Source organism: Streptomyces sp. NPDC058664 (assembly GCF_042716635.1).
Taxonomy (GTDB): Bacteria; Actinomycetota; Actinomycetes; order Streptomycetales; family Streptomycetaceae; genus Streptomyces.
Genome location: NZ_JBHXRW010000063.1, coordinates 1 through 40500 on the forward strand (window position 1 = coordinate 1; position 40500 = coordinate 40500).

General features: G+C 73.2%; 42 protein-coding genes and 1 pseudogene. 26 read left to right on the forward strand and 17 right to left on the reverse strand.

Translation table 11 applies throughout. The features are described 5' to 3' along the window. Positions 1 to 165: 165 nt before the first annotated feature. Positions 166 to 372 (reverse strand): DUF5999 family protein, encoded by a 207-nt coding sequence (locus ACFWUY_RS34190; RefSeq protein ID WP_053648929.1) that lies wholly within the window; start codon positions 370 to 372, stop codon positions 166 to 168. Between the two features lie 332 nt (positions 373 to 704). Next, positions 705 to 1295 (reverse strand): hypothetical protein, encoded by a 591-nt coding sequence (locus ACFWUY_RS34195; RefSeq protein ID WP_384119032.1) that lies wholly within the window; start codon positions 1293 to 1295, stop codon positions 705 to 707. Between the two features lie 481 nt (positions 1296 to 1776). Between ACFWUY_RS34195 and ACFWUY_RS34200 the strand changes: the two genes are divergently transcribed. After that, entirely contained in the window at positions 1777 to 3276 is a 1500-nt protein-coding gene (locus tag ACFWUY_RS34200; protein ID WP_384119035.1) for a glutamate--cysteine ligase, read from the forward strand. A 151-nt stretch (positions 3277 to 3427) separates the two neighbouring features. After that, positions 3428 to 4210: a CPBP family intramembrane glutamic endopeptidase gene (locus ACFWUY_RS34205; protein ID WP_384119037.1), complete on the forward strand. Its 783-nt coding sequence runs from the start codon at positions 3428 to 3430 to the stop codon at positions 4208 to 4210. Between the two features lie 105 nt (positions 4211 to 4315). Here the strand turns inward: ACFWUY_RS34205 and ACFWUY_RS34210 are convergent, their stop codons facing one another. After that, positions 4316 to 5125 (reverse strand): PhzF family phenazine biosynthesis protein, encoded by an 810-nt coding sequence (locus tag ACFWUY_RS34210; RefSeq protein WP_384119039.1) that lies wholly within the window; start codon positions 5123 to 5125, stop codon positions 4316 to 4318. A gap of 485 nt (positions 5126 to 5610) precedes the next feature. Between ACFWUY_RS34210 and ACFWUY_RS34215 the strand changes: the two genes are divergently transcribed. Next, positions 5611 to 6033 carry a PadR family transcriptional regulator gene (locus ACFWUY_RS34215; protein WP_384119041.1) on the forward strand — a complete coding sequence of 141 codons (423 nt, stop codon included), beginning with the start codon at positions 5611 to 5613 and terminating at the stop codon, positions 6031 to 6033. A gap of 123 nt (positions 6034 to 6156) precedes the next feature. On the opposite strand, the gene ACFWUY_RS34220 is transcribed toward ACFWUY_RS34215, so the two are convergent. After that, positions 6157 to 6585, reverse strand: a complete 429-nt coding sequence (locus ACFWUY_RS34220) for an SRPBCC family protein (RefSeq protein ID WP_384119043.1) — start codon at positions 6583 to 6585, stop codon at positions 6157 to 6159. 69 nt (positions 6586 to 6654) lie between these two features. Further along, positions 6655 to 6879: a hypothetical protein gene (locus tag ACFWUY_RS34225; RefSeq protein ID WP_384119045.1), complete on the reverse strand. Its 225-nt coding sequence runs from the start codon at positions 6877 to 6879 to the stop codon at positions 6655 to 6657. 196 nt (positions 6880 to 7075) lie between these two features. Here ACFWUY_RS34225 and ACFWUY_RS34230 point away from each other — a divergent pair, with 196 nt between their 5' ends. The 4 genes from ACFWUY_RS34230 (at position 7076) to ACFWUY_RS34245 (ending at position 10966) form a co-directional block, all read left to right on the forward strand. After that, positions 7076 to 7651 carry a Clp protease N-terminal domain-containing protein gene (locus ACFWUY_RS34230; protein ID WP_384119048.1) on the forward strand — a complete coding sequence of 192 codons (576 nt, stop codon included), beginning with the start codon at positions 7076 to 7078 and terminating at the stop codon, positions 7649 to 7651. Between the two features lie 41 nt (positions 7652 to 7692). Then, positions 7693 to 8802: a DMT family transporter gene (locus ACFWUY_RS34235; protein ID WP_384119051.1), complete on the forward strand. Its 1110-nt coding sequence runs from the start codon at positions 7693 to 7695 to the stop codon at positions 8800 to 8802. A 175-nt stretch (positions 8803 to 8977) separates the two neighbouring features. After that, positions 8978 to 9943: a DMT family transporter gene (locus tag ACFWUY_RS34240; protein WP_384119053.1), complete on the forward strand. Its 966-nt coding sequence runs from the start codon at positions 8978 to 8980 to the stop codon at positions 9941 to 9943. A gap of 336 nt (positions 9944 to 10279) precedes the next feature. Beyond that, on the forward strand, positions 10280 to 10966 hold the full coding sequence (locus ACFWUY_RS34245; RefSeq protein ID WP_384119056.1) for a hypothetical protein: 687 nt from the start codon (positions 10280 to 10282) through the stop codon (positions 10964 to 10966). Positions 10967 to 11230: 264 nt separating this feature from the next. On the opposite strand, the gene ACFWUY_RS34250 is transcribed toward ACFWUY_RS34245, so the two are convergent. Continuing rightward, the gene (locus ACFWUY_RS34250) at positions 11231 to 11902 is read right to left on the reverse strand and encodes a pyridoxamine 5'-phosphate oxidase family protein (RefSeq protein WP_384119059.1); all 672 of its coding nucleotides are present in this window, start codon (positions 11900 to 11902) and stop codon (positions 11231 to 11233) included. A 35-nt stretch (positions 11903 to 11937) separates the two neighbouring features. Here ACFWUY_RS34250 and ACFWUY_RS34255 point away from each other — a divergent pair, with 35 nt between their 5' ends. After that, positions 11938 to 13272, forward strand: a complete 1335-nt coding sequence (locus ACFWUY_RS34255; protein ID WP_384119062.1) for an aminotransferase class I/II-fold pyridoxal phosphate-dependent enzyme — start codon at positions 11938 to 11940, stop codon at positions 13270 to 13272. Between the two features lie 288 nt (positions 13273 to 13560). Here ACFWUY_RS34255 and ACFWUY_RS34260 read toward each other — a convergent pair whose 3' ends face one another. Further along, positions 13561 to 14532: a DMT family transporter gene (locus ACFWUY_RS34260; RefSeq protein WP_384119065.1), complete on the reverse strand. Its 972-nt coding sequence runs from the start codon at positions 14530 to 14532 to the stop codon at positions 13561 to 13563. Between the two features lie 73 nt (positions 14533 to 14605). Here ACFWUY_RS34260 and ACFWUY_RS34265 point away from each other — a divergent pair, with 73 nt between their 5' ends. After that, positions 14606 to 15508, forward strand: a complete 903-nt coding sequence (locus tag ACFWUY_RS34265; RefSeq protein ID WP_384119067.1) for a LysR family transcriptional regulator — start codon at positions 14606 to 14608, stop codon at positions 15506 to 15508. 62 nt (positions 15509 to 15570) lie between these two features. Here the strand turns inward: ACFWUY_RS34265 and ACFWUY_RS34270 are convergent, their stop codons facing one another. Then, entirely contained in the window at positions 15571 to 16038 is a 468-nt protein-coding gene (locus ACFWUY_RS34270) for a pyridoxamine 5'-phosphate oxidase family protein (RefSeq protein WP_384119069.1), read from the reverse strand. A 78-nt stretch (positions 16039 to 16116) separates the two neighbouring features. Here ACFWUY_RS34270 and ACFWUY_RS34275 point away from each other — a divergent pair, with 78 nt between their 5' ends. After that, entirely contained in the window at positions 16117 to 16815 is a 699-nt protein-coding gene (locus ACFWUY_RS34275) for a cysteine hydrolase family protein (RefSeq protein WP_384119072.1), read from the forward strand. Here the strand turns inward: ACFWUY_RS34275 and ACFWUY_RS34280 are convergent. Beyond that, complete coding sequence (locus ACFWUY_RS34280; protein WP_384119075.1) at positions 16802 to 17206, reverse strand: Rieske (2Fe-2S) protein; 405 nt, start codon at positions 17204 to 17206, stop codon at positions 16802 to 16804. The genes ACFWUY_RS34275 and ACFWUY_RS34280 overlap by 14 nt on opposite strands. A 199-nt stretch (positions 17207 to 17405) precedes the next feature. On the opposite strand from ACFWUY_RS34280, the gene ACFWUY_RS34285 reads away from it, so the two are divergent. Together ACFWUY_RS34285 and lepB are read left to right on the forward strand one after the other, a co-directional pair. Continuing rightward, positions 17406 to 18470 (forward strand): AraC family transcriptional regulator, encoded by a 1065-nt coding sequence (locus ACFWUY_RS34285; protein WP_384119078.1) that lies wholly within the window; start codon positions 17406 to 17408, stop codon positions 18468 to 18470. Positions 18471 to 18573: 103 nt separating this feature from the next. Further along, positions 18574 to 19182: a signal peptidase I gene (lepB, locus tag ACFWUY_RS34290; protein ID WP_384119080.1), complete on the forward strand. Its 609-nt coding sequence runs from the start codon at positions 18574 to 18576 to the stop codon at positions 19180 to 19182. Positions 19183 to 19198: 16 nt separating this feature from the next. Here the strand turns inward: lepB and ACFWUY_RS34295 are convergent, their stop codons facing one another. Then, positions 19199 to 19834: a TetR family transcriptional regulator gene (locus ACFWUY_RS34295; RefSeq protein ID WP_384119081.1), complete on the reverse strand. Its 636-nt coding sequence runs from the start codon at positions 19832 to 19834 to the stop codon at positions 19199 to 19201. Positions 19835 to 19969: 135 nt separating this feature from the next. On the opposite strand from ACFWUY_RS34295, the gene ACFWUY_RS34300 reads away from it, so the two are divergent. The 6 genes from ACFWUY_RS34300 to ACFWUY_RS34325 all read left to right on the forward strand — a co-directional run bounded on the left by ACFWUY_RS34300 (position 19970) and on the right by ACFWUY_RS34325 (position 24017). Beyond that, entirely contained in the window at positions 19970 to 20650 is a 681-nt protein-coding gene (locus tag ACFWUY_RS34300) for a cholesterol esterase (protein WP_384119083.1), read from the forward strand. A gap of 308 nt (positions 20651 to 20958) precedes the next feature. Then, a complete protein-coding gene (locus tag ACFWUY_RS34305) occupies positions 20959 to 21468 on the forward strand; it encodes a DUF6114 domain-containing protein (RefSeq protein WP_384119084.1) in 510 nt (169 codons plus the stop codon). Further along, positions 21465 to 22250 carry a DUF6230 family protein gene (locus ACFWUY_RS34310; protein ID WP_384119087.1) on the forward strand — a complete coding sequence of 262 codons (786 nt, stop codon included), beginning with the start codon at positions 21465 to 21467 and terminating at the stop codon, positions 22248 to 22250. Before ACFWUY_RS34305 ends, ACFWUY_RS34310 begins: the two co-directional genes overlap by 4 nt. Next, positions 22244 to 22639: a DUF6114 domain-containing protein gene (locus tag ACFWUY_RS34315; protein WP_384119089.1), complete on the forward strand. Its 396-nt coding sequence runs from the start codon at positions 22244 to 22246 to the stop codon at positions 22637 to 22639. The genes ACFWUY_RS34310 and ACFWUY_RS34315 overlap by 7 nt, the downstream gene beginning before the upstream one ends. After that, the gene (locus ACFWUY_RS34320) at positions 22636 to 23304 is read left to right on the forward strand and encodes a hypothetical protein (RefSeq protein ID WP_384119091.1); all 669 of its coding nucleotides are present in this window, start codon (positions 22636 to 22638) and stop codon (positions 23302 to 23304) included. Before ACFWUY_RS34315 ends, ACFWUY_RS34320 begins: the two co-directional genes overlap by 4 nt. Then, positions 23301 to 24017 (forward strand): DUF6230 family protein, encoded by a 717-nt coding sequence (locus ACFWUY_RS34325; protein WP_384119093.1) that lies wholly within the window; start codon positions 23301 to 23303, stop codon positions 24015 to 24017. Before ACFWUY_RS34320 ends, ACFWUY_RS34325 begins: the two co-directional genes overlap by 4 nt. A 31-nt stretch (positions 24018 to 24048) precedes the next feature. On the opposite strand, the gene ACFWUY_RS34330 is transcribed toward ACFWUY_RS34325, so the two are convergent. From ACFWUY_RS34330 to ACFWUY_RS34345, 4 genes are all read right to left on the reverse strand, one after another. Next, positions 24049 to 24807 (reverse strand): anti-sigma factor domain-containing protein, encoded by a 759-nt coding sequence (locus ACFWUY_RS34330; protein ID WP_384119095.1) that lies wholly within the window; start codon positions 24805 to 24807, stop codon positions 24049 to 24051. Beyond that, a complete protein-coding gene (gene sigK, locus ACFWUY_RS34335; RefSeq protein ID WP_384119124.1) occupies positions 24804 to 25328 on the reverse strand; it encodes an ECF RNA polymerase sigma factor SigK in 525 nt (174 codons plus the stop codon). The genes ACFWUY_RS34330 and sigK overlap by 4 nt, the downstream gene beginning before the upstream one ends. Before the next feature lie 104 nt (positions 25329 to 25432). Continuing rightward, complete coding sequence (locus ACFWUY_RS34340) at positions 25433 to 27643, reverse strand: MMPL family transporter (protein ID WP_384119097.1); 2211 nt, start codon at positions 27641 to 27643, stop codon at positions 25433 to 25435. A 120-nt stretch (positions 27644 to 27763) separates the two neighbouring features. Then, positions 27764 to 28255, reverse strand: coding sequence for a MarR family winged helix-turn-helix transcriptional regulator (locus ACFWUY_RS34345; protein ID WP_384119099.1), 492 nt, complete (start codon positions 28253 to 28255; stop codon positions 27764 to 27766). A gap of 125 nt (positions 28256 to 28380) precedes the next feature. Between ACFWUY_RS34345 and ACFWUY_RS34350 the strand changes: the two genes are divergently transcribed. The 4 genes from ACFWUY_RS34350 (at position 28381) to ACFWUY_RS34365 (ending at position 33334) form a co-directional block, all read left to right on the forward strand. Continuing rightward, positions 28381 to 30027 (forward strand): SDR family oxidoreductase, encoded by a 1647-nt coding sequence (locus ACFWUY_RS34350; protein ID WP_384119101.1) that lies wholly within the window; start codon positions 28381 to 28383, stop codon positions 30025 to 30027. A gap of 102 nt (positions 30028 to 30129) precedes the next feature. Then, complete coding sequence (locus ACFWUY_RS34355) at positions 30130 to 31548, forward strand: cryptochrome/photolyase family protein (protein ID WP_384119103.1); 1419 nt, start codon at positions 30130 to 30132, stop codon at positions 31546 to 31548. A gap of 69 nt (positions 31549 to 31617) precedes the next feature. Further along, positions 31618 to 32403, forward strand: a complete 786-nt coding sequence (locus ACFWUY_RS34360; RefSeq protein WP_384119105.1) for a sigma-70 family RNA polymerase sigma factor — start codon at positions 31618 to 31620, stop codon at positions 32401 to 32403. 232 nt (positions 32404 to 32635) lie between these two features. Further along, positions 32636 to 33334 carry a nucleotidyltransferase domain-containing protein gene (locus ACFWUY_RS34365; RefSeq protein WP_384119107.1) on the forward strand — a complete coding sequence of 233 codons (699 nt, stop codon included), beginning with the start codon at positions 32636 to 32638 and terminating at the stop codon, positions 33332 to 33334. A gap of 693 nt (positions 33335 to 34027) precedes the next feature. Here ACFWUY_RS34365 and ACFWUY_RS34370 read toward each other — a convergent pair. Then, positions 34028 to 35632 carry an ISL3 family transposase gene (locus ACFWUY_RS34370; protein ID WP_384119109.1) on the reverse strand — a complete coding sequence of 535 codons (1605 nt, stop codon included), beginning with the start codon at positions 35630 to 35632 and terminating at the stop codon, positions 34028 to 34030. A 318-nt stretch (positions 35633 to 35950) separates the two neighbouring features. Between ACFWUY_RS34370 and ACFWUY_RS34375 the strand changes: the two are divergent. Continuing rightward, a pseudogene (locus tag ACFWUY_RS34375) lies at positions 35951 to 36131 on the forward strand (hypothetical protein); the annotation flags it as partial. Continuing rightward, positions 36128 to 36781, forward strand: a complete 654-nt coding sequence (locus ACFWUY_RS34380) for an alpha/beta fold hydrolase (protein WP_384119112.1) — start codon at positions 36128 to 36130, stop codon at positions 36779 to 36781. The pseudogene ACFWUY_RS34375 and the gene ACFWUY_RS34380, both read left to right, overlap by 4 nt. Positions 36782 to 36894: 113 nt before the next feature. Here the strand turns inward: ACFWUY_RS34380 and ACFWUY_RS34385 are convergent, their stop codons facing one another. After that, complete coding sequence (locus ACFWUY_RS34385) at positions 36895 to 37950, reverse strand: MerR family transcriptional regulator (RefSeq protein ID WP_384119114.1); 1056 nt, start codon at positions 37948 to 37950, stop codon at positions 36895 to 36897. Positions 37951 to 37987: 37 nt separating this feature from the next. Further along, on the reverse strand, positions 37988 to 38689 hold the full coding sequence (locus tag ACFWUY_RS34390) for an adenosylcobinamide amidohydrolase (RefSeq protein ID WP_384119116.1): 702 nt from the start codon (positions 38687 to 38689) through the stop codon (positions 37988 to 37990). Between the two features lie 215 nt (positions 38690 to 38904). Here ACFWUY_RS34390 and ACFWUY_RS34395 point away from each other — a divergent pair, with 215 nt between their 5' ends. Together ACFWUY_RS34395 and ACFWUY_RS34400 are read left to right on the forward strand one after the other, a co-directional pair. After that, complete coding sequence (locus tag ACFWUY_RS34395; protein WP_384119118.1) at positions 38905 to 39555, forward strand: fasciclin domain-containing protein; 651 nt, start codon at positions 38905 to 38907, stop codon at positions 39553 to 39555. 248 nt (positions 39556 to 39803) lie between these two features. Then, positions 39804 to 40280 carry an STAS domain-containing protein gene (locus ACFWUY_RS34400; protein ID WP_384119121.1) on the forward strand — a complete coding sequence of 159 codons (477 nt, stop codon included), beginning with the start codon at positions 39804 to 39806 and terminating at the stop codon, positions 40278 to 40280. The last annotated feature ends 220 nt before the right edge of the window (positions 40281 to 40500 follow it).

Consider the following 40500-nt stretch of genomic DNA (forward strand, 5'->3'; position numbering starts at 1 on the left):
TCCGGCCCGCCGCTGTACGTGAACCACACCTTTTCCGTGATCACCGTTTGCTGATCACGTATCTTTTATCAGGTATCGCCCCCCCCGTGGACACGTGGAGTGGGCCGGCCGGGCGGTGTTCCTCGGGGCCGGCCCTCGGCGTTTCCGCACTCCGTCCGGGTGCCCTCAGGCGGCGGTCGTCACCCGTCCCGCCGTCAGAGGCCGGTGCGGGGCGATGATCTGCCCGTCCGGCAGCAGTTCACCGGTGTCCTCGAAGAGCAGGACGCCGTTGCACAGCAGGCTCCAGCCCTGCTCCGGGTGGTGTGCCGTCAGTCGGGCCGCCTCCCGGTCGGCGGAGTCGGCGGTGGGACAGGCAGGCTGGTGCTGGCACATGGGTGGGTTCTTTCGCTGCGTCGTGGTGGATGTCCTGCGGCTCTTCGCGCTCATCGCCGCCCCCGTCGGTCGGTTCGGTTCCGATCCCAGTCTTGCCCCATGGACGCTCTTCCGCAGGGATTTCGCGGCAGCTCGTCCTTTCCTGGGAAGACGCGTCACCCGCAGGGGCGGTTCGGGTCAACCACACGGTCTCTTCGGGTGGTTCGGGGTGGTCCGAGCGGGCTAGTCCGTCCGGGAGGGGCGTTCGGGAGGAGTGTTCGTACGGGCATCTCGGACAGCAGTGCGCCCCGTGACCCGGGCGGGTCACGGGGCGGTGGCGCATGTGCGGTGGATCAGGCGGGCGCCGCCGAGCCCATGAGGGGCGGCGGCGCGAGGCGTGTACTGAGCACGGGCAGCAGGTCGGCGATCTGGTAGGCGCGGTGGGCCGCGATCCCCGGCGGTGCGGGGGCGAGCGGCACCATCAGATCGGCCGCGGCCGGGGCGGCGGCGGTGCCGTCCGCCTCCGGGTCGGCGTGCAGCCAGAGGGTCTGCATGTAGAGCTCGGGTACGGAGAGCAGTCGTGGCTGGTACGGGACGGGAAGCGCCTCGGCCTGGAGCAGCGCGTGCTCGGTGGAGGTGACGTACGGCCCTTCGAAGAAGTGGGAGAAGGACCAGCCGTCGGGGGTGAGCATGGTGTCCGCGGCGGCGATCGCCCGGCCCCCGCTCCTGATCAGGAAACGCCAGCCGGTGAGCCGGATGCGGGGCTGCTGCCCCGGTGCTCCGGCGACGCCCAGGACGTGCACGGGCAGGGGGAGTTCGGGACTCAGTGGTCCCTGCGCGGCCCGCAGGGCGGGGGTTCGCGCCTCGTGGACGGCGGTCGGTGAGCCGAGGGCCGCGAGGACGCTGCGGAGGGCCGGCGCAGGGGCCGGGAAGGGTCGGAGCATGGTGGGTCGCCTCTCACTCAGGAGACACGGTGACGCGTGGGCAGGTACGACGGCGCTGTCGGCGACGGGGCCAGAGGAGGGGCCAAGAGCTCATGGCCGGGAGCCAACACTCTGCCTCGTCCGCGGAGTTTATACGACACGTGTTCACGGAGTGTTTCCGCTAGACGTCGCCGATATTCCTGACAAGGCGTCATCAGGCCGTAAAAAAATGGGCCGCAGAAGCGGAATCCTGTGGCGATGCCGCTCTCACCTGCGCATCCCTCACAGGGGTGGACGGCTGGATATCGATCCCGAGTTCCGTGACAATAGGACATTGGTATATGTCGATTGTCGTATGCCTTCGGGATGTGTCGGTGGGGTGCTGCATCCAGCCTATCCTCCGACAGCCCTCTTTCGCAGGCGTTGTGGATCAGCGAGGTGGGCATCATCGTCCGTGACACGCGGCCGCCGGGCGGCCGCCCGCTCGGGGAGGGACGCTTCGATGGGGGAGAAGGTCGTGGCCGACGGGTTCGGCCCGTCCGACCGGCAGCAGTACCGGAGAAAACTCCAGCAGTGTCTCGCGGGACTGGCGAGGCTCCTGGCGGAGAAGCGGTTCGACCGCCCCCGCAATCTCATGGGCGTGGAGATCGAACTCAATCTGGTCGGCGCCGACGGCCTGCCCCGGATGCTCAACGGGCCGGTTCTCGAAAAGATCGCGAGCCCCGATTTCCAGACGGAACTCGGAATGTTCAATCTCGAAGTGAACATCGCGCCCCACCAGCTCAACGGGCGCGTATTCGACCGGCTCGCGGAGGAGATCGGAACCGGGATCGGATATGCCGACCGCAAGGCCGCCGAACTCGACGCGGGTGTCGTCATGATCGGCATACTGCCCACGCTCACCCAGGACGACCTGACCTTCGAGAACCTCTCGGCCGGCGACCGTTACACGCTCCTCAACGACCAGATCCTCGCCGCCCGCGGTGAGGAGTTCACGCTCGACATCCACGGTGTCGAACGACTCCTGTGCACCTCGGAGTCGATCGTGCCCGAGGCGGCCTGCACCTCGGTCCAGCTGCACCTCCAGGTGACGCCGGCCCGGTTCGCCGCCGTGTGGAACGCGTCGCAGGCGGTGGCGGGCGTCCAGATCGCGCTCGGCGCCAACGCGCCCTTCGTCTTCGGCCGTGAGCTGTGGCGCGAGTCGCGGCCGCCGCTCTTCCAGCAGGCCACCGACACCCGCCCGCCCGAGCTGCAGTCGCAGGGCGTCCGGCCGCGCACCTGGTTCGGGGAACGGTGGGTGGACTCGGTGTACGACCTCTTCGAGGAGAACCTCCGCTACTTTCCCGCCCTGCTGCCCCTCTGCGACGAGGAGGACCCGCTGCTCGTCCTCGACGAGGGCGGGGTGCCGCGCCTCCGGGAACTCGTCCTGCACAACGGCACGGTGTACCGCTGGAACCGGCCCGTCTACGGCTGGGTCGACGGCGTCCCGCACCTGCGGGTGGAGAACCGGGTGCTGCCGGCCGGGCCCACCGTCACCGACGTCATCGCCAACGCGGCCTTCTACTACGGGCTCGTGCGCTCGCTCGCCGACGACCCCCGGCCGGTCTGGAAGCGCATGGCCTTCGAGGACGCCGAGGCGAACTTCGACACCGCCTGCCGCCACGGCATCGAGGCGGAGCTGCGCTGGCCCCGCTCGGGTCGCGCGGGCGGCATCGCGACCGTTCCGGCGGTACGGCTCGTTCTCGACGAGCTGCTGCCGCTCGCCGCGGCCGGGCTCGACGCCTGGCACATCGAGCCCGCCGACCGGGACTTCTACCTCGGGGTGATCGAGCAGCGCTGTCTGCGGCGGGTGAACGGCGCTTCCTGGCAGGCCGACACCTTCCACCGGGCCCTGGAGTCGGGCCTCGACCGAGAGGCGGCGCTCGCGGCGACGACCCGCCGCTACCGGACCCTCATGCGCACGGGCGAACCGGTGCACACCTGGCCGGTGGGCGTCGACTGAGGAGCGCACCCCACTCCGGACTTTGGTGACGCTCCTCCAGCAGGGGTGCGCGGGTCGGGCGGCGGCCGATCATGGCAGAGTGATCGGGGCCGCAGCGGCGGCGTCCGTCGGTGACCGGGAAGTGGAGACAGGTGTGGTGTCGGAGCAACGAGTGAGTGACGCTTCCCTGCCTCCCGGCGGTCTGCCCCGCCGGGTGCTGCGCTCCGAGACGCTCATCGTCCTGGCGCTCTCGCTCGGGGCGAGCGCGGTGTCGTCGCTCATCAGCTTCGTCGGCTCGCTCACCAGGTCCGGGCCGCTGAGGGAACAGGCGGCGACGCTCAACGGCTCGTACGCGCCGGGGCGGCCGTGGCTCGATCTGTCCTGGCAGCTGTTCGGCATCGCCACCGCCCTCGTGCCGGTCGTCCTCGTCGCCCATCTGCTGCTGCGCGAGGGCTCCGGACTGCGGGCCATCGGCTTCGACCGGACCCGGCCGTGGCCCGACCTCGGGCGCGGCACGCTGGTCGCCGCGGGCATCGGGAGCGCGGGGCTCGCCTTCTACCTCGCGGCGCGGGCGAGCGGGTTCAACCTGACCGTGGTTCCCGAGTCGCTGCCCGACGTGTGGTGGAAGTACCCGGTGCTGATCCTCTCGGCGATCCAGAACTCCGTGCTCGAAGAGGTCGTCGTCGTCGGCTATCTGCTGCGCAGGCTGGGTCAGTTGGGGTGGACTCCGATGGCCGCCCTGGTGGCGAGTTCGGTCCTTCGGGGTTCGTACCACCTCTACCAGGGGATCGGCGGCTTCCTCGGCAACGTGGTGATGGGCGTGGTCTTCGTCCTGCTATACCGGCGCTGGGGGAGGGTCGGGCCGCTGGTCGTGGCGCACGCGCTGCTCGACATCGTGGCCTTCGTCGGGTACGGGCTGCTCGCGGGCAGGGTGGACTGGCTGCCCACGATGTGAGGGGCAAGCGGCAAGGGGCCGTACGGAGAGGGATCTCCGTACGGCCCCTTCGTCTGCGTGGGCCGTACGGAGAGCTCCGTACGGCCCACGCGTGGGGGGCGCGGGTCAGGCGTGCAGGTCGCCCTCGATGACCGTGACCGCGTGGCCGTTCAGCAGGGTGCGTTCACCGCGCAGACGGATGCGGACGATGCCGGTGCGGGCGCCGCCCTGGAAGCCGACGAGGTCGTCCCGGCCGAACCGGGCGGACCAGTAGGGGGCGAGCGCGGTGTGGGCGCTGCCGGTCACCGGGTCCTCGTCGATGCCGACGGCGGGGAAGAAGCCGCGGGAGACGAAGTCGTAGCCCCGGTCCGGGTGTTCGGCGGCGGCGGTGGCGATGACGCCGCGCGAGGAGAGGCCCTTCAGGGCGGCGAAGTCCGGCGCGAGCGCGCGGACGGTGGGCTCGTCGAGCAGCTCGACGACGAGGTCGCCGATGTGGGCGGCCGTGTCGTGGACGGCGAGCACCTCGGCGCCCAGCGCCTTCTCCAGGCCGTCGGGGACGGGGGCGGGGGTGAGGGAGGAGGTCGGGAAGTCCATCGTGATCGTGCCGTCGGACTCGGCGGTGGCGCCGAGGACGCCGCAGCGGGCCGCGAAGCGGACGGTGCCGGTCGCCGTGCCCGTGGAGTGCAGGACGTGGGCGGTGGCGAGGGTGGCGTGGCCGCACATGTCGACCTCGGTGGTGGGGGTGAACCAGCGCAGGGCCCAGTCCGCCTCGCCGCCGGCGGGCAGCGGGTGGGCGAAGGCCGTCTCGGAGAGGTTGACCTCGGCGGCGACGTTCCGCAGCCAGGCGTCGTCCGGGAAGGAGTCGAGGAGCAGGACTCCGGCGGGATTGCCGGAGAAGGGCTGGTCGGTGAAGGCGTCGACGATTCGGATCCGCATGCCGCCGACCGTAGCGGGAGTGGATTTCGGCGGCCAAGGCCAATCGCGGAGAACTGGACCGGTGGGTGGGGGCCGGGTCGGTGGGTGGGGGGTGGGGGGTGGGTCCGAGGCGGATCGGTGGGTTCCGAGGCGAGCTGGTGAGTGGGCCGGGGTGGTGGGTGGGTTCGGGGGTGGGGCGGTGACCTGCGGGAAGAGGATGGATCGGTCGGATGATTGCTCGGCGAACAGTTCCGATATATCGTTGAAGCATCGCGACAGTTCGACGATGGAATCCCGATGGAAGGAGCGTTGCGATGCGTTCACATGGACACGAGTGCGGAAACGGGCACGGCCCTGGAGCCGGTCGTGGAGGCTGGGGCCCCGGACCTCGCGGTGACTTCGAAGGGCGGCGTGCCGCGTTCGGCCCCTTCGGGCCGGGCTTCGGGGGCGGGCCCTTCGGCGGACGCGGCCACGGTGGCGGCCGGGGGAGGGCGCGGCGTGGCGACGTGCGGGCCTCGATCCTGGCGCTCCTGAAGGACCGCCCGATGCACGGCTACGAGATGATCCGGGAGATCGGCGAGCGCAGCGACGGGGCGTGGAAGCCCAGTCCCGGCTCGGTCTACCCGACCCTCCAGATGCTGGAGGACGAGGGGCTGATCACCAGTGAGAGCGACGGCGGCAAGAAGCTGTTCACGCTCACCGAGACCGGGCGCGCCGAGGCCGATGCCGGCCCCGAGGCCCCCTGGGAGGAGGCCGGGCGCGGTGTCGACTGGGAGGCCCTGAACGAGGTCCGGCAGGCCGGTTTCGGTCTGATGGAGGCGTTCGGGCAGGTCTGGAAGAGCGGTACCCCCGAGCAGCGGCAGAAGGCGATCGGCGTGATCGGCGAAGCCCGCAAAAAGCTCTACCTGATCCTGGCCGACGAGCACTGACCCGCGCCCGTGCGGGCCGGACGCGCAGAAGGGCCCGCGGCGCGCGCCACGGGCCCTTCTGCGTGCGTACGGCACCCCGTGCGCGGGAACGGCTCCGTACGCCAGGTGACCAGGTCCGAGACGTCAGGTGACCAGGCCCGAGAGCTTCCGCAGCGACTCGGTCAGGGCCGCCGTCGCCGAGTCCTTGAGCTTCCCCGCCATCAGGGAGACCGCCGCGCCCGTGAACTCGCCGTCGATCCGTACGCTCGTCGCGTCCCCGTCCGCCGTCAGTGAGTAGCGCGTGGTGACGAGGACCCCCATCGGGCCCTTGCCCTTGATGGCGAAGGCCCGCTCCGACTCCAGTTCCTCGACCGTCCAGAGCACCTCGGCGGGGAAGCCCATCAGCTTCATGTTCTCGGTGAAGGTGGCGCCCGTCTCCAGGGTGGCCGGGCCTCCGCTCGGGAAGTCGGTGTGGGTGGCGTTCCACTCGCCGTACGAGGGGAAGTCCATGAGTCGCGCCCAGACCTTCCCGGTCGGCGCCTCGATCCGTGCCTCCGCGGTGACTTCGGCCATGAGACCACCCCTTCACGCGTGCCCAGTGGGTTCCGGTGTCGCGGAACGTAGCCGGGTGGCCGTGAACATTCAATACTGATGAACCGTCAGTTCTGCGGCGGCCGGCCCCGCGCTGTCGCCGATCCACCAGATCTCGGCCGCGTCGAAGCTGTCGGAGGCGCGTGGCGCCCCGTCCTCCTCGTGACAGTGGAACGCCGCCCAGAACAGATCGGCCGGCAGCGCCTCCCGGGGGGCGTACACCCGGTAGACGTACTGCCGCCCGTCGAGCGCGAGCAGAGCCACCATCCAGAACACGACCGGAGGACGTACGGGGAAGGGCCCGTGGTTGCATCAGGGGCGCAGAGCAAGGCGGCGCGCGCCCCGCGGGCGCGACACGCGCGATCTCATCCGTAAGGGGGAGGAGCCGCGCGCGCGTGCCCTACCGCGGTGGGATGCGGACATGCTTCTCCCTGGCGATGCCCCGGCCGTGCGAACCTGATGAGGTGGGAGCGTGCACCGTCCCGTCCCGCTTCCCCAGTCACTCAAGCAGCCCGCCGCCCCGCGCGCGGAGCTCGCGCCCCTCCTGACACCGTCCCTCCTGACGCCGTCCCTCATGTCGGTCGTGGCGGGCGCGCGCCGCAGGGCCCTCAGGGACGGCGACCGTCAGATCGACACCGCGCACCTCCTGCACGCGCTCCTGGAGTCCGACCCCGAGGCGGGTGCCGTGTTCGAGGGCGACCATCAGCTCGCCCGGGTCCTCGGCTACCTCGTCCAGCGGTCCATCGGCTACGGCCTGCGCTGGCAGCGCTCGGTCGAGGGCTCCGACGCCGGCCGTCCGCTGCCCGCCGTCCGCGGGGCCGAGGCGCAGGACCCGCGGGCCTCCGGTTGGTCACCGGTCGCGGCCGCCGCCCTGGAGGAGACCTTCCGGCGGGCCGCGGGGCGCGGCGGCGACCAGGCGCGCGGTCTCGACCTGCTGGCGGTCGTCGCCGCGGACCCCGGGAGCCGGGCCGTCGAGGTGCTGCGCCGCGCGGGGGTCGACCCGGTCGCCCTGGTCGCCCGGATCGGCGAGCCGTCTCAACAGGTGTAACGGGGGTTACGCGCCTGACCGGCCCCTGTCATCATGGCCCGATGCACGCGTCTCAGGGGAGAAGCGCCGGCCTGGGACTCGCCCTGGCCTCGGCCTTCGCATTCGGTGGTTCAGGAGTGGCGGCCAAGCCGCTCATCGAGGCGGGACTCGACCCGCTCCATGTGGTGTGGCTCCGGGTCTCCGGCGCCGCGCTCGTCATGCTCCCCGTGGCCTGGCGCCACCGGGACCTCCTGCGCCGCAAACCGGCTCTCCTCGTGGGCTTCGGTCTGCTCGCCGTCGCCGGTGTCCAGGCCTTCTACTTCGCCTCGATCTCCCGCATCCCCGTCGGCGTCGCTCTCCTCATCGAATACCTCGCCCCGGCCCTCGTCCTCGGCTGGGTCCGCTTCGTCCAGCGCCGGCCCGTCACCCGCGCCGCCGCCCTCGGCGTCGTCCTGGCCGTCGGCGGTCTCGCCTGCGTCGTCCAGGTCTGGTCCGGACTCACCTTCGACCTCGTCGGTCTGCTCCTGGCGCTCGCCGCCGCCTGCTGCCAGGTCGGCTACTTCGTCCTCTCCGACCAGGGCGGCGACGAGGACGGGCAGGCCGACCCGCTCGGCGTCATCGCGTACGGGCTGCTCATCGGCGCGGTCGTCCTGACCGTGATCGCCCGCCCGTGGGGCATGGACTGGGCGCTCCTCGGCGGCAGCGCCGACATGGACGGCAACGGCGTGCCCGCGTGGCTGCTGCTCGGCTGGATCGTGCTGATCGCCACCGTCCTCGCCTACGTCACCGGGGTCGTCTCGGTGCGCCGGCTCTCCCCGCAGGTCGCGGGGGTCGTGGCCTGCCTGGAGGCGGTCATCGCGACCGTCCTCGCCTGGGTGCTGCTCGGCCAGCGCCTCGACGCGCCGCAGATCATCGGCGGCGCGGTGGTGCTGGTCGGTGCCTTCATCGCCCAGTCCTCGACGCCGAAGGCGTCCGCGCCCGGACCCGTGGCGGGCTCGGTGACCGACGCAGGCGCGGTGGACCCGGACTCGGGGGCGGCGTCGGACGGTTCCGGGGAAGCCGGGTCGCACGACGGCTCCGGGAAGGCCGGGTCGCACGACGACTCCGGGAAGGCCGGCTCCGGGAAGGCCGGACGCGACGCGGAGTTGTCCGCCGGGCGTACGGCCCCGTAGGGTGCCGATCATGCATTCGACCGTCCTTCCGCCTCCCGCCCTCTAGGCGCGCGGCGACTCTCCTCGACGAAGACCGGGCTCGGCCGGGCGGCTCTCCGCCCCCGAGCGGTTCGTCGCTGCCCGCGCGCGGAGCCGAGCGACCACCCTTTCCTCCTGTCTTCCACGGAGAAGTCACGTGTCGAACTCTTCGGAATCCGCCCTGTCCGTCGGGCGGAGCCTGCTCTATCTGATCGTCGCCGGGATCGCCTGGGGTACGGCCGGTGCCGCCGCCTCGCTGATCTTCCGCATCAGCGACATGGGCCCGCTGGCCCTCTCCTTGTGGCGCTGCGTCGGCGGCCTGGTCCTGCTGCTCGGCGCGCTGGCCCTGCGGCCCCGGCGCGCCGCCGCCCCCGCGGCCGGGGAACCGCGCCGCCGGCGGATCCTCCGCATCCTCGCCACCGGGATCGGTCTCACCGTCTTCCAGAGCGCCTACTTCGCCGCCGTCCAGGCCACCGGCCTCGCGGTCGCCACCGTCGTCACCCTGGGCGCGGGCCCCGTCCTCATCGCGGTCGGCGCCCGGCTCGCCATGGGCGAACGCCTCGGCCGCGGCGGCGTCGCCGCCGTCACCGGGGCGCTCGCCGGGCTCGTCGTCCTGGTCCTCGGTGGCGGGTCCGCGGAGGTACGGCCGCTGGGCGTCGTCCTCGCGGTCGTCTCGGCGGCCGGATACGCGGCCATCACCCTGCTCACCCGTTGGCTCGGCCGGGACGGCGGCCGTACGGACGCCCTGGCCACCACCACCTGGGCCTTCGCGATCGGCGCGGCCGGGCTGCTCCCCGCGGCGCTCGCCGAGGGACTCGTACCGCACACCGACGCGCCCGTGAGCGTGCTCCTCCTGCTCGTGTACGTGGCCGCCGTGCCGACCGCGCTCGCGTACGCGCTGTACTTCGCGGGCGCGGCGGTCGTCCGGGCCGCCACGGTCTCCGTGATCATGCTCCTGGAGCCGGTGAGCGCGGCCCTGATCGCCGTCTCGCTGCTCGGTGAGCGGCTCACCGCGGCCATCGTGTCCGGCACGCTGCTGCTGCTCGCCGCCGTCACCGGGCTGGCCTACGCCGAGGCGCGGACGGCGGCGGCCGAACGGAGGCGGGAGGCGGTGGCCGTGTAGGGCGGACGGGTCCGGTGCGGGCCTGCCCGCGCCGGACCCCGTGGGTAAACGGCCTTGGGCGCAGCGGTACAGGGGTACAGCGGTACAGGGGTACAGGGGTACAGGGGTTGACGCCAGGCCGATGATCGTGGACTCGGGCAGGTCGCGGGTGGTCCTGCCGTTGTTCGGTGTTCGGGCGGGGCTGGACCGGAGCCGTCCGCGCAGGTCGATCTCCTCGGGCGTGAGCGGGTCTTCGCGTCAGTGGCAGGTTGCGATGCGCCCCGCCGGCGTATTACCCACGTGGGGTGAGTACACGTACTCGAGCGGGTCGCGCGGTGCCGGCCGGAGAGTTGGCGCATGACGCACGTCCCCGCCTCCATCAGCGCGTTCGCCCGTCACCGGCGCGGTCTCGCGACCGCCGCCCTCGCGACCGCCGCCCTCACCGCTCTCACCGCTCTGGCGTTCACCGGCTGCGGGAGTGAGCCGGGTGGCGGTGGTCCACGGAGCGACCCGGCCCGAAGCATCGCCCCCAAGGAGAGACCCGCGCAGCCGTCCCCCGAGCAGAAGGCGTTCGCGGCGATGCCGGACACGTACGCGAAGGAGTGCCCTGCGGCCGACGGGGTCCCGCCGACACCGCCCGGCAAGCCGAGCGGCCCGGACCCGGCGCGGAGTCTCGCCCCCGGGGAAACGCCCCCGGACGAGCCGGTCGAGCCCGGCCCTCCCCCAGGGCCTGCGGCGGAGTGGGACCTCCACGAGTGGTGCACGAGCGTCCACCACGAACAGCGCATCATCGAGGCGCTGCAGAAGGTCGCGGACTCCACCTCCGCCACGGTCCGGAAGACCCTGAACCGCCTCGGCTACATCGACGAACACATCCACGGCCTCGAGCAGGACGGCAGGACCACGCGCTTCCACCTCGACCTGCGCGAGAACGGCAGCCGACTCTGCGAGACGGGTGTGGCGGCGGGGGAGGACACGGACGTCGGCCCGTGCGTGGCCCGCGCCACCGGAGCGTTCACCGTCACGACAGAGGCGCAACCGTAAAGGCGCGCCCCGCTCTTCCCCGCCCTGTTCGCCGCCGGCGCGGGCATCCGGGTCGTACGGAGAGAAAGGGCGCGATCGGGAAGGAGCGCGCCCCGAGGTGGTCGGGACTCCTCCACGCGGTGGCCGTGAGCTCCAGGCCCGACGCGTACTTCCGGTCGATCCGCATCCGGACCGCCTCGGCGGGGCCTTGCGGGAAGGCGGGCGGGACGGCCGTGTCGTCCTCCGGCCGTCCCGCACGTCTTCCCGCACGTCTTCCCGTACGTCTCAGAGCGTGGCCAGGTACTCCGGCAGGGCGACGGCCGGGTCGAGGTCGTCGGCCGGGACCGGCGTGCCATAGCCCGGGCGTACCGGGACGACGCCGGACCAGTGGGGGAGGGTCCGGTCCTCGGGGTCGTCGTTGGGGCCGCCGGTGCGGACCTTCGCCGAGACCTCGTCCAGGTCGAGCCGGATCACGGCCGTGGCGGCGAGTTCCTTGGCGTTCGCAGGGCGCGAGTCGGCGGACCGGCCGGGGACGACGTGGTCGACGAGCGCGTCGAGAGCCGTACGGATCTCCTCGCGGTCGGTGACCTGGTGGGCGGTGCCGTGCACCACGACCGAGCGGTAGTTGAGGGAGTGGTGGAAGGCGGAGCGCGCGAGCACGAGACCGTCGACGTGGGTCACGGTCAGGCAGACGGGCAGCCCGGGGGCCGCCACGCCGTCGCCGGTGGCGCGCAGCGGCCGCGAGCCGGTGGAGCCGTGCACGTAGAGGCGGTCGCCGACGCGGGCGAAGAGCGTCGGGAGGACGACCGGCGCGCCGTCGCGGACGAAGCCGAGATGGCAGACGTACGCCTCGTCGAGTATCGAGTGGACCAGGGCCTTGTCGTACGAGGCGCGCTCGCGGGAACGGGTGGGCACGGTCCGGTCGGTTCTCGTGTACGTGCCGGCGGCGGTGCTCATTGCGTACTCCATTGCACTAGTGCATACTTGTGTTTGTGCTAGGAGAATATCGGATCGAAGGTCGTCGCGCATCGGACATCGCCGCGAGTGTGGAGAGAGGGGTGGGGGCCGGAGCCCTGCGGGCCGGCCAACACCTGCCACCCATGCGGGAGTTGGCCGTCACGCTCGGTGTGAACCCCAACACCGTCGCCGCCGCCTACCGCACCCTGCGCGAGCGCGGGGTCATCGAGACCGACGGGCGGCGCGGCAGCCGGGTACGGCCACGCCCCGCCACGACCGCGCGCGGCTCGATCCGGGTGGAGGCCCCCGAGGGCGTCCGCGACGTGAGCAACGGCAACCCCGACCCCGCCCTGCTGCCATCCCTCGGCGAGGCCTTCGCCGAGGCCGCGCGGCGGTACGCCGAACAGCCAGGCATGTACGGAGAAGCCCCCGTCGACGAGGAGTTCGGGCGCCTCGCGCGCGCCGCCTTCGACGCGGACGGCGTGCCGGACGGACCCGTCGGCGTCGCCTCGGGCTCCCTCGACGCCATCGAGCGCGTGCTCGCCGTCCACCTCAGGCCGGGCGACGCCGTCGCCGTCGAGGACCCGGGCTGGGGCAGCCTCCTCGACCTGGTGCCCGCGCTCGGGCTCCGTCCCGTCCCGGTGGCCGTCGACGACGAGGGGCCGCTGCCGGAGGAGGTCGACCGCGCGATCCGGCGCGACGGGGCGCGGGCGGTGATCGTGACCGACCGGGCGCAGAACCCGACCGGGGCGTGCGTCACCGAGGCGCGGGCACGGGAACTGCGACGGGTCCTCGCCGGCCACCCGGGCGTGCTGCTCGTCGAGGACGACCACGGGCACGGCATCGTCGCGCAGCCGCTCCATCCGCTCTCGACGGGCGGCGGCCGCTGGGTCCTGGTCCGCTCCGTCGCCAAGGCGTACGGGCCCGACCTGCGGATCGCCGCCTTCACCGGTGACGCCGAGACCGTCGACCGGGTCCTCGGGAGGCAGCGGCTCGGCCCCGGCTGGGTCAGCCGCCTCCTCCAGCGGGCCGTCGCACACCTCTGGGCCACGGGGGCGGTCGATCCGGCCGTCGTCGCGCGCTCGTACGGGAAGCGGCGCGACGGGCTCGTGCGGGCGCTGGCCCGGCGGGGCGTCGAGGCCCACGGGCGCGGCGGCATGAACGTGTGGGTCCCCGTCCCCGACGAGACGGGCGCGGTGGCGCGGCTGCTCGCGGCGGGCTGGGCGGTGGCGCCGGGTGCCCGCTTCCGGATGGACGCGGGGCCGGCCGTCCGGCTCACCGTCTCCAGCCTCGGGGTCGGGGACGTGGAGTCGCTGGCGGATGCGGTGGCGGGGGCGGTGGGGCCGGTTCCGGCGCGGAGTTACGGGTGAGGCTTGGGGGGTGCCGCGCGCGCTTTCTGTGGCCTCGTCCCGCCCGGGCGGTTGTCGGGGGCCTGCCCCCGCCCTGTGCGGGCCACCGTTCCGTTGGGCCTTCGCCCCTGTTGGGGCGGTGTCACCCCGGTGTTGGTCTTCGCCCACTGCCCGTGTGGGCCATCGCCCCAGCGGGACGATGGCCCACAACGGGGTGGGCGCCGTCCCAGGGGAATCGTCGCCCGCGACGGGGTGGGTGTCGTGTCGGCGGGACTGTTGTTCACGGCGGGGTGGGTGTCGCGCCGGGGGTCAGGGGCGGGGTGTTCGGGGGCGGGGGGTGGTTTGGGTGAGGGCTGCGCCCGCGAGGATCACGGCGGCGCCCACCGGGGTGTTCCAGGCGAGGTGTTCGTCCAGGAGCGCCACGCCCGCCGCCGTGGCGATGACCGGGATGAAGTACGTGACCATGGCGGCCGTCGTCGGGCCGACCTCCGCGACCACGCCGTACTGGAGCAGCATCGCGTACCCCGTGCCGAGCGCGCCGAGGGCGATCACGGCGAGCAGCGGTACCCACTCGATTGATTGCGGAGTTGAAGTGAACAACGGGGTGACCACTGCCAGTTGCAGGGTCGCGAGGCCCACCTGGGAGCCGGCGAGCGAGAGGTTCGAGGCGCCGGTGCCGCCCAGTGTCCTGCGGACGTAGATCCAGCCCACCGCGTAACTGAAGGACGCGAGGAGGGCCAGCGCGGTGCCCGTCACGTCGAGTCCGGAGAATCCCTGCCACGCGCCGAGGACGGTGAGCACCCCCATGAAGCCGATGCCCAGGCCGGCGGCGCGGACCCGGGTCGGACGGTCCTCGGAGAGCGCGACGAGGGAGAGCAGCATGCCCCACAGCGGCGTCGTCGCGTTGCAGATTCCCGCCAGGGTCGACGGGATCGTCAGCTCCGCGTACGCGAAGAGGGAGAACGGCAGCGAGTTGAGGAGGAAGGCCGCGACCGTCAGGTGACCCCAGACGCGGGCGCCGCGCGGCAGCCGGTCGCGCTTCACCACCAGGGCGACGGCGAGCACCGCCGTACCGAACAGGAGCCTCCCGAAGGTGACCTGGAACGGTTCGAAGCCCTCCGTGCCGACCTTGATGAAGAGGAAGCTGAAGCCCCAGATCAGGGCCAGGACGCCGAACCGGATCCGCCAGTCCAGCGGACGCGCGCCGGGGGAGCCGGGGGATCGGGGTGAGCGGAGGGGAGAGGGCGGGGCGGCGACGGGAGGCGGGGCTGCGGGGCTCATGCGCTCAGCGTGACGGGCCCGATCTCGTAGAACAAGCGAGAATTGCTCGACCCCTTCCCTTAGTATCGCTTACATGTTGAACCTGGAGCGCCTCCGCACCCTCGACGCCGTCGCCCGGCACGGTTCGGTCAGCGGCGCGGCCGACGGACTGCACGTCACGACCTCGGCCGTCTCCCAGCAGCTCTCCAAGTTGGAGCGCGAGGTGGGGCAGCAGTTGCTCGCCAAGAACGGCCGGGGGGTGCGGCTCACCGACGCCGGTCTGCTGCTCGCCGAGCACGCGGCCCGGATCCTCTCCCAGGTCCAGCTGGCCCAGGCCGACATCGAGGCCCAGCGCGGGCAGGTGGTGGGCGAGGTGCGGGCCGCGGCCTTCCCGACGGCGGCCCGTGGGCTCTTCCCGGCCGCGCTCGCCGCGCTGCGCGAGGGTCACCCCGACCTCCGGGTCCGTACGACGGAACTGGAACCCGAGCAGGGCGTGCGCGCGGTGCTGCGCGGCGACGCGGATCTGGCGATCGTCCTCGACTGGAGCAACAAGCGAGCCCCCGTGCCGGGCGGTCTCGAGCGTGCCCACCTCCTCGACGACTCCGCCGACGTGGCCCTGCCCGCCGGTCACCGGCTCGCCGGGCGCGAGGCGGTGGATCTGGTGGACTTCGCCGAGGAGGAGTGGGTGTCCTGGCCGGAGGGCGAGTTCTGTCACGACTGGCTGATGTTCACGCTGCGTTCGCAGGGCATCGAGCCGCGCATCGGGCACCTGGCGGGGGAGCATCACACGCAGCTCGCGCTCGTCGCGGCGGGGCTCGGGGTGTGCGTGACCCCTCGGCTCGGCCGTCCGGTGCCGGACGGCGTCGTGTTCGTTCCCGTGCGGCAGCAGGTGCGGCGCCACATCTACGCGACCTGGCGCGCGGACGCGGGGCGCCGCCCCTCCGTGCGGGCCGTCGTCGGCGCGCTGCGGGCGGCCGCCGAACCGCTGGCGAGCTGAGGGCCCGTACGGAGGGATGTGCTGAGGGCCGTCCCCAGGAGGGCTCTGTCGGCCGGCCGTCGTCAGAGTCCGGCGAGCTTGCGGAAGTCCCAGGAGGCGACGGCGTCCGGGGTCAGGCGCATCCAGGCGTGCCGGCCGTCGTGCGGCATGGCGTCGAGGCCGAAGTTCTTGGCGGCGAACAGCTGCTCGGGGACGTCGAGTTCGGGGCACGGCTCGCCGGTGCGCGGGGCCTCGCCGACGAAGTCGACCGTGCCCGACAGTTCGACGCCGCGCAGTTCGCCGTACTCCTCCCCGTCGTCCACCACGACGGCGACCCTCGGGTCGGCGCGCAGCTCGGACCAGCGGCGGCTGCGGGTCAGCGAGTACAGCCACAGCGAGGAGCCGTCCCAGGCGAACCAGAGCGCGCTCACGTGCGGGCGGCCGTCGGCGGACACGGTCGCGACCCGGCAGGTGCGCTGTTCGGCGAGGAAGGAGTCGAGCTCGGCCGGGGTCATCATGATCCGGCGTCCATGGCGCTGTGCGACGGTCATCGTCCGCACCCTTCTGGATTTCTGATGAGACGTCAGAAAGCATGGGGGTCCATCCGCGCCAGTGCAAGGGGAGAGGCCATGGGGCAAGGGCAGGGGAGTGCGGGAGAGCGGCTCGGGGAGCGGATCCGGCCGGACGGCGGAGTCGTCCTGCTCACCGTCGAGTGCCAGCAGGGCGTCGTGGGCCCGGACAGCGCGCTGCCGGAACTGGCCGCCGTCGCCCGCGCGTCGGGGGCCCTGCGCAACGTCGCCCGGCTCGTGTCCGCCGCGCACGGGGCGGACGTCCAGGTGATCCACGCCGTCGCCGAGCGACGCCCCGACGGGCGGGGCGCCAACAGCAATGCCCGGCTGTTCCGGGCCGCCGCCCGGCTGCCCGTGCAGCAGCACAGCGGCAGTACGGCGGTACGGATCGCCGAACCGATCCAGGTCGCCGACGAGGACCTCGTCGTGCGGCGTCTGCACGGGCTCTCGCCGCTCGCCGGGACCGACGTCGATCCGCTGCTCCGCAACCTCGGCTGCCGGACGCTGATCGTCACCGGCGTCTCCGCCAACGTGGCCGTGCCCAACGCGGTCTTCGACGCCGTGAACCTCGGCTACACGGTGGTCGTCCCCGCCGACGCGATCGCGGGGGTGCCGGCCGACTACACCCCCGCGATGATCCGTCACACGCTCGCGCTGGTCGCCACGATCACCACGACCGACGAGATCCTGGGATGCTGGAAGCCCCCCAGGCGCTCCGGGGCCGTCGGCACCGCCGGAGGTGCCGTCAGCCGAAGCTGATCTCCTCGCCCACCACCTGGATCGGCTCCGGCGGCAGTGGCGCGGTCGCCGGACCCGACTTCACGCTGCCGTCCGACATGTCGAAGTGGCTCTGGTGGCACGGGCAGACGATGACCCCGTCCTTGACGCTGCTCACGGCGCAGCCCTGGTGGGTGCACTTGGAAGAGAAGGCCTTGAACTCCCCGGCCTTCGGCTGGGTGATCACCAGGCCCTGATCGGCGAGCACCTTCCCGCCGCCCACCGGGATGTCCCCGGTCCGCGCCAGGGTGGCGCCCTCCTGCGGCGCGCTGTCGTCGCTCGTGCCACCGCCGCCCCCGCAGGCGGTGAGTGCCGCTGCCAGACCCGCGCCGCCCGCAGCCGCGACCACCGTCCGGCGTGCCACTCCGCTCATGTGCTGCCCCTCTTCCCTCGTGTACGGGTGCCTGGCACCCGACGGTACGGCTGTGAGCTGTGTCCCGTTCACAGGATGGGAGCTTCGAGCGCCTTACAGTTCTGAGTAGAGTGTCGGAACCTGGACATCCTTCGAGGGAAGTGTCCACCCCGGTCGCGGTGAACCCGGGGGCGACGCGGCCGGAACGGAGGCGACGCGCATGCCTGCACGGTCGGTCAGCGCCCATCACGTACGGGCCGTGCTGCTCGGAGCCGAGCGGCGCGGGCTGGCCTCCGGGCCGCTCCTCGCCCGGGCCGGACTTCCCGCGTCGATCGTGGAACAGCCCCGGGCCAGGGTGTCGGCGGAGCAGTTCGGACAGCTCGTCAGGATGCTGTGGGCCACCCTCGACGACGAACTCATCGGCTTCGGCGGTGCGCCCAGCAAGGTCGGGACCTTCGCGATGATGGCCCATGTCGCGGTCCACGGCAGCCGTGACCTGCGCGAGGCCCTCCGGCGCGCCCAGACCTTCTACGCGCTCTTCCCGGCCGGCCCGCGCTTCCGTCTGGTGGAACCCGGTACGGGTGGGACCCGGGCCGAAGGCCTCGACGAGGCGCGGATGGAGTTCGACGTCTCCGCGTACGACGACCCCCTCCACTTCGGTGCCGAGTCCACCGTCCTCGTCGCGCACCGCTTCGCGGGCTGGCTCATCCGGCGCCGCGTCGGCCTGCGCCGGGTCGAGTTCGTCCACCCCGAGCCCCGGCACGCCCGGGAGTACGCCCACCTGTTCGGCGCGCCCTGCGTCTTCGGCGCCGCCCGGACGACGGCCGTCTTCGACCGGGCGGACCTCGACGAACCCGTCCTCCGGGACGCCGCGGCACTCAGGGCCTTCCTCCGCCGCGCCCCGGCCGACGTGCTCGTCCGCGCCGACTACGGCAGCGCGGTGACCGGTCGCGTACGGCATCTGATCGGGCGGGCCCTGGCCACGGGTTCGGTGCCGACGCCCCAGGAGCTCGCCGGCCGGCTGTCCGTGAGCCCCCAGACGCTGCGCCGGCAACTGGCCGCCGAGGGAACCACGTACCAGCGGCTGCGTGACCAGGTGCGGCGCGATCACGCCATCGCCGAGCTGACCGGCGGCCGGGTTTCCATCGAGCGGCTCTCCCGGCAGCTCGGATTCTCCGAACCGAGCGCCTTCCACCGGGCGTTCCGGCGCTGGACCGGCGAGACTCCCCGGGCGTACAGGTCCCGCGGTCCGGGAGTCGTGGGCGCCCCCGGTCAACAACCCTGAGCGGTACGGTCACAGCGGCGGGCCGCCGCCCGTCCTACCGTTCCGCCATGACCGAAATCGACCGGTCCGGCGCCGTGCGGCCGCCGGGCCCCACCCGCCGCCGGTGAACCCGCGCCGGGCGGCCGGCGCCGTCCTCGGGACAGGGGTCGCGCTCTGCCTCGTCGCGGCGGTGGCGGTGACGGCCCTCGGTGTCCGGATCGACGGCACCAGCATGGCCCCCACCCTCCACCAGGGGGACCGGATCCTCGTCGCGCCGGGCTCCGCGGGGGAGGCGCGCCGGTTCGACGTGGTGCTGCTGCGGGCCGCCGGGAAGGACGCCCTGCTGGTCAAGCGGGTGATCGGACTGCCGGGCGACCGGGTGGCGATCCTCTCCACTCCGGAGGAGCCCTTCCAGGTCCTCCTCCAGAAGGGCGGTGAGGGACCCGTGTACCGGGTGGTGGCGCCCCAGTGGACGGACCGGGTCCGGCGTACGGGGGCGTGCTGCGGGCCGGACGGCACCCGGTCGTCGCGTTCCGAGCTGCGGGCCGTGCCCGAGGGCGCGTTCTTCTACCTGGGTGACAACCCCGACCTCTCGAACGACTCACGGGCGTACGGCTGGGGCGACCTCGCGCGGGTCGAGGGGAGGGTCGGCGTGCGGGCCTTTCCGGTCTCCGCGTCACCGGAGATCGGCAACCGGCCCGTTCTGGAGGAGTACCGGGGCCCGGGGCCCTAGTTCTCCCCCGATTCCCTCAACTCCCTTGGTTCCTCTGATTCCCCTGATTTCCCGGCGGGAGCTTCTCGTGGCCGGTGCTCAGCGCGATCCGGACCACCGTGTCCGCGACGCGGCGGGCCGACTCCCCGGGCGAGGCGGCCGACTGGACGATATGGCTGGCGGTCAGCCGGACCGCCGCGTCCACGGCCAGTTCGCGCGCCACGGGGTCGATCGTCGGCCAGGCCTCCGTGACGTACGCGTCGGCCATCGCCGTCGCCGTGTCGAACGCCGCCGCGGACCGGGTCGTGAGGTACGAGAGGAGTCCGTCCTCGCCGGTGCTGGTCAGCATGGCCTTGATCAGCGGGTTCCGGGCGGCCAGCGTGAGGGTGAAGCCGACGGCTGCCTCGACGGCGGCGCTCAGGTCGTCCCGGTGCGCGTCCAGGCCCTCCTGGATGCCGACGAGGCAGCGCTCCAGCTCGCGCTGGAAGAGGGCCTCGCCGACCGCCTCCTTGGAGGGGAACTCCGTGTACACGGTCTGGCGGCTGACGCCGACCGCGCCGGCCAGGTGCGCCATGCGCAGCTTGTCGAAGCCGCGGTCCGCGACCGCTTCGTACGCGGCGTCCAGGAGGCGCTCGCGCAGCAGTGTCCGGACCGTCTCCCTGAAGCGTGGCATCGGCCAAGCCTAGTCCAGCGGGAATTCGCCCAAAGATTGTCAGATGTGTTGACACTCTCAAGTGAAGTGTCCAATTCTCGAACACAGAGCCGCAAAGTGTCATTCGGCCGGCGCGGCCCGACGGTTGGAGATCCCATGCAGGAAGAGAGCAGAGGCGTCACCCGCTGGCGCAGATCGGCGTTCCTCGCCGTGCCCGCCACGGCGGCCGTCGCCGCCATGGCCACGGCCATGGTGCAGGGCGCGCTCGCCGCGAACCTCTCGCTGACCAGCGTCCCCTTCACCCTCAGCTCCAAGACGGTGGCCGCCCCGCAGGGCATCGGCGCGGTCATGCACACCATCGACGCCGGCGGAGCCAAGGGGGCCGCCGAGGTCGGCATCGCCAAGGCCGGCCTCGACGGCATCTGTGTCCACGCCGTCCAGTCCGTCAACCTCCCGGTGATCGGCAGCCTCGGCACCTGGTCGCTGAACATCTCCTCGCCCGCCGCGGCGACCCCGCTCACCAGCGACCAGCTGGTCGCCGGCGCGGGACTCCAGGCCAACAAGCTGGTCCTGGACGCCCAGTCGCTCAAGGCCGCCACGGCCACGCTCAACGCGAGCGACACCACCCCGAACGTCATCGGCGCCGCCGCCGACGGCGCGGGCATCAAGGGCACCGGCATCACCGACGGCACGCCCGGCCAGTTCGGCCTCGACGCCACCGGCGGCCGGACCGACATCAAGAACCTCGCCGCCGACGCCAACGGCGCCACGATCTCCGGCGCGATCACCCTGCCGGACCTCGCCATCGCCATCGCCCACGGCGACAAGGCCTGCTGAGCCGGGCAGCGGGAGAACCGCACCGACGGCGCCGGTACGGGCCGGGGACCCGCGCCTCGGGACGGGCGCGGGTTCCCGGCCCCACCCGCCCGGAGACGGACGCGGGGGCTCGCCCCCTATCCGCCGTCCCGGAACGGGCGCGGGGTCTCGGCTCCCCAGCCGTCCCGGGACGGGCGGGGGTTCCCGACCCCGTCCGCCTCCAGGCGGGCGTGGGGCCTCGGCCCCCCATCCGGGCCCACCCCTCCGGGACCTTCCCCCGGCCCCACCAGGCCCTCCACCCACCTCCGACCCCCTGCTGCGAGGCCCTCATGACCATCGATCCGCCGCCCGAGCCGACCCCCGGATCCGGTCCGGCCGAGCCGTCCGGCCGCCCCCACGCCCACGGGGCGCGGGCCGCCTTCCGTCGCTGGCGCCGCACCCGGCCGTTCTGGGCGACCGTCTGGACCGGTCTCGGCGGTTTCGTCATCTTCTTCCTGCCGATGGCACCACTCGGCAAGATCCTCCAGGTCGGCGTCGGGGGGATCGCGGGCATGGCCGGCGGTGTCGTCCTGATGGCGATGGCCCTGCTCATGCTGCTGATGCCCAGCCAGCGCCACACCGCCGGCGTCATCGCGGTGATCGCGGGCGTCACCTCCTTCCCCCTGTCGAACCTCGGCGGTCTCCTCGTCGGCATGGCCCTCTCGGTCCTCGGCGGCTCCATGGGCTTCGCCTGGCTCCCCGAGAAGCCCGCCAAGCGGCGCGGTGGCCTCCTCCGCCGTACGCGACCCGCCGCCGGAACCCCCGTACCGCCCATGTCCGTCGGGAGCGGATCCGTATGACAGAGAACTCCTCCGGGGCGCGTCGCATCGGCCCGGCCCTCGCCCGGATGCGGGCGGCCGGCAGCCGTGCCGCCGCCGACTGGAACACGCGGATGCTCGCCGAGGCGGCCGACGGCACCCGGCGGGGCACCCGCTGGGGGCGCGGCGCGTTCGCCCTCGTCCCCTCGGCCCTCGCCGTCGGCGCCCTCGGGGCCGCACTGGCACAGGGCGCGCTCGCCGCCAACTTCAGCGTCACGGGGCAGCCCTTCACCCTCACGTCCAACGGGGTGGCGGGCAGCGGCTTCGGCGCCATCGTCAACACCCCCTCCGTCGGACGTCCGGACGGCACCACGACCACCGACACGGCCATGGCGCGCGTCGGTTTCGCGAGCGCCGGGCTCGCCGGGCTCTGCGGCGTCGTCCACCAGACGATCGCGGGAGTCCCGTACTCCCTGCTCCTGACGGGTGGCCAGAAGGTGACGGCCGCCCCGCCCGCCGCCTTCACCACCGACATCGACGCCTCGAACCTCTACATCCAGGCGACCGAACTCCAGGCGTACGGGCCCACCACCCTCCAGAACGCGGTACTCGGCCAGTCCGCCGACCAGGTCACCGTGGCCGGCAAGCCGCTCACGGGCGCGCTGCCCGGCGGGTTCGGGCTCGGTTCGGCGGGCGGAGAGGGCGGCAGCTCCATCCGGCTGCACGGGCTGAACGCCACCGCGTACGACGCCGAGATGGCCGGGGCGCTCGTCCTTCCCGACCTGAGGATCAGGGTCGTCGCGGGAAAGGCCACCGCGTGCTGAGCCGGCTGGGGTCCGCGTACGGATGGTTCCGGGCGTTCCGCCGCACCCGGCCGTTCTGGGGCGGGGTGTGGCTGGTCGCCGGGGGCTGGACCGTCCTCAAGTTCTCCCTGAGTTCCCTGCAGTTGATCGTGAGCACGGGCTTCGGGGGAGTGGCGGGCTACCTCGTCGGCGGCGGGATGATCCTCTGCGGACTCGTCCCGATGGCGCTGCCCGCCCAGCGGTACACCTTCGGGCTCATCGGCGTGGTCCTCGCGGTCGTCTCGCTCGTCGTCTCCAACCTCGGCGGATTCCTGCTCGGCATGACGTTCGGCGTCCTCGGCGGATCCATGCTGGTGGGTTGGGGCGCCAAGCGGCCACGCCGCCGGGCGGCGGTGGAGGCGGAGGGATGAGGCCGGCCGTCACCGGGACGAGGCCGGCCGCCACACCGGCGCGGGCGGCCCGGGCGCGGGGCGCTCGTCACCGGGTGCTCGCCGTTTCCACGGCCCTCGTCCTCGCGGTCGTCACCGCCGTCTGGTCCGGGCAGCCGAGCCACGCCGAAGGGCCGACCGCCGCGGTCGAACCGCTGGGCGCGCCCTTCCTGCCCTCCCCCGACCCGCTGCACGTCACCATCGACAGCATGGTCGCCGTCTCCATGACCGTCGACAAGAACGTCACCGTCCGGCTCTCCGACGGCACGACGCGCGTCACCAACCAGTACACCTTCACCAAGCTCAAGATCCGCTCGCACATGAACGTGCGCCAGCGCGCGGCCGGACACACCGTCACCATCGACGTTCCCGGCGAAGGCTCCCTCGGCGGGTACGACAGCGCCGGGAGACCCGAGACGACCACGATGTGGGGCACCATCTCGAACGTCTGCGTCCGCGTCCTGATCAAGATCTGCGGGGTACAGGGCCTCCTCGACTTCTTCGGCTCCCTCATCCCCCTCACCGCGGGCGCCGAGGACTTCGTCGGCGACATCTACGCGATCCGGACGGTCGACGACCACGCGGCCCTCGACTCCACCGACAACCCCGTCCACCTCCCCGGAACCATCACGGTGACCACCCCATGAGCCCCGCCCCCATGAGCCCCGACCGCCGCCCCCCGGAGGGACGCACCCACTGGCGCCGCTCGCTCGCCGTCGCCCTCCCCGCGCTCCTCGCGGCCGGCGGCCTCGGCTCCGCCATGGCGAGCGGCGCGCTGGCCGTCGGGCTCCGGATCCAGGACCGGCCCGTCGACTTCACCACCAGCAGCCTCTACGGGACGCAGTACGGCGCCGCCGTCGTGGACCAGACCGTCGTACGGCCCGACGGCTCCACCGGAACCGTCCGCGTGCTGAGGATGGGTTTCGCGGACGGGGTCCTCAACGGCCTCTGTCTCAGCCAGCGGCAGCAGATCGCGGGAGCCACGTACACGCTGCTGCTCACCCTCGGCGACGACAACCCCGGCTCCTGGGAGATCAGGACCCAGAACACCGTCCTGGACCTGAAGAACGCCACCGGGGTCCTCGACATGGACGGGATCGTCGACCTCAACACCAACGGCGCCGACGTGAAGACCGTCAAGGACGCCGGTGGCGCGTACGTCGTCAATCCGCTCGACAGCCCGCAGCACCGCTTCGGCATCCAGGCGCGGTACGCCAAGTTCGACCGGATCGTCGGCACCGCGCAGGACTTCCAGATCCCGGGCCTCCTCACCGCTCCCCGGCTCACGCTCTCCGTACGGCCGGGCACGGTCGCCTGCCCGGCCCCGGCCGCGCCGGTGGGCACCCCCGGCACGCCGTGAGGCCCCCGGGGGCCTCACGGCGTGCCGGGGGTCAAGCCTTCGGCATGGCCATGGTGGCCACCGGTGCCGAGGTCGGGCGGGGAGAGCCGCCCGCGGGCTCCACGGTGATCCCGATCCCGGCGGAACGGTTCGCCGGCCCCTCCAGGAGGGTGGTCGAGGACGACGCGCCCGAAGGCATGAGGCCGGCCGACCGCATCGTCCCGGCGTCGTCGTACCAGAGCTGGTAGACCTTGCCGGCCGGTGGGGCCGGCATCCCCGCGGTGGCGAACACCGCCCGGTCGAGCGACGGGGCGTGGACGAGCGTCCCCACGGCGCCGTCCGCGAGCCGCGCCGTGGAGACCCGGGCGTCGGGCGCCGCGAGCACCGCCGCGACGGCCGTGGAACTCGCCTCGGCCCTGGCCGCCCGCTGCCCGGCCTCCTGGGCCCGCTGGTACTGCACGCCCGCGACACCGGCGAGCGTCACCGCACCGGCGAGCGAGGCGGCCAGCGCCCAGTGGGGCAGCCGGCGCAGGCCACGGCCGCGCGCGAACGAGCGGCCGGCCGGTACGGTCACCGGCGGCAGCTGGCGGACGCCCGCGATCCGGCGCAGCACCTCGGCACGCAGCGCGGGCGTGACCGGTTCGGCGACGGCCAGGCCGAGGCGCATCACCGTCTCCGAGAGTTCGTGGACCTCGCCGGCGCACGCGGCGCACGCGGCGAAGTGCCGCTCGACCGCCTCCCGCTCCTCGTCGGTGTCCAGTGCGTCGAGCACGTACGCGCCGGTCAGCGTGTGCAGGTCACCGCCGGTCATGCCGTCACCCCCAGGCAGTCGCGGAGCCGGATGAGACCGTCGCGCATCCGGGTCTTCACGGTCCCCAGCGGCAGCGAGAGGAGTTCGGCGACCTCCCGGTAGGTCAGCCCGCGGTAGTAGGCGAGGGTGACGGACTGCCGCTGGCGTTCGGTGAGGCCGCGGAGACAGCGTCGTACCCGCTCGCGGTCGAGACGGTTCTCCACCTCCTCCGTCACCTCGTCGTACGCGGGGGTGTGTTCGAGCAGGGCGACCCGCCGGGCCCGGTCCGAGGACGCCTGCTCGGAGCGCACCCGGTCCACCGCGCGGCGGTGGGCGAGGGTGAGCGCCCAGTTCAGGACGGACCCCAGGTCCGGCCGGTAGCGGGCGGCGGACCGCCAGAGGTCGACCATCACCTCCTGGGTCACCTCCTCGGACTGCGCGGGATCCCGTACCACCGAGCGGACCACGCCGAGGACGGGACCGGAGACCTGGTCGAAGACGGCCTCGAAGGCCTCCTGGTCCCCTCGGGCGACCCGGACCATCAGCTCGGGCAGTCCGTCGCCGCCCCGGTCCGGGGCCGGACCTCCGCCGACGCGTGCGTGCTCTCTCACCGGGTGTGCCCTCCTGCGTGTCCTCGGATGCGCTGTTACTTCGGAGCGGTGGCGCCTGCGGATTGGTCGGTCCGCTCCCCGACCTCGGGGCGGCGGCTCAGCGCACCGGGCCACCACGCCACCGGACCGAGGTCCCGGACGAGCGCCGGGACGAGGAGCGAGCGGACCACCAGGGTGTCGAGCAGGACGCCGAAGGCGACGATGAAGGCGATCTGGGCGAGGAAGGCCAGCGGGATCACGCCGAGCGCGGCGAAGGTCGCGGCGAGCACCACGCCCGCCGAGGTGATCACCCCGCCGGTGGCGGTCAGACCGATGCGGACGCCCTCACGCACCCCGTGGCGCAACGACTCCTCGCGGACCCGGGACATCAGGAAGATGTTGTAGTCGACCCCGAGCGCGACGAGGAACACGAATCCGTACAGCGGTACGGAGGCGTCGGTGCCGGTGAAGCCGAGGACGTGCTCGAACACGAGCGCCGACACGCCCAGGGTGGCGGCGAAGTTGAGGGCCACGGTGGCGACGAGGAGCAGCGGCAGCACCAGCGAGCGCAGCAGCGCCATCAGGATCACCAGGATGATCGCCAGGACCACCGGCACGATCAGCGTCCGGTCCCTGGCGGCCGTGCGCTGGGTGTCGTACTGCTGCGCGGTGGAGCCGCCGACCAGGGCGTCCGCCTCCGGTACCGCGTGGACGGCGGTACGGAGCCGGGCGAGCGTCTCCCGTGCCGCGTCGCTGTCGGCGGCGGCGGTGAGGGTGGCGTCGACGCGGACCCGGCCGTCGACCACGAGCGGCGACCCGGGCGCCGGGCGGCCCGAGGCGTCGACCGGGAACGCCGAGTCGACGCCGTCGACGTCCTCGGCGGCGGCGACCACCCGCGCGGCCGCCCCGGCGTCGGTGATGATCACCGCGGGGTTGCCGGCGCCGCCGGGGAAGTGGCGGCCGAGGGTCTCCTGCGCGGCGACGGACGGCGCGTCGTTCACGAAGATCTCGTCGAAGGGCACGCCGCGGGAGTTCAGGGCCGGGGCGAAGGCGGCGCAGGCCAGGAGCCCGGCGAGGGTGACCGCCCACACCTTGCGGGGCGCCCGGTCGACCAGGGCGGCGATCCGGTGCCAGACGGCCTGACCGCCGGACCGGGGGGCGGTGGCGGTGGTGACGGTGGTGGCCTGGGTGCTGGTGCCGGCACCGGTCCGGGTTTCGGTCCCGGTGCCTTCGGGGGCGGTCCTCGGGCGGGCCGGCCAGTACGCGGCGCGGCCCGTGAGGACCAGGGCCGCCGGAAGGAAGGTCAGCGCGCTGAGGACCGCGCAGACGATGCCGATGGCGCCGACGGGGCCGAGCGCCCGGTTGTTGGACAGGTCGCTCACGAACAGGGCGAGCAGGCCGAGGGCGACGGTCGCGGCACTGGCGACGATCGGTTCGAAGGAGCGGCGCAGGGCCCGGTTCATCGCGGCGAAGCGGTCCGCGCCGGGGGCCGTGAGCTCCTCGCGGTACCGGGCGGCCAGGAGCAGCGCGTAGTCGGTCGCGGCGCCGATCACCAGGATGGACAGGATGCCCTGCACCTGGCCGTCGACCCTGAGTACGCCGGCGTCGGCCAGCACGTACACGACGGCGCAGGCGAGGCCGAGGGCGAAGACCGCCCCCAGGATGATCATCAGGGGCAGCAGGACGCTGCGGTAGACGACCAGCAGGATGAGCAGCACCGCGATCAGGGCGACACCGAGCAGCAACCCGTCGATGCCGGAGAAGGCTCCGGAGAGATCGGCCTGGGTGGCGGCGGGGCCCGCGATCCACACGGTCGTGCCCGGGACCGCGGCCGCCGCCTTCCGGATCGTGTCGAGCGTCGTCGGCAGGGCGTCGCCGAGGTCGGGCCGCAGGGCGACGACGGCGCGCAGCGCCTCGCCGTCCTCGGAGGACAGGGCGGGGGAGGGCGGGCCCACGATGCCCTCACGCCCGGTGAGCTCGGCGAGGGCCCGGGTCGCGTCGGCCGTCGAACCGGCGGCCACCCGCCCGCCGTCCCGCGCGGTCCACACCACGATCGCGGGCACGGTCTCGGACCGGCGGAAGGCCTTCTGCTCCTCGATGACGCGGGTGGACTCGGCGCTGCGCGGCAGGAAGGCCGCCTGGTCGTTGGTGGCGACCTCGCCGAGGCGTCCGGCGAAGGGGCCGAGCCCGCCGCCCACGGCGAGCCAGGCGATGAGGAGGGCCAGGGGGAGCAGAAGTCGGGTACGGCGGAGGGCACTGGGTGGCATCGGGGCTCCGTACTGTATCTCTATCATTAACTATCTCAATGATTGAGAGAGTTTCTATCATGGGCCTCTCTCGGCTCTCGACACCCCTTCGGTCACCGTCCCCCGGACGGATGCACCGCCTCAGCGGCGGGGCACGCGCAGAGCCCCGAGCTCGTCGTTCAGCGTGGTCAGGAAACGCAGGGCCACCGAGAGCTCGGTCGGGTCGAACTGCTCCCGTGTCCGCTCCGCCGCCTCCGCCAGCGGCAGGAAGTACCGCCGGGCCGCCGCCCGCGCCCCGTCCTCGTACCGCACATGGACGACACGGCGGTCCGCGCTCTCCCGGGTCCTGCGGATGTGTCCCGCCTTCTCCAGCCGGTCGAGGCAGGCCGTGACCGCACCGGACGTCAGCCCGAGGTGCTCGCGCAGCCGTCCGGGCGTCAGCGGTTCGGGGCTGTCCAGAACCACCGCCAGCGCGTGCACGTCCGTGGGATGCAGCCCCTGCGTCTGCGCGAAACCGTGCACCAGGCGATGCAGCTCGCCCTGCGTCCGTCGCAGCGCGACGGCGAAGCTCTGCAGATCACCCACAGGGCCTTCGGGGGCGGCGGTAGCGTCTCGGTCTTCGTTGCTGGCCACACGGTCAGCCTATAGACAACGCTCCCACGCATCCGTGCGAGCCGCGGACGGGAAACATGAGGAGAGCGCCCTTCGCGCGCGCGTGACGCACGCGTGACGTCCCCGTACGGAACGGAGCACCCCCCATGGCGACGCACCCCCGGGCCGCGTCCGGTCGGCCGCTCTCCCTGGTGACCGGCGCCGGCGGCTACATCGGCGGCCGGCTCGTCCCTGAACTGCTCGACGCCGGGCACCGCGTGCGCTGCCTCGCCCGCACCCCGGCCAACCTCCGAGGCCACCCCTGGGCGGACCGGGTCGAGGTGGTACGCGGAGACGTCACCGACGCGGCCGGCTTGCGGACCGCCTTCCGCGACGTGGAGGTGGCCTACTACCTGGTGCACTCGATGGGGTCGGGCCGCGGCTTCGAGGAGACCGACCGCCGCGCCGCCCGCACCTTCGCCGAGGAGGCCCGCGCCGCCGGAGTGCGCCGCATCGTCTACCTGGGCGGACTCACCCCGGCGGACGTACCCGAACGGGAACTCTCCCCCCACCTGCGGTCACGGGCCGAGGTCGGCCGGATCCTGCTCGACTCCGGCGTCCCCACCACCGTGCTGCGGGCCGCCGTCGTCATCGGCTCCGGCTCCGCCTCCTTCGAGATGCTCCGGTACCTCACCGAACGGCTCCCCGTGATGGTGACGCCGAGCTGGGTCGGCTCCCGCGTCCAGCCCATCGCCGTGCGCGACGTGCTGCGCTACCTCGTCGGCAGCGCCTCCATGCCGGAGGACGTCAACCGCGCCTTCGACATCGGCGGCCCCGACGTCCTCACGTACCACGACATGATGATCCGCTACGCGAAGGTCGCCGGACTGCGCCGACGGCTCATCCTGCCCGTCCCGATGCTCACCCCCCGTCTGTCCAGCCACTGGATCGGCCTCGTCACGCCCGTGCCGGCCTCCCTGGCCCGCCCGCTCGCCGAGTCGCTGCGGTACGAGGTGGTCTGCGCCGAGCACGACATCGCCGAGCACGTCCCCGACCCGCCCGGCGCGCCCCTCCCCTTCGACGACGCCCTCGCGCTCGCCCTCCGGCGGGTCCAGGAGGCCCGGGTCACCACCCGGTGGAGTTCCGCCTCGCTCGCCGGCGCCCCCAGCGACCCCCTGCCCACCGACCCCGACTGGGCGGGCGGCAGCCTCTACGCCGACGAACGCGAACGGACCGTCGACGCCGGGCAGCGGGCCCTCTGGCAGGTCATCGAGGGCATCGGCGGGGAGAACGGCTGGTACTCCTTCCCACTGGCCTGGGCCGTGCGCGGCTGGTTCGACCGGCTCGTCGGCGGGGTGGGGCTGCGACGGGGCAGGCGCGACGCCGCGCGGCTGCGGGTCGGTGACGCGCTCGACTTCTGGCGGGTCGAGGAGATCGAGCCAGGGACGCTGCTGCGGCTGCGCGCCGAGATGCGGCTGCCCGGGCTCGCCTGGCTGGAGATGCGGGCCGAACGGGACGACGAGGGGCGGACGGTGTACCGCCAGCGCGCCCTCTTCCACCCGCGCGGGCTGGCGGGGCAGGCGTACTGGTGGAGCGTGTCGCCGTTCCACGCCGTCGTCTTCGGCGGCATGGCGAGGAACATCGCCCGGACGGCCGAGAGGGCCGAGAAGTCGGAGAAGGCCGAGGGGATCGGGGAGACCGAGGGGGCCGGGCTCGGGGCCGGCCGCGGCGCGCGTCCCTCCGGAGGCCTTCCTTCCGAGGGCCTTCCCTCCGTCGGCCGTCCCTCGGGGGACACCGGGCCGCCGCATCCGTGAACCGGCGGTACGGGGAAGGGGTGCGGCACGCACCTCCACAGCAGCCCACCGGGCGTCCGGCCGCACGGTCCGCCCGGTGACCGACCCCTCGGGAGTGGCCCCATGACCGTCTCCGTCGTCCTCTTCACCTCCGACCTCCGTGTCCACGACCATCCCCCGCTCCGCGCGGCCGTGGAGGCGGCGCACGAGGTGGTACCGCTGTTCGTCCGTGACCCCGCCGTGGACCGGGCCGGGTTCGCGGCACCCAACCGGCTCGCCTTCCTCGCCGACTGTCTGGCCGACCTCGACGCCGGACTGCGCGAGCGCGGCGGCCGGCTCGTCGTGCGCGGCGGCGACACCGTGACCGAGGTGTGCGGCGTGGTGCGGCAGGCCGACGCCGACGAGGTGCACATGGCCGCCGGCCACTCCGCCTTCGCCCGCGCCCGTGAGGAACGGCTGCGATGGGCCCTGGAGTCCGACGGGCGCCGCCTGTACGTGCACGACGCCGTGACCACCGTCGTACCGCCCGGGGACGTCACGCCGCAGGGCTCCGACCACTTCGCGGTGTTCACCCCGTACCTCAGGCGCTGGGCCGCCGAACCGCTCCGGACGCCCCTCGCGGCGCCCCGGTCGGTCCCGGTGCCGCAGGAGACGCGCTCCGAGCGGCTGCCGGAGCGCGCGTCCGTGGCGGGCGTCTCCGAGGGCCTCGCCACGGGCGGGGAGACCGAGGGACGCCGGAGGCTCGGGGCCTGGCTGTCCCGGCACGCCGACTCCTACGGGGAGGGGCACGACGACCTCGCGGGCGACGCGACCTCCCGCCTCTCCCCGTACCTCCACTTCGGCGCGGTCTCGGCGACCGAGGCCGTGCACCGGGCGCGGGCCCGTGGCGGCGCGGGCGCAGAGGCGTTCGTACGGCAACTGTGCTGGCGGGACTTCCACCACCAGGTGCTCGCGGCACGGCCGGAGAGCTCAGTCGAGGACTACCGGCCACGGCACGACCTGTGGCGGCGGGGCGAGGAGGCCGAGGCGGACCTCAGGGCCTGGCGGGAGGGCAGGACCGGCTACCCCGTGGTGGACGCGGCCCTGCGCCAACTGGCGTACGAGGGCTGGATGCACAACCGGGGCCGGCTGCTCGCCGCCTCCTTCCTCACCAAGACGCTCTACCTCGACTGGCGCGAGGGGGCCCGGCACTTCCTCGCCCTCCTCGTGGACGGCGACGTCGCGAACAACCAGCTGAACTGGCAGTGGGTGGCGGGAACGGGGACCGACACACGGCCGAACCGGGTCCTCAACCCCGTGCTCCAGGGCAAGCGGTACGACCCCGACGGCGCCTACGTCCGGCGCTGGGTTCCGGAGCTGGCGGGCCTCCCGGGGCGCTTGGTCCACGAGCCCTGGCGGCTGAAGGGCCCGGAGCGGGCCGCGTACGACTATCCCGACCCGCTGGTGGACCTCGCCGACGGCCTGAGTCGTTTCCGGCACGCCAGGGGACGGGACCGAGCACCTCGGGATCATCAGATCCGACGCACAAACGATGCGAGTTGATCCACCTCCTCCGAAGGCCGGACGCTGAGGGAGCCGGGAGCACCGGGCCCCGGGAGGAGGAGGACCGCCATGACCACACCCACCACCGCCCCCGCCCCCGTCCCCGTCCCCGCCCCCGCCCCCGCCCCCGCCACGGTGACCGACCCGGCCGTGGCGTCCGTGACGGCGGCCGACCCGGCCGAGGCGTCCGCCACGGCCCCCCGCCCGGCTCCGGCGTCCGCCACGGCCCCGGCGTCCGCCACGGCTCCCGTCCGGCCCGACGCGCTCTCGGACGAGGAGATCGGCCAGGGGCTCGCCCGGGGCGACGAGCGTTGCCTCGCCCTCGCCCACCGGCGCTGGGCCCGTCTCGTGCACACCCTCGCGGCGCGCGCCCTCGGCGACCCGCGCGAGGCCGAGGACGTCACCCAGCAGGTGTTCCTCGCCGCCTGGCGCGGCCGTGCCGGATACGACCCGGAGCGCGGACCCGTGCCCGCCTGGCTGGTCGGCATCGCCCGGCGGAAGATCGCGGACGCGCTCACCGCCCGGACCCGCAGGCTGGACCTCGTGGCAGCGGCCGGCGCGGCCCTCTCGCCGTCCGCCGGCACGCGGGAGGGGCCCGAGCACGTCCTCGACCGGATCGTGGTCACCCGTGAACTGGCGCGTCTGCCGAGGGTCCAGCGCGACGTGCTGACCCTCGCGTTCTTCGGCGACCTCACGCAGGTGCAGATCGCCGACCGCACCGGCCTGCCCCTGGGCACCGTCAAGAGCCACGCCCGCCGAGGACTTCAGCGGATGCGCCGCAGCCTGGACGCCGCACCGGCCCCGGGCCGGACGCCGGCCGACCGGACGCCCGCCGGTCGAGCGCTCGCCGGCTGAAGTGAGGCCCGGCCGTCACCCAGGCGGCAGACGGAGCTGATGCCGGCCCGCGTGCCGCTCATCGGGGACGGGCCCCGCGGCTGCGTAGGTCGGAAGCGGGAACGGCTGCCGGTAGGTTCCGGCATCACTCGGTGTCCGTGGAGCGCGTGAGAACCGATGAGAAGCGAGAGCACCTCTGTGGTGCCGGCGCCCGTCTCCGTACGGGACTGGCGTCGGCACGTAAGCTGCGATCATGGATGACCCCGTGCTCGCCGCCCGCGAACTGGTGCGGGACCGATTTCCCGCCGCCCGGGCGGCCTTCCTCGCCGGCAGCGTGCTGACCGACCGCCGGACACCCACATCTGATCTGGACATCGTGGTCCTCTTGGATGGGCCGCCCGCCCCCAGCCGGGAGAACCTGGTGTATCGCGGCTGGCCGGTGGAGCTGTTCGTGCAAACGGAGGCCGTCTGGCACAGCTTCGCCGACCAGGAGACCACGAAGCGGAGTTCGCCGCTGCTCGCCATGTGCGCTGACGGCATGCTCCTGGTGGACACGGATGGGCTGGGCGCTTCGCTCCAGGATGAGGCGCGAAAGCGTTGGGCCGCGGGCCCGCCGCCGCTCTCGGACCGTGAGCGTGACTACCAGCGGTACATCCTGACCGACTTGCTCGACGATCTGCGTGGCTGCGCGGACCCTGCAGAGCGGGTGTACTTGGTCTCGCACATGCTGCGGCGTGCCTCGGAGCTGGTCCTCCTGTTCAGCGGGCACTGGCTCGTCGGGGGCAAATGGCTGTCGCGGCGGCTGGCCGCGGCCGATCCCGGGGTGCACCGCGCGTTGTCCGAAGCCGCCGCGCGGGCGACCGCCGGGGACGCGAAGGCCTTCGCCGCGGTCGTGGCAGACGTATTGGACCTGGCCGGAGGCCCGCTGTGGGACGGGTATGCCGCCCGATGAACCGGTGAGACGCCATCACACCGGTCGTGCGGGGCACATCCATGGTTCCGAAGCAAGCATTCAGGCGTTCTCAGAACTCGGTTCTGGCACAGATCTTGGGGAGCCATCGCGGAGAGTGAAGGTTTTGTTCGATTGCAGGTGGCACGAGTCCGTCAGCGTTCCCGCATCCTGGTCCACCACCAGCCGAACATCGCCAACTCGATGTTGTTGGGTTCCGGCAGAGTTCGGCGCTCGAGCTCCGCATCGATGCGTGTGATCAGTCGACCCAAGTCCCTTTGTGCTCCGGGAGGAAGGCGTCGCATTGCCCACTCGAGGTCATCACGGGCATCTCCCACCCCGGGCGATTCGAACGCGGAGGCGTTCAGGTAGCGTCCAGGTTCCTTGAAAGCCCGCTCGAAACACGAGAGCGCATTGGCGACCGCGTTGGGCCACATCTCCTGGTCTTCGACCCGGCGGATCGCTGTACGAGTCCGCGCGGAGACACCGCGGACCCTCAGCACCGGATACTGCCATCGTGGCCGCCATCGCTCTGTGCGGACGGCCTTGGGACGCCTACGCGGCATCGCCCTTTCGGATCAACATATGGTCATCCTGCCACGGCTGGGCACCTGGGTGACCTTCTTCCGCACGCCCGCCATGGCAGATGTTCCTGCTTCTCGGTTCTCGCGCAGATCCTGGGGGCGTCTCGGAGTGTTACTGGAGAAGGATCATCTTGCGTAGGAGTTCGAATCCGGCTCGGCCGTAGAGCTGTCTCTTGATCTTCTTGATGCGGTTGATGGCGCCTTCGATGCTGCCGGAGCTCCAGTCGAGAGTGAGGCCGGCGGTCACGGCGTCGAGGTCTCGGCGCAGGTGGAGTGCGAAGCCCGTGAGGCCAGGCAGCCGGCTGGCGTCGACTGCGTCGATCCAGGTGGGGAGCGTGGAGCCAAGGCGGTCGGCAAGCATCTCGCCGAAGTCCCGGACGTGTCCGGCCGCCTCGTCCAGTTCGGGGCAGCGGGCCAAGATCTCCTTCAGGCCGGCGCGGTCTTCCTCGGTCAAGGCCGTGGGATGTCGGGTGAGCCAACCGGTCACCTGCCGCACCGTCGGCGTCCGCGGCGATGCGGCGGATGGAGCCCCACGCAAGGTGGCGATGTGGGCACGAACCATGCCGTAGGTGACGGGAGCCTGCTCGGCGGCCAGCTCGCCGTGGAGCCGGGTGACGCTGGTGCATCCCTCTGCGAATCGTCGTTCGAGGTACGGCTTGTAGGGGTCGAGCCTGCTGGGCCGGGGCCGGTTGTCGCGGATGGTGTCCTGCCAGCGTGCGGCGTTCGCGTACCGGAGGACGGTGTTGAGGCCCCAGCCCAGGTGCCGGGCGATCGCCCGGCGGGAGTGGCCCTGGGCGAGCATCTCGTGGACCAGGGCGTGTGCGGCCTTCTTTCTCTCGGCCCGCCGGCCAACCGGCTCCGCGTCGTCCTGCGGCCGATCGGAAACCGGTTGTGTGGCGGGCGGCAGGAGGCCGCTGGGCGAGGGCCTACGCAGGCAGTCGCGGTGGGCGGCGACGCAGGTCTCCACGGCCCGGCCCAGGCCCTGCCACAGGTGGAACCGGTCGGCGACCTGCAGAGCATCGGGGGCACCGCGCCGGGCGCCCTCGGCGTAGGCGCCCGCCCGGTCCCGGCAGATGATCTCCACGCCGGGGTGGCGGTCCAGCCAGGCGGCCAGCGGTCCGGCCTCGCGGGTCAGGAGCACATCGACCACGCGACGGTCTTCGACGCTGGTCAAGACTGTGGAGTAGGTCTGGCCTCGACGGATCGCAAAGTCGTCCACGCCCAGCGCCCGCGGAGTACTGAACACCGGATCGGGCAGCGACATGACCCTGCGTAACAAGGTCATCCTTCCCGCACCGAAGCCGAGCTGTGCCGCCAGCCGGGCGCCGGCCCGCCCCGCCAAGGCGAGTCCCACCCGCTCCAGGGCTCGGTTGAGACGCGTGGTGAACCGCGAGTGCGGGACAGTCAGCCGGGCGAACGGCTCGGCGAACGTCCGACGCGGGCAGTCCGCCGACCCGCAGATGAAACGCCTGACCGTCAGCCGGATCACAAAGCTCTGATCAGCCAGCGGAAGGTCCTTCAGCCCGCGCTGGTAACGGTCGTGGACCCGGCCCGATAAGCGGCCGCAGTCCGGACATGCCGCCCCTGCCGCGCGGCCTCTCGCCATCACCTCGACCGTGCCGAACGCGGCCGTAGCCGCCTCGACCTCCACCTCGTCGATCCCGTCGAACACCAGTGAGTCCCAGAACGGTGCATCGGTCTGCATGACCAGCACCATCACCGTCCACCGCCGACCACGGCAGCGAACGGAAGAAACCCGATGGAGCGTCAGTTACGACTGTCACACGGCAAGGCGCACGCTGTCTCGCACGAGCCGACTCCTCGCAATCGAACACCGAGTAACGCTCCGCGACGGCTCCCCAAGATCTGTGCCAGAACCCAGAACTCGGCGACATCACTTTCTCGTGAACGAGGGTGCTCGCGCCACTGAGCCACCGGCGCTCTCGTCACCCACCGACAAAGCCAGGCCCGGCCCCTGCTCGGGCTCGACGCCCGGTGGGGTCCGTGTCCGACGGCGTGCGCGACCTGGCAGACTGCGGCCCTCACGGTCGTCTCCCCCCTCGTCATGAGCGCCCCGCTCGTCCGGGGAAGCGGCAAACGACTTCCTGGAGGCCCATATGGCGAAGCGGCCCGGACACGCGGCCCGCACGGCCCGTACGAGCGGGTTCTTCCCCCGGCCACCGCGCCGGCGTGCGAACGGGACGGACCCGCGATGACCTGTCGTACCCGGCGGGCCGACCCCGGCGCCCCGAGCGCGCTGATCGTCCGCACCGCGCCGACCGCGCCCACCGCGGCCGTGCTCTTGCTCCACGGAGGCCGCGCCGACGGACCCGAGCCGCCGCCCGCCCTCAATCTCCCGGCGCTGCGGATGCGCCCCTTCGCGGCCGCGGTGACCCGCGCCGTACGGGGCCGGGACGTGCTGATCGGCGAGGTCCGCTACCGCCACCGGGGCTGGAACGGCTCTCGTGCCGACGCCGTCAGGGACGCGGAGAGCGCCCTCGCTGCCCTCCGGGAGCGGGCCGGATCCGTACCGGTCGTTCTCATCGGTCACTCCATGGGCGGCCGCGCGGCCCTCCGCGCCGCGGCCGATCAGGCCGTACGCGGTGTCGTCGCCCTCGCGCCGTGGTGCCCCGCCGGCGAGCCCGTGGACCACCTCAGCGGCCGGCGGCTCTACCTGCTCCACGACGAGACGGACCGCGTCACCTCGGCCCGCGAGTCCTGGGACTTCGTCCGCAGGGCGCGGGCGGCGGGCGCCGACGCCGTCGGCATCCCGATGCCGACCGGAGGCCACGCCATGCTCAGGGGCGCGGACCTCTGGCACCGCCGTGCGGCGGAACTCACCGCGGCCCTGCTCGCGCACGGCTGAGAGGGCGGGCCGAGCGCACGGCCGAGTGGGCGGCTGGACGGGCAGGGCGGCGGAGGTCGTGGGGGTCGCGGAGTCGTGGGAGCGCGGGTCGCGGCTTCCGCCCGCGGCCGGTGTCAGCCGTCGACCGCCGCCGCCGCCGTCGTCGGCTCCGTGGAGAGCCTGGAGAGGCCGTCCAGCGCCTCCCGCAGACCGCCGGGCCGCAGCATCCCCGCCGGTACGGTCCGGCCGGCCCAGCCCGGCCCGGCGAGCATCACCAGGGGCTGCGTCCGCGCTCCCTTGACGCCGAAGGAACTCGCCGCGACGTGCCGCGCCAGGGCGTGGTTCGCGGTCGAACGGGCCTGTGACCAGAGGACGACCGCGGCCGGACCCGTGCGCCGTACGGCTGCGTCGAGCGCCTCGGCCGGGACGGCCGCGCCGAACATGCGGCTCTGCAGGCCGCGTTCGGCCAGACCCGCCGCGAGCGCCTCGAGCGGCAGGGTGTGCTGCTCGCCGGGGACGCACGCGAGGAGGGCCGGAGGCGTGGGAGCGACGGGAACGGGTCCGGCGGGCGCGACCCGCCGGAGCGCGGTCGACACGTGCCAGGACAGCAGGTGTTCCACCTCGACGTAACGGTCGCCCGAGGACTCCCACTTGCGTCCCACCGCGTGCAGGGCCGGGGCCATCACCTCCTCCCAGGCGGTGACGAGGCCGTGGTCCGCCACGACGTCACGGAGCAGGGAGTCGAGCGTGGGGCCGTCGAGCCGTACGGCGGCGCGGGCGAGCCCGCGGCACTCCAGGCGCACGTCTCCGAGGGGCAGGCCGTTGCCCGATCCCGGCTGACGGCCCGGGGCGCGGGGCACATGCGTCGTCGGCCCGCCCGCTCCGGGCACTTCGGGATGCGGGAACGGGGGCCGGGCGGGCGTCCCGACGCCCTCGCCGGCGTGCGAGCGCGCGGTCCGGGCCGTCCGGGCCGCCCGCGCCGCTTCGGCGGGTGGGAGGCCGGAGGCGGTGAGCCGGCACATCTCCTCCAGCATGGCGACGTCCGCCGGCGTCCACCGCCGGTGGCGCCCGCCCTTCCGCGCGGCGGGTCCGACGCCGTACCGCTGGTCCCAGGAGCGCAGGGTGGTCGGCGACACCCCGAGGCGCCTGGCCACCGCCCCGGTCGTGATGCCGTGCTCCGTATCGGCCATGCCTCCAGGGTACGACGCACAAACGATGCGAGATACGTCAGGAGGCCGGGTGCGGCCCCTCGGCGGCGAGCAGCTCCGCACAGGCCTCCCTGGTCGCCCGGTGCACCGCGCGGGCGAGCCGCGCGCCCCAGAGGGAGCGCGGACCGGCGAACGGCTCGGCGTCGTCTCCGGTGGGCGAGGGCGCCGCCACGCAGACCGCGTCCGTGGGCGTCCCCGAGGCATCGGCTCCGAGTTCGACCAGGGCCTGGGTCTTCGCCTCGGTGGCGGTGGCGACAGCGTTCACGAGCGCGGCGTCCGTGAGGGCCACGGGCAGCGACACGATGATGTTGATCGTCCCCGGACGCGGGACACCGACCCCTCCTGGTCCCGGGGCGGCGGCCCAGCCCCGTACACCGATCCCGGCGGTGACCACGGCCCGTACGCCGCCGTCCTCGGCGTGGCGCCGGTCCGCGACCGAGGCCGCCGTCATCAGCCCCACACCGGGGCCCGCGAGCCCCGCGCCCGAGGCCAGGTCACGCAGGTGCGCCACGGGGTCGCGCCGGTCGTAGCCGGGCGGTACCTGGGCGTTGAGCACCCACCCGCGCGCGCCGATGCCTCCGCCGAGCACGGCGCTCGACACCATGCGCGTGCCCGGTCCGGGCGCCCACACCAGGAGCGGCCACTCCCGGCCCCCTTCCTCGTGCGTGCGAAGAGCGGCGTCCGCGAGGGACGCGCTGGTCAGAAGGGTTCCGGGAAGCACCCCACACCCTAACGCGAGGCCCTTTCTCACTCGAACGGGTGAAAGACCCATCCGGACGGTCCCGGGCTCCGAAACACCCCACGACAACAGGACCCCGGCGGGAAGTTCCCCGCCGGCGGTCCGGACGCGTCACCGCACTCCCGGCCGGGGTGGTCGTGCCGTTCTCCTCTCCCCGTGCGCCCTCACCGCGCACACGAACCAAGGGGTTCCTCCTCATGAACGCTCTTCGCCTCCGCCGCGCCGCCGTCGCCGTGGCAGCCGCCGCGGCACTGCCCTTCTCCCTGGCCGCCTGCTCGGACTCCGGCTCGGACACCAGGTCCGAGGCCGGTTCCCAGGCCTCGGAGACCGCGGCGCAGGAGAACACGCCCTCGACCGGGACGGACACGGCCGCCGACGGCCCGTTCGGCCCGGCCTGCGCCGGCGTGCCCAAGGACGGCGCCGGCTCCTTCGACGGCATGGCGAAGGACCCCGTCGCCACGGCCGCCTCGAACAACCCGGCGCTGTCCACGCTGGTGTCCGCCGTGAAGCAGGCCGGCCTGGTGGACACCCTCAACAGCGCCGAGAACATCACCGTGTTCGCGCCGACCAATGACGCCTTCGCGAAGATCCCGAAGGCGGACCTGGACAAGGTGCTTGCCGACAAGGACACGCTGACGAAGATCCTCACCTACCACGTGGTCGGCCAGAAGCTGACGCCGAAGCAGCTGGAGAACGGCTCCTTCGAGACCCTCCAGAAGGGCATGATCACCACGGAGGGTTCGGGCGAGGCGTACACCGTCAACGACTCCTCGAAGGTCGTCTGCGGCAACGTCCCCACGGCCAACGCCACCGTGTACATCGTCGACACCGTCCTGATGCCCAAGTAGGCCGAGCAGGCCGAGCAGGCCAAGTAGGTCGAGCAGGTCGAGCAGGTCGGAGCAGGTCGGAGCAGGTCGGAGCAGGTCGGAGCAGGTCAAGCAGGACGGAACAGGGCGGCGGGCGCCGGGTCACCGGCGCCCGTCCGCGGACGCGCCCGTGGTCCGTACGGGTGATTGATCTCCCCCGCACGTGCGCATCCGCGGGCCGGCGGGGTGAGCCGGCGTGCCGTTCGCGGCCCCTGTCCCGTTGGCCCGGTGTGAGTACCGCAAACAACCTTCCGATACTGAACGCCCCTTCCACCCCTGCTGCCGCGTCGGGCGCCGGACCGCTGGACCAGGGTGCGGACTCCGCGCCCTGCGCCATAAGCGTCCGTTCCTGCACCACTCCCGACGCGCGCACCCTGCGGGTCGAACTCCACGGCGAGGTCGACCACCACAGCGCGGGGCCGCTGAGGGTGATGCTGGCCGTCGCGCCCACCCACGGCTACCACCGTCTGATCCTCGACACCTCGCGTGTCACCTTCGCGGACTCCGCTCTCCTGCGGATCCTCACGGACTGGACGGACCGGGGCCGGAGGCTGCGGCTGACCGGCATCACCCCGGCGATGGAACGGCTGCGCGCAGCCGCCTGGGGCGCCTCTCCGCCCACCGCGCGCCGACGCGTCCGGCACGGAAGGGAGTTCGCGGGGGAGGGGGCGTGGCCTTCTCGCTGCTCGCCCGCGTCCCCCTGCTGAGTCCCCTTGCCGGTCGCGGTGGCCCTGCCGCCCCGCGAGCGATCCGAACCCCGTACCGCCGGGGCCGGCACGTGGGAGCGGGGGTGATGCGGGGACGAGCCGACGGATGACACCACCCGCCCGTCCGTGAGACCCGGGGCGGGGGGGGGGGGGGCGGCCGGGGGGAGGTGGCAGGCGGGCGGCCGCGGGGGTGGGGGGGTGGTGGGGGGGTGGTGGTGTG

Bases quoted from the DNA above. Each gene is read 5' to 3' on its own strand.
- ACFWUY_RS34190 (WP_053648929.1), bottom strand. From the start codon at position 372: ATGTGCCAGCACCAGCCTGCCTGTCCCACCGCCGACTCCGCCGACCGG.
- ACFWUY_RS34195 (WP_384119032.1), bottom strand. From the start codon at position 1,295: ATGCTCCGACCCTTCCCGGCCCCTGCGCCGGCCCTCCGCAGCGTCCTC.
- ACFWUY_RS34200 (WP_384119035.1), top strand. From the start codon at position 1,777: ATGGGGGAGAAGGTCGTGGCCGACGGGTTCGGCCCGTCCGACCGGCAG.
- ACFWUY_RS34210 (WP_384119039.1), bottom strand. From the start codon at position 5,125: ATGCGGATCCGAATCGTCGACGCCTTCACCGACCAGCCCTTCTCCGGC.
- ACFWUY_RS34220 (WP_384119043.1), bottom strand. From the start codon at position 6,585: ATGGCCGAAGTCACCGCGGAGGCACGGATCGAGGCGCCGACCGGGAAG.
- ACFWUY_RS34235 (WP_384119051.1), top strand. From the start codon at position 7,693: ATGCACGCGTCTCAGGGGAGAAGCGCCGGCCTGGGACTCGCCCTGGCC.
- ACFWUY_RS34245 (WP_384119056.1), top strand. From the start codon at position 10,280: ATGACGCACGTCCCCGCCTCCATCAGCGCGTTCGCCCGTCACCGGCGC.
- ACFWUY_RS34250 (WP_384119059.1), bottom strand. From the start codon at position 11,902: ATGAGCACCGCCGCCGGCACGTACACGAGAACCGACCGGACCGTGCCC.
- ACFWUY_RS34260 (WP_384119065.1), bottom strand. From the start codon at position 14,532: ATGAGCCCCGCAGCCCCGCCTCCCGTCGCCGCCCCGCCCTCTCCCCTC.
- ACFWUY_RS34265 (WP_384119067.1), top strand. From the start codon at position 14,606: ATGTTGAACCTGGAGCGCCTCCGCACCCTCGACGCCGTCGCCCGGCAC.
- ACFWUY_RS34270 (WP_384119069.1), bottom strand. From the start codon at position 16,038: ATGACCGTCGCACAGCGCCATGGACGCCGGATCATGATGACCCCGGCC.
- ACFWUY_RS34275 (WP_384119072.1), top strand. From the start codon at position 16,117: ATGGGGCAAGGGCAGGGGAGTGCGGGAGAGCGGCTCGGGGAGCGGATC.
- ACFWUY_RS34280 (WP_384119075.1), bottom strand. From the start codon at position 17,206: ATGAGCGGAGTGGCACGCCGGACGGTGGTCGCGGCTGCGGGCGGCGCG.
- ACFWUY_RS34285 (WP_384119078.1), top strand. From the start codon at position 17,406: ATGCCTGCACGGTCGGTCAGCGCCCATCACGTACGGGCCGTGCTGCTC.
- ACFWUY_RS34295 (WP_384119081.1), bottom strand. From the start codon at position 19,834: ATGCCACGCTTCAGGGAGACGGTCCGGACACTGCTGCGCGAGCGCCTC.
- ACFWUY_RS34300 (WP_384119083.1), top strand. From the start codon at position 19,970: ATGCAGGAAGAGAGCAGAGGCGTCACCCGCTGGCGCAGATCGGCGTTC.
- ACFWUY_RS34305 (WP_384119084.1), top strand. From the start codon at position 20,959: ATGACCATCGATCCGCCGCCCGAGCCGACCCCCGGATCCGGTCCGGCC.
- ACFWUY_RS34310 (WP_384119087.1), top strand. From the start codon at position 21,465: ATGACAGAGAACTCCTCCGGGGCGCGTCGCATCGGCCCGGCCCTCGCC.
- ACFWUY_RS34320 (WP_384119091.1), top strand. From the start codon at position 22,636: ATGAGGCCGGCCGTCACCGGGACGAGGCCGGCCGCCACACCGGCGCGG.
- ACFWUY_RS34325 (WP_384119093.1), top strand. From the start codon at position 23,301: ATGAGCCCCGCCCCCATGAGCCCCGACCGCCGCCCCCCGGAGGGACGC.
- ACFWUY_RS34330 (WP_384119095.1), bottom strand. From the start codon at position 24,807: ATGACCGGCGGTGACCTGCACACGCTGACCGGCGCGTACGTGCTCGAC.
- sigK (WP_384119124.1), bottom strand. From the start codon at position 25,328: ATGGTCCGGGTCGCCCGAGGGGACCAGGAGGCCTTCGAGGCCGTCTTC.
- ACFWUY_RS34340 (WP_384119097.1), bottom strand. From the start codon at position 27,643: ATGCCACCCAGTGCCCTCCGCCGTACCCGACTTCTGCTCCCCCTGGCC.
- ACFWUY_RS34350 (WP_384119101.1), top strand. From the start codon at position 28,381: ATGGCGACGCACCCCCGGGCCGCGTCCGGTCGGCCGCTCTCCCTGGTG.
- ACFWUY_RS34355 (WP_384119103.1), top strand. From the start codon at position 30,130: ATGACCGTCTCCGTCGTCCTCTTCACCTCCGACCTCCGTGTCCACGAC.
- ACFWUY_RS34360 (WP_384119105.1), top strand. From the start codon at position 31,618: ATGACCACACCCACCACCGCCCCCGCCCCCGTCCCCGTCCCCGCCCCC.
- ACFWUY_RS34365 (WP_384119107.1), top strand. From the start codon at position 32,636: ATGGATGACCCCGTGCTCGCCGCCCGCGAACTGGTGCGGGACCGATTT.
- ACFWUY_RS34370 (WP_384119109.1), bottom strand. From the start codon at position 35,632: ATGGTGCTGGTCATGCAGACCGATGCACCGTTCTGGGACTCACTGGTG.
- ACFWUY_RS34380 (WP_384119112.1), top strand. From the start codon at position 36,128: ATGACCTGTCGTACCCGGCGGGCCGACCCCGGCGCCCCGAGCGCGCTG.
- ACFWUY_RS34385 (WP_384119114.1), bottom strand. From the start codon at position 37,950: ATGGCCGATACGGAGCACGGCATCACGACCGGGGCGGTGGCCAGGCGC.
- ACFWUY_RS34395 (WP_384119118.1), top strand. From the start codon at position 38,905: ATGAACGCTCTTCGCCTCCGCCGCGCCGCCGTCGCCGTGGCAGCCGCC.